The organism is Raskinella chloraquaticus (SeqCode), from assembly GCF_021731865.1.
In the GTDB taxonomy this organism is placed as follows: Bacteria; Pseudomonadota; Alphaproteobacteria; order Rhizobiales; family UBA4765; genus Raskinella; species Raskinella chloraquaticus.
In genome coordinates this window covers 54,596-112,266 of sequence record NZ_JAKFWN010000006.1, presented here as the reverse complement: position 1 = coordinate 112,266, position 57,671 = coordinate 54,596, and the positions used below count along the sequence as shown (strand labels likewise).

General features: G+C 60.3%; 50 protein-coding genes and 1 pseudogene (2 of these 51 running past the window's edge). 24 read left to right on the top strand and 27 right to left on the bottom strand.

The window, feature by feature from the left end; genetic code table 11:
• The 3 genes in view from ACINK1_RS03375 to ACINK1_RS03365 are tightly spaced (at most 9 nt apart) and all read right to left on the bottom strand, a layout consistent with a single transcriptional unit that may run on beyond the window.
• On the bottom strand, positions 1-1,402 hold the 5' portion of the coding sequence (locus ACINK1_RS03375) for a carboxyl transferase domain-containing protein (protein ID WP_376802457.1). The gene continues 206 nt to the left of window position 1, outside the view; the window shows 1,402 of its 1,608 coding nt (coding positions 1-1,402); its start codon is at positions 1,400-1,402; its stop codon lies beyond the left edge, outside the window.
• A gap of 9 nt (positions 1,403-1,411) precedes the next feature.
• Positions 1,412-2,074: a glutathione S-transferase family protein gene (locus tag ACINK1_RS03370; protein WP_376802456.1), complete on the bottom strand. Its 663-nt coding sequence runs from the start codon at positions 2,072-2,074 to the stop codon at positions 1,412-1,414.
• Between the two features lies 1 nt (position 2,075).
• The gene (locus tag ACINK1_RS03365; RefSeq protein WP_376803818.1) at positions 2,076-2,495 is read right to left on the bottom strand and encodes a rhodanese-like domain-containing protein; all 420 of its coding nucleotides are present in this window, start codon (positions 2,493-2,495) and stop codon (positions 2,076-2,078) included.
• 79 nt (positions 2,496-2,574) lie between these two features.
• On the opposite strand from ACINK1_RS03365, the gene ACINK1_RS03360 reads away from it, so the two are divergent.
• Positions 2,575-2,907, top strand: a complete 333-nt coding sequence (locus tag ACINK1_RS03360; RefSeq protein WP_376802454.1) for a DUF3253 domain-containing protein — start codon at positions 2,575-2,577, stop codon at positions 2,905-2,907.
• A 17-nt stretch (positions 2,908-2,924) separates the two neighbouring features.
• On the opposite strand, the gene ACINK1_RS03355 is transcribed toward ACINK1_RS03360, so the two are convergent.
• From ACINK1_RS03355 to ACINK1_RS03345, 3 genes are all read right to left on the bottom strand, one after another.
• Entirely contained in the window at positions 2,925-3,557 is a 633-nt protein-coding gene (locus ACINK1_RS03355) for a YdcF family protein (protein WP_376802453.1), read from the bottom strand.
• Positions 3,558-3,773: 216 nt separating this feature from the next.
• On the bottom strand, positions 3,774-3,923 hold the full coding sequence (locus ACINK1_RS03350; RefSeq protein ID WP_376802452.1) for a hypothetical protein: 150 nt from the start codon (positions 3,921-3,923) through the stop codon (positions 3,774-3,776).
• A gap of 186 nt (positions 3,924-4,109) precedes the next feature.
• Positions 4,110-4,736, bottom strand: a complete 627-nt coding sequence (locus tag ACINK1_RS03345) for a glutathione S-transferase family protein (RefSeq protein WP_376802451.1) — start codon at positions 4,734-4,736, stop codon at positions 4,110-4,112.
• A 276-nt stretch (positions 4,737-5,012) separates the two neighbouring features.
• On the opposite strand from ACINK1_RS03345, the gene ACINK1_RS03340 reads away from it, so the two are divergent.
• The gene (locus tag ACINK1_RS03340) at positions 5,013-5,741 is read left to right on the top strand and encodes a L,D-transpeptidase (protein ID WP_376802450.1); all 729 of its coding nucleotides are present in this window, start codon (positions 5,013-5,015) and stop codon (positions 5,739-5,741) included.
• A gap of 89 nt (positions 5,742-5,830) precedes the next feature.
• On the opposite strand, the gene ACINK1_RS03335 is transcribed toward ACINK1_RS03340, so the two are convergent.
• Positions 5,831-7,003, bottom strand: coding sequence for an isovaleryl-CoA dehydrogenase (locus ACINK1_RS03335; protein WP_376802449.1), 1,173 nt, complete (start codon positions 7,001-7,003; stop codon positions 5,831-5,833).
• Between the two features lie 32 nt (positions 7,004-7,035).
• Positions 7,036-7,752, bottom strand: coding sequence for an alpha/beta hydrolase (locus ACINK1_RS03330; RefSeq protein ID WP_376802448.1), 717 nt, complete (start codon positions 7,750-7,752; stop codon positions 7,036-7,038).
• A 97-nt stretch (positions 7,753-7,849) separates the two neighbouring features.
• On the opposite strand from ACINK1_RS03330, the gene ACINK1_RS03325 reads away from it, so the two are divergent.
• Positions 7,850-9,079: a M23 family metallopeptidase gene (locus ACINK1_RS03325; RefSeq protein ID WP_376802447.1), complete on the top strand. Its 1,230-nt coding sequence runs from the start codon at positions 7,850-7,852 to the stop codon at positions 9,077-9,079.
• A gap of 6 nt (positions 9,080-9,085) precedes the next feature.
• Here ACINK1_RS03325 and prfB read toward each other — a convergent pair.
• The 3 genes from prfB to ACINK1_RS03310 all read right to left on the bottom strand — a co-directional run bounded on the left by prfB (position 9,086) and on the right by ACINK1_RS03310 (position 13,987).
• Positions 9,086-10,217 (bottom strand): peptide chain release factor 2 gene (gene prfB, locus ACINK1_RS03320; protein WP_376802446.1). Its coding sequence is split into 2 segments (ribosomal slippage): positions 9,086-10,147 and positions 10,149-10,217, totalling 1,131 coding nucleotides; the frame shifts between segments, so codons are not numbered across the junction.
• A gap of 76 nt (positions 10,218-10,293) precedes the next feature.
• The gene (locus ACINK1_RS03315) at positions 10,294-12,726 is read right to left on the bottom strand and encodes a penicillin-binding protein 1A (protein ID WP_376802445.1); all 2,433 of its coding nucleotides are present in this window, start codon (positions 12,724-12,726) and stop codon (positions 10,294-10,296) included.
• 178 nt (positions 12,727-12,904) lie between these two features.
• Positions 12,905-13,987 (bottom strand): N-acetylmuramoyl-L-alanine amidase, encoded by a 1,083-nt coding sequence (locus tag ACINK1_RS03310; RefSeq protein WP_376802444.1) that lies wholly within the window; start codon positions 13,985-13,987, stop codon positions 12,905-12,907.
• Positions 13,988-15,005: 1,018 nt separating this feature from the next.
• Here ACINK1_RS03310 and ACINK1_RS03305 point away from each other — a divergent pair.
• On the top strand, positions 15,006-17,627 hold the full coding sequence (locus ACINK1_RS03305) for a ribonuclease E/G (RefSeq protein WP_376802443.1): 2,622 nt from the start codon (positions 15,006-15,008) through the stop codon (positions 17,625-17,627).
• A gap of 41 nt (positions 17,628-17,668) precedes the next feature.
• Here the strand turns inward: ACINK1_RS03305 and ACINK1_RS03300 are convergent, their stop codons facing one another.
• Both ACINK1_RS03300 and ACINK1_RS03295 read right to left on the bottom strand, forming a co-directional pair.
• Entirely contained in the window at positions 17,669-18,307 is a 639-nt protein-coding gene (locus ACINK1_RS03300) for an FMN-binding negative transcriptional regulator (protein WP_376802442.1), read from the bottom strand.
• A 10-nt stretch (positions 18,308-18,317) separates the two neighbouring features.
• A complete protein-coding gene (locus tag ACINK1_RS03295) occupies positions 18,318-19,505 on the bottom strand; it encodes a pyridoxal phosphate-dependent aminotransferase (RefSeq protein WP_376802441.1) in 1,188 nt (395 codons plus the stop codon).
• A 147-nt stretch (positions 19,506-19,652) separates the two neighbouring features.
• Between ACINK1_RS03295 and ACINK1_RS03290 the strand changes: the two genes are divergently transcribed.
• The 8 genes and pseudogenes from ACINK1_RS03290 (at position 19,653) to ACINK1_RS03255 (ending at position 26,747) form a co-directional block, all read left to right on the top strand.
• Complete coding sequence (locus tag ACINK1_RS03290; RefSeq protein ID WP_376802440.1) at positions 19,653-21,077, top strand: M48 family metalloprotease; 1,425 nt, start codon at positions 19,653-19,655, stop codon at positions 21,075-21,077.
• A 27-nt stretch (positions 21,078-21,104) separates the two neighbouring features.
• Positions 21,105-21,854 carry a DsbA family protein gene (locus ACINK1_RS03285; protein WP_376802439.1) on the top strand — a complete coding sequence of 250 codons (750 nt, stop codon included), beginning with the start codon at positions 21,105-21,107 and terminating at the stop codon, positions 21,852-21,854.
• An 88-nt stretch (positions 21,855-21,942) separates the two neighbouring features.
• Positions 21,943-22,395, top strand: coding sequence for a type II 3-dehydroquinate dehydratase (aroQ, locus tag ACINK1_RS03280; protein WP_376802438.1), 453 nt, complete (start codon positions 21,943-21,945; stop codon positions 22,393-22,395).
• Positions 22,396-22,417: 22 nt separating this feature from the next.
• Positions 22,418-22,927: an acetyl-CoA carboxylase biotin carboxyl carrier protein gene (gene accB / locus ACINK1_RS03275; RefSeq protein ID WP_376802437.1), complete on the top strand. Its 510-nt coding sequence runs from the start codon at positions 22,418-22,420 to the stop codon at positions 22,925-22,927.
• 46 nt (positions 22,928-22,973) lie between these two features.
• Positions 22,974-24,332, top strand: coding sequence for an acetyl-CoA carboxylase biotin carboxylase subunit (gene accC / locus ACINK1_RS03270; protein WP_376802436.1), 1,359 nt, complete (start codon positions 22,974-22,976; stop codon positions 24,330-24,332).
• A 3-nt stretch (positions 24,333-24,335) separates the two neighbouring features.
• The gene (aat, locus tag ACINK1_RS03265; RefSeq protein WP_376802435.1) at positions 24,336-24,971 is read left to right on the top strand and encodes a leucyl/phenylalanyl-tRNA--protein transferase; all 636 of its coding nucleotides are present in this window, start codon (positions 24,336-24,338) and stop codon (positions 24,969-24,971) included.
• A gap of 270 nt (positions 24,972-25,241) precedes the next feature.
• A pseudogene (locus ACINK1_RS03260) lies at positions 25,242-25,772 on the top strand (hypothetical protein); the annotation flags it as partial.
• Positions 25,773-25,775: 3 nt separating this feature from the next.
• Positions 25,776-26,747, top strand: a complete 972-nt coding sequence (locus tag ACINK1_RS03255) for an EAL domain-containing protein (protein WP_395759975.1) — start codon at positions 25,776-25,778, stop codon at positions 26,745-26,747.
• A gap of 32 nt (positions 26,748-26,779) precedes the next feature.
• Here the strand turns inward: ACINK1_RS03255 and ACINK1_RS03250 are convergent, their stop codons facing one another.
• Together ACINK1_RS03250 and ACINK1_RS03245 are read right to left on the bottom strand one after the other, a co-directional pair.
• The gene (locus tag ACINK1_RS03250) at positions 26,780-27,496 is read right to left on the bottom strand and encodes an LrgB family protein (protein ID WP_376802433.1); all 717 of its coding nucleotides are present in this window, start codon (positions 27,494-27,496) and stop codon (positions 26,780-26,782) included.
• Positions 27,493-27,861 carry a CidA/LrgA family protein gene (locus ACINK1_RS03245; RefSeq protein ID WP_376802432.1) on the bottom strand — a complete coding sequence of 123 codons (369 nt, stop codon included), beginning with the start codon at positions 27,859-27,861 and terminating at the stop codon, positions 27,493-27,495. Before ACINK1_RS03245 ends, ACINK1_RS03250 begins: the two co-directional genes overlap by 4 nt.
• 100 nt (positions 27,862-27,961) lie before the next feature.
• Here ACINK1_RS03245 and ACINK1_RS03240 point away from each other — a divergent pair, with 100 nt between their 5' ends.
• Positions 27,962-28,261 (top strand): glycine zipper domain-containing protein, encoded by a 300-nt coding sequence (locus tag ACINK1_RS03240; protein ID WP_376802431.1) that lies wholly within the window; start codon positions 27,962-27,964, stop codon positions 28,259-28,261.
• A 325-nt stretch (positions 28,262-28,586) separates the two neighbouring features.
• On the opposite strand, the gene ACINK1_RS03235 is transcribed toward ACINK1_RS03240, so the two are convergent.
• Both ACINK1_RS03235 and ACINK1_RS03230 read right to left on the bottom strand, forming a co-directional pair.
• Positions 28,587-28,886 (bottom strand): DUF6665 family protein, encoded by a 300-nt coding sequence (locus ACINK1_RS03235; RefSeq protein ID WP_376802430.1) that lies wholly within the window; start codon positions 28,884-28,886, stop codon positions 28,587-28,589.
• Between the two features lie 207 nt (positions 28,887-29,093).
• On the bottom strand, positions 29,094-32,852 hold the full coding sequence (locus ACINK1_RS03230) for a vitamin B12-dependent ribonucleotide reductase (protein WP_376802429.1): 3,759 nt from the start codon (positions 32,850-32,852) through the stop codon (positions 29,094-29,096).
• A gap of 466 nt (positions 32,853-33,318) precedes the next feature.
• On the opposite strand from ACINK1_RS03230, the gene ACINK1_RS03225 reads away from it, so the two are divergent.
• The 5 genes from ACINK1_RS03225 to ACINK1_RS03205 all read left to right on the top strand — a co-directional run bounded on the left by ACINK1_RS03225 (position 33,319) and on the right by ACINK1_RS03205 (position 37,611).
• A complete protein-coding gene (locus ACINK1_RS03225; RefSeq protein ID WP_376802428.1) occupies positions 33,319-34,215 on the top strand; it encodes a PleD family two-component system response regulator in 897 nt (298 codons plus the stop codon).
• Between the two features lie 209 nt (positions 34,216-34,424).
• A complete protein-coding gene (locus tag ACINK1_RS03220; protein ID WP_376802427.1) occupies positions 34,425-34,826 on the top strand; it encodes an NADH:ubiquinone oxidoreductase subunit NDUFA12 in 402 nt (133 codons plus the stop codon).
• 73 nt (positions 34,827-34,899) lie between these two features.
• Positions 34,900-35,454, top strand: a complete 555-nt coding sequence (locus ACINK1_RS03215; protein WP_376802426.1) for a copper chaperone PCu(A)C — start codon at positions 34,900-34,902, stop codon at positions 35,452-35,454.
• A 106-nt stretch (positions 35,455-35,560) separates the two neighbouring features.
• Entirely contained in the window at positions 35,561-36,205 is a 645-nt protein-coding gene (locus tag ACINK1_RS03210) for a DUF2155 domain-containing protein (protein ID WP_376802425.1), read from the top strand.
• Between the two features lie 125 nt (positions 36,206-36,330).
• Positions 36,331-37,611 carry a D-Ala-D-Ala carboxypeptidase family metallohydrolase gene (locus tag ACINK1_RS03205; RefSeq protein WP_395759968.1) on the top strand — a complete coding sequence of 427 codons (1,281 nt, stop codon included), beginning with the start codon at positions 36,331-36,333 and terminating at the stop codon, positions 37,609-37,611.
• A 19-nt stretch (positions 37,612-37,630) separates the two neighbouring features.
• On the opposite strand, the gene aspS is transcribed toward ACINK1_RS03205, so the two are convergent.
• Positions 37,631-39,403, bottom strand: a complete 1,773-nt coding sequence (gene aspS, locus ACINK1_RS03200) for an aspartate--tRNA ligase (RefSeq protein WP_376802507.1) — start codon at positions 39,401-39,403, stop codon at positions 37,631-37,633.
• 136 nt (positions 39,404-39,539) lie between these two features.
• Here aspS and rnd point away from each other — a divergent pair, with 136 nt between their 5' ends.
• Positions 39,540-40,703, top strand: a complete 1,164-nt coding sequence (gene rnd / locus ACINK1_RS03195) for a ribonuclease D (RefSeq protein ID WP_395759967.1) — start codon at positions 39,540-39,542, stop codon at positions 40,701-40,703.
• A gap of 33 nt (positions 40,704-40,736) precedes the next feature.
• On the opposite strand, the gene ppx is transcribed toward rnd, so the two are convergent.
• The 5 genes from ppx to ACINK1_RS03170 all read right to left on the bottom strand — a co-directional run bounded on the left by ppx (position 40,737) and on the right by ACINK1_RS03170 (position 46,997).
• Positions 40,737-42,218, bottom strand: a complete 1,482-nt coding sequence (gene ppx / locus ACINK1_RS03190; RefSeq protein WP_376802422.1) for an exopolyphosphatase — start codon at positions 42,216-42,218, stop codon at positions 40,737-40,739.
• A 49-nt stretch (positions 42,219-42,267) separates the two neighbouring features.
• Positions 42,268-44,412 (bottom strand): RNA degradosome polyphosphate kinase, encoded by a 2,145-nt coding sequence (locus ACINK1_RS03185; protein WP_376802421.1) that lies wholly within the window; start codon positions 44,410-44,412, stop codon positions 42,268-42,270.
• Positions 44,413-44,569: 157 nt separating this feature from the next.
• On the bottom strand, positions 44,570-45,259 hold the full coding sequence (locus tag ACINK1_RS03180) for a hypothetical protein (RefSeq protein WP_376802420.1): 690 nt from the start codon (positions 45,257-45,259) through the stop codon (positions 44,570-44,572).
• Positions 45,259-46,335, bottom strand: coding sequence for an AI-2E family transporter (locus ACINK1_RS03175; protein WP_376802419.1), 1,077 nt, complete (start codon positions 46,333-46,335; stop codon positions 45,259-45,261). Before ACINK1_RS03175 ends, ACINK1_RS03180 begins: the two co-directional genes overlap by 1 nt.
• 92 nt (positions 46,336-46,427) lie before the next feature.
• Positions 46,428-46,997: a CDP-alcohol phosphatidyltransferase family protein gene (locus tag ACINK1_RS03170; RefSeq protein ID WP_376802418.1), complete on the bottom strand. Its 570-nt coding sequence runs from the start codon at positions 46,995-46,997 to the stop codon at positions 46,428-46,430.
• Between the two features lie 141 nt (positions 46,998-47,138).
• Here ACINK1_RS03170 and purM point away from each other — a divergent pair, with 141 nt between their 5' ends.
• The gene (purM, locus tag ACINK1_RS03165) at positions 47,139-48,206 is read left to right on the top strand and encodes a phosphoribosylformylglycinamidine cyclo-ligase (RefSeq protein WP_376802417.1); all 1,068 of its coding nucleotides are present in this window, start codon (positions 47,139-47,141) and stop codon (positions 48,204-48,206) included.
• Positions 48,203-48,808: a phosphoribosylglycinamide formyltransferase gene (gene purN / locus ACINK1_RS03160; RefSeq protein ID WP_376802416.1), complete on the top strand. Its 606-nt coding sequence runs from the start codon at positions 48,203-48,205 to the stop codon at positions 48,806-48,808. The genes purM and purN overlap by 4 nt, the downstream gene beginning before the upstream one ends.
• On the opposite strand, the gene ACINK1_RS03155 is transcribed toward purN, so the two are convergent.
• Entirely contained in the window at positions 48,795-50,903 is a 2,109-nt protein-coding gene (locus tag ACINK1_RS03155; protein WP_376802415.1) for a molybdopterin oxidoreductase family protein, read from the bottom strand. The genes purN and ACINK1_RS03155 overlap by 14 nt on opposite strands.
• A 291-nt stretch (positions 50,904-51,194) precedes the next feature.
• Between ACINK1_RS03155 and ACINK1_RS03150 the strand changes: the two genes are divergently transcribed.
• A complete protein-coding gene (locus ACINK1_RS03150) occupies positions 51,195-52,292 on the top strand; it encodes a TRAP transporter substrate-binding protein (protein ID WP_376802414.1) in 1,098 nt (365 codons plus the stop codon).
• Between the two features lie 220 nt (positions 52,293-52,512).
• Here ACINK1_RS03150 and ACINK1_RS03145 read toward each other — a convergent pair whose 3' ends face one another.
• The 3 genes from ACINK1_RS03145 to ndk form a co-directional block, all read right to left on the bottom strand.
• Positions 52,513-54,309: a TRAP transporter large permease subunit gene (locus ACINK1_RS03145; protein ID WP_376802506.1), complete on the bottom strand. Its 1,797-nt coding sequence runs from the start codon at positions 54,307-54,309 to the stop codon at positions 52,513-52,515.
• Between the two features lie 152 nt (positions 54,310-54,461).
• Positions 54,462-55,040: a TRAP transporter small permease subunit gene (locus tag ACINK1_RS03140; RefSeq protein ID WP_376802413.1), complete on the bottom strand. Its 579-nt coding sequence runs from the start codon at positions 55,038-55,040 to the stop codon at positions 54,462-54,464.
• Between the two features lie 219 nt (positions 55,041-55,259).
• Positions 55,260-55,682, bottom strand: coding sequence for a nucleoside-diphosphate kinase (gene ndk / locus ACINK1_RS03135; RefSeq protein ID WP_376802412.1), 423 nt, complete (start codon positions 55,680-55,682; stop codon positions 55,260-55,262).
• Positions 55,683-55,792: 110 nt separating this feature from the next.
• Here ndk and ACINK1_RS03130 point away from each other — a divergent pair, with 110 nt between their 5' ends.
• Positions 55,793-56,011, top strand: a complete 219-nt coding sequence (locus tag ACINK1_RS03130) for a hypothetical protein (RefSeq protein WP_376802411.1) — start codon at positions 55,793-55,795, stop codon at positions 56,009-56,011.
• A gap of 205 nt (positions 56,012-56,216) precedes the next feature.
• Positions 56,217-57,671, top strand: partial view of an ABC-F family ATP-binding cassette domain-containing protein gene (locus ACINK1_RS03125; protein WP_376802410.1) — the 5' portion only. Its footprint extends 417 nt past the window's final position; the window shows 1,455 of its 1,872 coding nt (coding positions 1-1,455); the start codon lies at positions 56,217-56,219; its stop codon lies beyond the right edge, outside the window.

Below are 57,671 nucleotides of genomic sequence, written 5' to 3'. Positions count from 1 at the left end.
CCCTGCCCTCGCTTTCGATATTGTCGCGCTTGACCTGCGCCAGCACGGAAGCTGCCTGCTCGCCGCCCATGACGGAAATGCGCGCATTGGGCCAGGTGAAGAGGAAGCGCGGGGAATAGGCGCGCCCGCACATGCCGTAATTGCCAGCGCCAAACGAGCCGCCGACGATCAGCGTCAGTTTCGGCACCTGCGCATTTGCCACCGCCATCACCAGCTTGGCGCCATCCTTGGCAATGCCGCCCGCCTCATATTGGCGCCCCACCATGAAGCCGGTGATGTTCTGCAAGAACAGCAATGGAATGCGCCGCTGGCAGCACAATTCGATAAAATGCGCGCCCTTGAGGGCTGATTCCGAAAACAGGATGCCGTTATTGGCGATGATGCCGATTGGCATGCCCCACAGATGGGCAAAGCCGGTGATCAGCGTCGTGCCGTAATTGGCCTTGAATTCGTCGAACTCCGAGGCATCGACCAGGCGCGCGATCACCTCGCGGATATCATATTGCTGGTTGAGCGCGCGCGGGACAATACCGTCCAATTCGGCAATGTCATAGCGCGGCTCAACGCTTTGACGCAGCACAAGATCGGGGCGGAAGGGCTGATTGAGATTGGCGACGATGGAGCGGGCGATCTCGAGCGCATGCTCGTCATGCGCCGCATAATGATCGGCCACCCCGGACTGGCGGGTGTGCACCTCCGCCCCGCCGAGATCCTCAGCGCTCACCACCTCGCCGGTCGCAGCCTTCACCAGTGGTGGGCCGCCGAGGAAGATCGTCCCCTGGCGGCGCACGATGATCGTTTCATCCGACATCGCCGGCACATAGGCCCCGCCCGCTGTGCAGGAGCCCATGACAAGCGCCACCTGGGCAATGCCCGCCGCCGACATGCTCGCCTGATTGAAGAAGATGCGGCCGAAATGATCACGGTCAGGAAAGACGTCCGCCTGATTGGGCAGATTGGCCCCACCTGAATCAACCAGATAAAGGCAGGGCAGACGGTTTTGCAGGGCAATCTCCTGCGCTCTCAGATGCTTTTTCACCGTCATCGGGAAATAGGTCCCGCCCTTGATCGTCGCATCATTGGCAACAATCATGCATTCGCGCCCGCTGACCCGCCCGACGCCGGTGATAAGGCCGGCGCCGTGGATATCACCGCCATAGAGATCATGTGCCGCCATCGGCGACAATTCGAGAAACGCACTGCCCGGATCGATGAGGCGAAGGACCCGCTCGCGCGGCAGCAATTTGCCACGCTTTACATGCCGTTCACGCGCCTGTGCCGGCCCACCCAGCGCTGCCATCCGCCTCTTCTCGGCAAGATCGACGCAGAGCTCAGCCATCGCCTCGCGATTGGCACGAAAATCGCTAGACAAGGCTTTGATCGAGGTCGCTAGCAGCGGCAAGATGGCGTCTCACTCATACGTGTCGGGCCAGATCCAGTCGGCGGGTTCCGCCAGCGCTTCCCGTGACCAGCGCTTCCACGCCTTGGTCGCCATCACCGCCTCCATATAAGCGCGTGTATCGGCAGGCACCTTGAAATCATAGGCATGAAGCCGATGGACGACAGGCGCGAACATCGCGTCAGCCGCGCCGAAATGGGCGCCAAACAGAAACGGCCCGCCGGCGCCAAAGGCCTTGCGGGCTTCGCGCCAGATGGCGGCGACCCGCTCGACATCAGCCAGCACTTCCGGTGGTGTATGCTTGCGCGCACGCGGCGGGCGGCGGAAATTCATCGGGCAATGGCCGCGCAGGGCCGCGAATCCCGCATGCATCTCCGCCGAAATGGCACGCGCATGCGCACGGGCTGCCTCGTCTCCCGGCCACAGACCGACCTGCGGGTGACGCTCGGCGAGGTATTCAAGAATGGCGATCGTCTCCCACACGACAATGTCACCGTCGAGCAGCACGGGCACTTTCTTGCCCGGTGAATAGGCGGCAATTTCGCTCGCGGTTTCGCTCTTGCGCAGCGCGATCACCTGCTCGCTGAAGGGAATTCCCCCCTCGACCATGGCAATCCATGGACGCAGCGACCAGGAGGAATAGGTCTTCGTCCCGATAATCAGTTTCAGCGTCATCTCAGCCCTTCTTGCCTTCGTCCCTTGGATAGGTTTCAACCGGACCGCCCGCTGCTTTCCACGCCCCGAAACCGCCAGCGACATGGGCAACCGGCTTCAGGCCCATATCCTGCAAGGTTTTTGTTGTGAGCGCTGAGCGCATGCCGCCCGCACAGAAAAAAATGAACTGCTTGTCCTCACCGAAAACCGGTTTGAAATAAGGGCTTTCAGGATCGATCCAGAATTCCAGCATCCCGCGCGGTGCATGAAAAGCGCCGGGAACCGCTCCTTCGCGCTCAAGCTCCCGCGGATCGCGAATGTCGATGAGGAGGACGTCTTCCCGGCCATGACGTGACATCGCCTCCTCGACGCTGAGCGTGACGATATCGGCGTTGGCCTCCGCCAGCATCGACTTCACAGTTTTCACGATTGTCTGTGCCATCCCATACTCCCGACGCGCTCGTCCGGTTGCGTCGTTGACAACCATAGACGGGCTGTTGTTGCGATGCCAGACTTGACCGATGCAAATCATTGATCCGCTCGAAGCCTGGCTGCTTAGCGAAATCCGCCGCCATGCGCCGCGCACCCTGTCTCCTGAAGAAACAGCGCGCGCCGCCCTCGCCGACCGGCAATCCTGGGCGGGTGAGACAGTGGCGGCGGTATCCGGTGCGACGACCGTTCACGACGACTGGCGAAGCCTGTTGCCACGCCTGCGTCAGGTTGCAACCAACCTCGCCAGGCGTGGCGAGCTGGTATTTCTGCGCAAAGGAAAGGTAACTGATCCGGCAACATTGAAAGGTGTATTTCGTTTTAAATATAATGAGATGAACGAAAAAGCGGATTCAACTTCTTAACTGTGTGGCAAGACTCGTCACGGCGCCGGAAACAGGGCAACGCTCCGTCCGCTCAGCCAATAGGCCAGCAGCCCCGCCCATTCGCGAAACGCAAGATCAAGGCGCGACAAACCCTCCGCCAGCGAGCGGGCGGGGCGCAGCAGATCGCTTCTCCCCCGCGTGCGGAAATCGACCGGCACCGGTACCACCTCGAAGCCGATTGCCCGAAAACACCCGACGGAGCGCGGCATGTGCGCGGCGGATGTCACCATAAGCCAGCGCTCATCAGGCTTCGGCATCACCAGAGCCTTGGTGAAAACGGCGTTTTCATAGGTGTTGCGGCTTCTGCGCTCGAAAATGACGGCGCGGTCATCAAAGCCAAGGCTGCGCGTGAGCCGCATGACATCGTCTGCCTCATTGCCAACATCGCCCGAAAAAGACCCGTCACCACCGGTGAAGACCAGTCTTGCCTCGGGATGGCGGCGACTGAGCGCCTGTGCCGCGAAAAACCGCTCGGTTGCGTCATTGACCGCAACGACATCGCGGCTTACGGCGATTTCGGTATCCGTCCAGCCGCCAAGGACGATAATCCCCGCAATCGGCCTGCCATCATCCACGAACAGCGCAAATCGCTCCTCCAGCATGAGCTGGAACGCGGTTCCGATCGGCAAATATCCGCAGACAAGGAACAGCGACAGGGCGAACAGATGTATCCCGTACGCACGCCGCGAGCGGCGGATGCAGGCCAGAAGCGCGCTCAGAAACAGAAAACAAAACAAAAGATTTGAGGGTGTAACAATGACCCAGGCTATTTTCGACAGAGCGAAAAACATGGCTCACCGGCGCCAGTGATCGGGCCGCACGAACGCGACCCGCCGTCGCGACATTCAGCGCGACGTGGCGTTGAGCGAAAACGTACGATCAAGAGACGCGCCCGCCCTGCTGACGGAGCCGGCAAACATCAATATGGCGCCAAGAACCACCAGGTGGCCGACGAAGAACACAGCCGTACGGCGCGCCAGAGAACGATAATTCATAACCAAACCTTGTTTCTATGCCCTGAAAATCGAGCGCTTGCCTAATCGCGTTTGCGCGCCGAAGCAATGCCATTTATGCAACATCTATTGCAACGCAGCGGTTAACGCTTGGTTCCTTTTTCAAAAAAAAGCGATCCATCAACGTTAAGAATGGCTTACCTGATCCATCACATATACGCATCCCGCCTATTCGACAGGCAGATGGAAGGCTTTCGAGGTGGCGGGCCGGGCCTTCAGCCGCTGATAGTAGGCAGCCACATGGGGCAATGACGGGCGCTCGAAGGGCAGATGGAGCCAGCGGTGGACAGCCAGACCGGGCGCGATGTCGCCATAGCTGAAATCGCTTCCCGCGACATAGGGGCGTTCTGACAGATGTCGGTCAAGCATGACCATCATCGGCTCGGATTCTGCCAGTGATTTTGCCAACAGCGCCGGATCCCGCTCTGCCGCCGGCGTGCGGGCGATCTGGAAGAACGCAACACGAAATGCCGGGCTGAAATTCTTCGCCTGCCAATCTGTCCACAGATCGGCGATCGCCCTGTGCCTGAGATCAGTGGGGTAAAACGGGGCTTTGCCATAGCTTGCCGCCAGATAGCGGACGATCGCGTCGGATTCATAAAGAACAAATCCGTTGTCATCGATAGTCGGCACCAGCCCCAGCGGATTGAGCCGTCGATAGGGCTCGCTATCGACCACTCCGAATTGGCGTCCGGCATCCACGCGTTCAAAGGCAAGCTCCAGCTCATCCAGCGCCCAAACGACTTTCTGGACGTTGATCGAGGTGATTCGCCCCCAGACTCTTATCCCAGACATCGCTCCATCCCCGATCGCCACCACCCGGTGCTGTGAACCTTACGTACAAATCCGTTGCCACGAAACCACGCAACAATAAAAAACGCACGTTCAGCTGCGCGCCAGATCGCAATAACGCGACAGTGATTGAAGTTTCAATTCTGATTGATTTATCAAAGAGGCAGGATGGCGATGCTGGTTCGAGTTGCGCTGGTGTCGTCCGCGTTCAACCGCCTGAAGAGTTGTTCATTCTGCCCGCCATGAGCCCCAATACCGATCATTGAGAGATCAGACGCAATGAAATTTCCAAGCCGCCGCCTTCTTGTCCTGAGCTTGCCAGCCCTGTTGGCTGGCTGCGTATCCAACAATAATTTGCGCTTTGGCGGTTCACCTTCCGCAGGACCGGATGGCAAGGCCGCGCCGCTGAAGATCACCCAGGCGCCCGTCATTACGCAGCCGCCTGAACAGATCTACGCCCAGGTCACCGACAACGACATCACCATTCCCGCCGCTCCAATCAGTCGCATCGACCCACAATTCTATCGTCAGGTCGTGGATTTCAACGGTCCCGAACCGGTTGGCTCCGTTGTCGTCGATCCAGACGCCCGCTTCCTCTATGTCGTTTACGAAGGTGGCAAAGCCTTGCGGTACGGCGTTGGCGTCGGCCGCGCCGGCTTTGGCTGGACCGGCGATGCCATCATCAAATCAAAGCAGCAATGGCCGAAATGGTTCCCCACTCCAGAGGCCCGCGAACGCGACCCCTCGCTGCAAAAATTTGCTGCGGAAGGTTTCCCTAGCGGTATCAAGAACCCGCTTGGCGCGCGGGCGCACTATCTGTGGAAAGACAAAAAAGACACTTATTACCGCATTCATGGCACGTCCGAGCCGTGGACCATCGGCACCAACGTGTCGACAGGGTGCATTCGCATGATCAATCAGGATGCCATCGACCTTTACACGCGTATCCCGGAAGGCACGCCTGTCATCGTCCGCAAATCGAAGATCGCGACGATCAAGGTCGGCTGACCCGGCGCTGCGCCGTAGCGCAGCCCCCCGTCCCTTACCTCGGCCATCGGCACTCCGTTGCCGGTGGTCTTAATGTGAGACAAACAGGCTCATGCACCCTTGCTGAACAATTCGCGCCCGATCAGCATGCGGCGAATTTCGCTGGTGCCAGCCCCGATCTCGTAGAGTTTGGCGTCACGCAGCAGACGCCCCGTGGCATAATCGTTGATGTAGCCATTGCCGCCGAGGAGCTGAATGGCATCAAGCGCCACCTTGGTGGCGTTCTCCGCCGCATACAGAATGGCGCCTGCCGCATCCTCGCGCGTCGTCTCGCCCCGATCACACGCTTTGGCGACCGCATAGACATAGGCACGCGTGGCGTTCATCGCCACATACATGTCGGCGATCTTGCCCTGCACCAGCTGGAAGCTGCCGATAGGCTGATCAAACTGACGCCGCTCGTGGATGTAGGGCAGCACGACATCCATCGCCGCCTGCATGATGCCAATCGGCCCTGCGGCGAGGACGGTGCGCTCGTAATCGAGCCCCGACATCAGCACATTGACGCCCTTGCCAAGCGGGCCGATGAGGTTCTCCTCCGGCACTTCGCAATCGGTGAAGACAAGTTCGCCCGTTTCCGAGCCGCGCATGCCAAGCTTGTCGAGCTTCTGGGCGACTGAAAAACCCGGGAAATCCTTCTCGACGATGAACGCCGAGATACCCCGTGCTCCGGCCGCCGGATCAGTCTTGGCATAGATGATCAGCACCTCCGCACTGGGACCATTGGTGATCCACATCTTGGTGCCGTTCAGAATATAGCGGTCCCCGCGCCTTTCGGCTTTCAACCGCATCGACACCACGTCCGAACCGGCACCTGGCTCCGACATCGCAAGCGCCCCCACATGCTCGCCGCTGATGAGCTTGGGCAGATAGCGCTTTTTCTGCTCGTCACTCCCCCAGCGGCGCATCTGGTTCACGCACAAATTGGAATGCGCCCCATAGCTGAGCCCGATCGAGGCTGACGCGCGCGACACTTCCTCCATGGCGACACAATGGGCAAGATAGCCAAGCCCTGACCCGCCCCATTCCTCCTCGACCGTGATGCCATGCAGGCCAAGCGCGCCCATCTGCGGCCACAGCTCACGAGGAAACCAGTCATCCTTGTCGATGCGCGCGGCAAGCGGCGCGATCTGTTCAGCAGCAAACGCCGCAACGCTGTCGCGCAGCGCGTCAATGTCCTCGCCCAGATCGAAATTGAAGGGTCGCGCCACGTTGGCGATCATGTCACACCTCTGCTGTCAATCACATCGCCGCGTCAGCGGGCAAACCCGGCGACCGTTGCGACCACCTGCCCGTCCAGGCCGAGAAATCCATGATAGGACTGGGCTTGGCACGGATTTCCTTTCGATGTTCCACCGCTGAGCCAGACGATGCGCGCCTTGCTACCCGCCCATTTGCCAAACTGTGCGACCCCTGCCGGCGGCGTGACCTTGCAGCCATCATTGCGATGATGGACGACCATGGTCGGCGGCAGGACATTGGGGGAGCCGATGAATTCCTGGACGTTTTCGTTGCCGCCCTCCCGGTCGTAGAAGCCCGCAGTGAACACGACCGCATCAGGACGCTCGCTCCCTGACAAACGCCCGATCTGCTCGGCGATCCGCAGCGTGCCGCGGCTGGTGCCGGCAAGCGTCACCTTCTTGACACCACGCTGGCGCAACGCCGCAACCGCCGCGCCCAGTGGCACGCCCTGATCAACGACCAGGGCCGCCAGCCCGGCACTGGCATAGGCCCCTTGCGTGCGCACCAGCTGGTTGCCGGAATAGCGGATGGAGCCATCCTGCGACAGGCCGATGACCCCGTCGCCTCCGGATACCAGCACGATGCCAGAGCGCGGCGTGCCGTTGCGCTCAAGGCGGGCGAGCCCGTTGAAACCGCCAAGCGCGATCACTTCAACCTGCCCCGCTGACGCGTTTGACGTCGCCAGAACCACGCCGCCCAGAAGCGCCACTGCAACCAAACGACCAATCATCTCGACGTCTCCTCCCAGCCGGGTGCAACACCTTACAGATATATTAACCATAGCCGTTCATCATCATCCAGGTCTTGTGATTTTTGATGAAGGTAACATGAGTTATCAGCGACCTGACCGCTCACGGCCACCCGCCGAGCCGCCACAGTACATCATAATCGCGCGTGGCGAAGAGGTTCACAGTTTCATCCTGCGCAAATGGATGATCGGACTCGCGGTTCTGTTATGCGCCGGCGTCACCTTCTGGCTGTGCGCCGCTACCGCCTACATCGTGTTTCGTGACGACGTCCTGGCTGGCATGGTCGCCCGCAATACGCGCCTCCAGCACGCCTACGAGGACCGCATCGCCGCCATGCGGCTGCAGATTGACCGCATCAGTTCGCGCCAGCTGGTTGATCAAGACGCTCTGACCACGCGCATGAGCGATATTCTGCGCCGCCAAGGCCAGATCGAGCAGCGCACGCACAGCCTGGGAAACATGCTGGACAAAGCCCGCCAGTCGGGAATTCTTCCCCGAGACAAGGGTGACGACACACTGAAGACCGGCTCGATCACTCCGCCCGCAGCCAAGACCGCCATGCGCCATTCCGCTGACTATTCAGCAGCACTTGGCAAGGTGGAATATACGCTCGCACGCCTGACGATCACGCAGGACCGCTGGCTTTCAGAAACAGAAAGCAAATTGCAGGACAGCGAATCCCGCCTGCGATCAGCGATCAGTGAACTCGGCCTCAGCCCGGAAAAATACGGCGTCAAGCGCCTTATCAGACGGCCCCCGGTCGCCGCCTCGGCCGCCGGTGGACCCTTGATCCCGCTTTATGCCGACGGTACGGCCTCCGATCCCTTTATCTGGCGCGCCGAGAACCTGCAGAATTCATTTGAAGTGGTCAATCAGCTCCAACGCGCTGTGCGGACCATTCCCCTGCGCAAGCCGGTCGCTGGAGCCCTCGATCTGTCCTCAGGATTCGGCAGCCGCTCGGACCCGTTTCTGGGCGTCCTTGCCTTCCATGCCGGTCTTGATTTTCGCGCCGAGCAAGGCGAGCCGATCCGCGCCACCGCGGCCGGTAAAGTCGAGACGGCGGGACGCGATGGCGGCTATGGGCTGATGGTCGAGATCGACCACGGTCAGGGCGTGAGCACACGCTACGGCCATATGTCGAAAATTCTCGTCAAGGCAGGCGACACCATCGTGCCGGGTGCCGTGATCGGCCTTGTCGGCTCGACAGGCCGCTCGACCGGTCCGCATCTTCATTACGAGACGCGGATCAATGACGAGCCCGTCAACCCCGACAAATTCCTGCGCGCCGGTATCAAGCTGAAGCTTTAGCGTCGCTCAGTCGACATCGTCCACCTTGACCGGCGCCCCGCCAAATACGCGTTGCGACAGCGTGGCTTCGATAAAGGCATCAAGGTCGCCATTGAGCACGTCCTGCGGCGAGTTAGAAACGACGCCGGTGCGCAGATCCTTCACCATCTGATAGGGCTGCAGCACATAGGAGCGGATCTGATGGCCCCAGCCGATTTCGGTTTTTGCATTGTGCTCGGCCAGCATCGCATCTTCACGTTTTTTCAGCTCGATCTCGTAAAGTCGGGCTTTCAGCATCGTCCACGCGGTGGCGCGGTTCTGATGCTGCGAGCGCTCCGACTGGCAGGCAACCACCACGCCTGACGGCATATGGGTGATGCGCACCGCCGAATCGGTTTTATTGACCTTCTGCCCGCCCGCGCCCGATGCGCGATAGGTGTCGACCCGGCAATCCGATTCCTTCACCTCGATGTCGATCGTGTCATCCACCACCGGATAGACATCAACCGACACGAACGAGGTCTGGCGCCGTGCATTGGCGTCAAACGGCGAGATGCGCACCAGGCGGTGCACGCCCGCTTCCGTCTTCAGCCAGCCATAGGCATTGTCACCCTTGACCAGCAGGGTCGCCGATTTGATACCCGCGCCCTCGCCATCGGATGCTTCCAGCAGTTCGACCTTGAAGCGGTGCCGCTCGCCCCAGCGCGTATACATGCGCAGCAGCATTTCCGCCCAGTCCTGGCTTTCAGTGCCGCCAGCGCCGGGGTGGAACTCGACATAGGCATCATTGGGGTCAGCCTCGCCTGAGAACATCGCCTCGACGCGGCGCTGCTCGACGGCTTTTTGCAGGGCTTTCAAGGCATCCGTGGCCTCAGCCACCATTTCCTCATCGCCTTCCCCCTCGCCAAGCTCGATCAGCTCTGCGGTATCGGAAAGGTCCGTTTCGAATTTGGTTTGCGACGAAAGCCCGACTTCAAGCTGCTGGCGCTCGCGCATCAGTTTTTGTGCTTTACGCGGATCATTCCAGAAACCGGGGTCTTCAGCGAGCATGTTAAGCTCACTCAGCCGTTTCTGCGACGCATCCCAGTCAAAGATGCCTCCTCAGCAGGGTAAGCGCCTGCTTGATGTCGTCAAAGAGATTCTGGGCTTCAGCGCGCATGTCGGTGTTCCTGACGTTTCGTCTTACGCCAGTGCCGGCTCACACCTCGTTTGTCAACGCAGCATGAGAGCCGCCATCAATAAAGCCCGCCGGTTCCCGACCCCACCGCCCGGTCGGCCTCAGGGCTGACGGTGCGCTTGTTTCCAAAAGCATCGGAATAGCCGATGATGGAAAGCGAGTCTGGCGGCTGCTGGCCCTGCTTGAAGGCTTCGAGAATGACACCCGACCCCGCAGGCGCCGAAGTGCGTAAGCCTGTGCGTGCATCGATACGGGCGAAATAGATGCCCGGCGGCACGCGGAACGGCACGGCCGGCTTGTCGGCCAGCGCCTGCTTCATGAAATCGCGGAAGACGGGTGCTGACAACACGCCGCCCGTTGCGGCTGATCCCATTGGTCGCGGCTTGTCATAGCCGATATAGACCCCCATCGACAGGCTCGGCGAGAAACCGACAAACCACGCATCCTTGTAATCATTGGTCGTGCCCGTCTTGCCGGCAAGCGGCTTGCCAACCTCACGGATGACCGTTGCCGTACCGCGCTGAACGACCCCTTCCATCATTGACGTGATCTGGTAGGCGGTCTGCGGGTCGATGACCTGCTCGCGCTTGTCGACGAGGTCAGGCGGCGCCTGGCCCGCATATTTGTCGACATTGCACCCCTGGCACTGGCGCTCGTCATGGCGATAGATCGTCTTGCCGTAGCGATCCTGGATGCGGTCGATCAGCGTCGGCTTGATCTTGCGACCGCCATTGGCAATGATCGAATAGCCCGCCGTCATCTTGAAGACGGAGGTCTCGCCTGCGCCCAATGACATGGCAAGCACCTGCGGCATGTCGTCATAAATGCCAAAGCGCCGGGCATATTCAGCCACCAGCGGCATGCCCATGTCCTGCGCAAGTTTCACGGTCATCACATTGCGCGACTTTTCAATGCCAAGGCGCAACGTCGACGGGCCATAGAATTTTCCGTCGTAGTTTTCTGGCCGCCAGAGACCTTGCCCAGCGCCCTGATCGATCTCGAAGGGTGAATCGAGAACAACGGAAGCGGGCGTATAGCCATTGTCGAGTGCAGCGCTGTAGACGAAGGGCTTGAATGAGGAACCGGGCTGACGATAGGCCTGCGTTGCCCGGTTGAACACCGATTCCGAGAAGGAAAAACCGCCGACCATGGCCAGCACGCGACCCGTATAGGGGTCCATGGCAACGGCTGCGCCGCTGACCTCGGGCACCTGCCGGAGATAGAAATTGCCGGGCTGCGCTGCCGGCTCCACATAGACGACATCACCAGGCTTCAGGACATCCTGGCCACGCGCCGAACGCTTTGCCCACGCCATCAGATTGGGCGGAATGAAACCAACCGTGCGCTCGGCGACAACTTCACCCCCGCGCAGACGATTGGGCTGCAGGCCAACCCGCACCCCCTGAGGTTGCGTATCAAGGACAATCGCCAGACGCCACGGCGCAACGTCACCATAAGGCGTCACGCTCGACACCAGCTTCCCCCATTCGCCGTCCGGCAGGTTGAGATGGGTCACCGGTCCGCGCCAACCGCGCTGTTCGTCAAATTTCACCAGCGCGTCGACGAGTGATTTGCGCAGATAGCCCTGCAATTTGGGATCGAGCGTCGCGCGCACCGAAAGCCCGCCTTCATAGACCTTCTGCTCGCCATAGATATCAACCAGCTGCCGGCGCACCTCTTCGGTGAAATATTCCGCCGCAAAGGTCGCCGTACGTGAACTCTTCTGAGCGATATCAAGCGGCATGCCGCGCGCCTGTCGCTGCTGTTCACGGGTGATGTACCCATCCTCGAACATGCGATCGAGCACATAATTGCGCCGGTTGGTGGCCGCTTCACGGTTGCGGAATGGATCATAATTGGATGGTCCCTTGGGCAGGGCCGCCAGATAAGCCGCCTCGGGAAGCGTCAATTCATCAACCGATTTGTCAAAATATTGCAGCGCTGCAGAAGCAATGCCATACGCGCGCAACCCGAGGAAAATCTCATTCAGATACAATTCAAGAATACGCTCTTTGGAAAAAACGGTTTCCATGCGCAGCGCGACCAGAGCCTCCTTGATCTTGCGCTCCAGCGAAGCCTCATTGGTCAACAGGAAGTTCTTGGCAACCTGCTGGGTGATGGTTGACGCGCCTTCGGGACGCCGCTGGCCGAAATTGCGCAGATTATTGACCACCGCGCGGATCAGACCTTCATGGTCGACGCCCGGATGGGTGAAGAAATTCTTGTCTTCCGCCGCGACAAAGGCGTTGATCACCAGGCGCGGCACCGACTGGATCGGTATATAAAGCCGTCTCTCGCGCTGAAATTCGCCAAGCAGCGATCCATCGGCGGCGTGGATACGGCTCAACACCGCCGGTTCATATTTCTCAAGCGCGGTAAAATCCGGCAGGTCGCGACTGTAATACCAGATGACGCCGAACGCGGCGGCAACAGCAGCAATGAAGATAAGCGTGCCGGCTGCAAACAGAAGGCCAAAAAAGCGGAAGATCATGTTCGCAACCTGATTGAAGGGGGCACCGCGGCTGTGCGGGGTGTCAATGACGACGGACGAGCGAAAAAAGTGTCTGTTGATACCAGACTGCCGTAGTCACCACCAACCAGCAGTTTCCTAGTCATTCGTCTCCTATGTGACAAGTTCATGGAGAATTTGTGATCTGCTGTGCCGATAGTCATGGTGCCTGACTCCGCCCCACGGTAACCGACACAAACGATATGATCGCTTTTGTCAGACGCAGCGCCGTCTTCTCCCGCCATTCCTGAGAGTTGAGGAGCCTGGTGTCATCCTTGTTGGTCAGATATCCAAGCTCCAGCAGGGCGGAGGGAACATCGGGCGCGCGCAAAACACGAAATCCGGCGAAACGGTGCGGATTTTTGACCAGACGCACACTCTGTTTCAGTTCACTGACCAGTTGGCGAGCGAAATGCACGGAAAAATTCTTGGTCTCACGATGCATCAGATCAAACAGGATATCGGCAACATCGCTGGTATCGGGCGGAAGATCGACACCGGCGATCTGGTCAGCCTTGTTTTCGCGCTCGGCATAGGCCGCAGCCTCTTCATCAGAGGCTGTCTCTGAAAGCGTGTAAACTGATGCTCCTGACAAGGCTTGCGCCGGTTTTGCTGATGAATCGGCGTGAATCGACAGGAAAAGAGCTGCCTGTCGTTCGCGCGCAAAACGCACTCGATCAGGCAGGGAGATAAAGCTGTCGCCCTCTCTTGTGAGAATCACCCGCACCTGTCCGCTGGCCTCGAGCGCGGCCTTCAGGGCTTTCGCCATCTCCAGGGTGATCACTTTTTCCGGCGTCGTGTCCTGCCCCACAGCCCCCGTATCTACACCGCCATGGCCCGGATCAAGGACAACCAGAGGCCGCTCGGCACGCGTCGCGCCACCGCGCTCACCCGCACGCCCTCTATCTTTGACGTCGGAAATTTTTGTCGCAGCACTCCGCCTGACCGCCCGCAGAAATTCGTCTTGACCCGTCTTCACGAGATCAACCACCAGTCGCGCCGGCGCTCCGTCCAGCGGATCGAGTACAAATGCCCTGTCGATCAGAACCGGGCTGCTGGCATCAAGTACGATCCGCGACTTGCCGCTTGCCACCTGGCCGAAGCGAAAGCCGCTCACGAGCCCACGCCCCTCCCGTCCACTGTCCGGCGACACTTTGAAAAACGTTTCGGGCAGATCAACAACCACGCGCGAGGGTTCAGCCAGCAGCGACACCGCAATATCAAGCCGCCGGTCGATGTCCATGACGAACCGGGTACGCCGCTGATCACCAATCAACCGCGCCTCACTTGCGACTGGCAAAGCGGATGGGACGGAATTTAGCCGGCCGTCTGCTGCCGGCGTCTGCGCCGACACGGGCGAAAACGAGGCAAGCAGGATAAAGACGGCAGCCGTGATCCCACGCGCGGCGCTTGCCGTGCGACACTTCTTTTCCCTGCGCTGAGATGCCGTGATCGGCAATGCGGTTCCTGCCAATGTGCTGCGGGTCGATTCCACCCTGCGGTTTTATGGTTAACGATGTCTTGATGCGCCTTTGTCAAGCGGGCGCTTATTTGACCCATCAAAACCGCGACATTGCGGCGAGCCGCCGACTTGCCTGTACTGGGATGTCTGCGTACTGCCCTTGCCAAATGCCAACTTTGACGATTAAACAGATATTGGCTCACGGATCGGCGGAATCGTCCGTTGCGTGCGAGCCGGTGAATTGTCGGGACGTGCCCGGTTGTCAGCGCCTTTCGCATGGCGCGCACTGTGGCTGTTCTTGATCGAAGCTGACGTGACCAGACTGAAGCCCGCCTTTTTATTCATTGGGCGGGCCCTGCTTGATCGAGGATAATTTCCAGCCACATTCGCCGGGCTTGCCCGAATCGGATTGCTGCGCCGCTCGACGATGAAGTGTCGGCTTGCGCTTGTCTTGACCGTTTGAAACGGCACGGACCAGCACTTTTCCAGGCGCTTTCACGTTGTGACGTTCCCGAGCCAACTGACACTGCGCCTTGTGTAAAGGCGCTGGCCCGATCTGGAGTTGGCGTATGGTTGCCGCCTTTGGCCACCTCGCGATGAGCCCCGAACAGACGCGTCCCTGGGCGCGTGTGGACGAATATCGTTTCGTTTGGATGCCTGAAAACCAGGCGCTGCGCTCGACAACTCTTGGCTCGATTCTTTTCCCGATCGCTTTTCGTACCCTTTCCATCCTCAACAATCATATCGTCGTCGCAGCGCCCTTGCGGGTTGCCCTGCTGACGGCCGAAAGGTTTTTTACATGGCTAACAAAATGCTCATTGATGCGACCCACGACGAGGAGACGCGCGTCGTCGTCCTGCGCGGACATCGCGTCGAGGAATTCGATTTCGAGAGCGCGTCCAGGAAGCAGCTGCGCGGCAATATCTATCTAGCCAAGGTTACTCGCGTCGAGCCCTCCTTGCAGGCGGCCTTCGTTGATTATGGCGGGAATCGTCATGGCTTTCTCGCTTTCTCGGAAATCCATCCTGACTATTACCAGATCCCGGTAGCCGACCGTCAGGAATTGCTGGCCGAAGAAGCCGAGGCAGCCGCTGCCGAAGACCATGATGATGATGACGGTGACGCGCCAGCGCGTATGCCGGTTGAAACCGCAGACCACGACGATCGGTTGAGCGAAGAGATCGACCATGGCGATCATCCGCACTCGGACGAGCATCATGACAGCGATGGTATTCATCCCGATATTGCACCGCAAATCGCGACGTCCAACGACGATGATGCGCCGGTTGCCGGTGCGGAGCCAGCGGAGCTGAATGACGAATCACCGGGTGGTGGTGCGAATGTCGAGGAGCTGCCACATCATCACGACCAGGAGATCGTCGAGGCGGTCGGTGGTGCGGATGCGCTGGAGGAAGCGCAGGAGCGCCCGCGCCGGCTGCCGTCACGCCGCTACAAGATCCAGGAGGTCATCAAGCGCCGCCAGGTGCTTCTCGTGCAGGTGGTCAAGGAAGAACGCGGCAACAAGGGCGCAGCCCTCACCACCTACCTGTCACTTGCCGGCCGCTATTCGGTTCTGATGCCGAACACGGCGCGCGGCGGTGGTATCTCGCGCAAAATCACCAACCCGCTTGATCGCCGCCGCCTCAAGGACCTCGTTCACGATCTCGACGTGCCGGACGGCATGGGGATCATTCTGCGCACGGCGGGCGCGAGCCGCACCAAGCCGGAAATCAAGCGCGATTATGAATATCTCATGCGTTTGTGGGAAAACGTCGCTGAATTGACGCTGAAGTCGGAAGCACCCGCGCTCGTCTACGAGGAAGGCTCGCTGGTCAAACGCTCGATCCGCGATCTCTACGACAAGGACATCGACGAGGTGACTGTCAGCGGCGATGCCGCCTATCGCGAGGCCAAGGACTTCATGCGCATGCTCATGCCGAGCCATGCCAAGAACGTGAAGGCTTACCGCGATGAGGTGCCCGTCTTCACGCGCCTTGGCATTGAAAGCCAGCTGGAGCAGATGATGCAGTCGCAGGTGCGGCTGCCATCAGGCGGCTATATTGTCATCAACCAGACAGAAGCGCTGGTCTCCATCGACGTCAATTCCGGTCGCTCGACGCGTGAGCACAACATCGAAGACACTGCCGTCAAGACCAATCTCGAAGCCGCCGAGGAGATCGCCCGCCAGCTTCGTCTGCGCGATCTTGCCGGCCTGATCGTCATCGACTTCATCGACATGGATGAGGGGCGCAACAACCGGTCGGTCGAGCGCCGCCTGAAAGACCATTTGAAGCGCGACCGCGCCCGCATTCAGGTCGGGCGCATTTCCCATTTCGGGCTTCTCGAAATGTCGCGCCAGCGCATCCGCACCTCGGTCCTCGAATCGACCATGGAGCAATGTCCCGTCTGCGCCGGCAGCGGACTGACGCGCTCGCCATCATCTGCCGCTCTGCAGATCCTGCGCGTCATCGAGGAGGCCCTGATCCGTGACCCGCGTCACGACCTTGTTCTGCGCGTGCCCGGTCGTGTGGCGCTTTATGTGCTCAACACCAAGCGCGCCAACCTGTCAGCCCTTGAGGATCGCTTTGGTGTCACCTTGACCGTCGATGTCGAGGACCACCTGCCAAGCGGCACCAACTATCTGATCGACAAGGCAGGCTTGTCCAACAAGACGCCCCGGCCACGTCCGACGATCCAGGTCGATTCTGTCGAAATGGACGAAGTGACGGAGGACGAGGAAATCCTCGCTGACGCGCCGGGCGCCGAGGTTGAAGAAAGCCACGAAGGGGATGGCGAGGCCAGCAAACGCCGCCGCCGCCGCCGCCGTCGCGGTCCCGACAAGGAGCGCACCGAACAAACCAGCGCCGTTGCGCTCGTTGCGCCGGCTGATGGCGACAGCGAGGACGAGGAAGACGACGGCAACAGTGAAGAAAATGCCACCGGCGACAAGGATGAGGATCGCAACCGCAAACGCCGGCGTGGTCGGCGCGGCGGCCGCCGCATGCGTCGCAATGGCGAAAATGGCGAAGGTTTCGAGCGTGAAAAGCGTCTTGAGCCGGTGACCTGGCTGCAACCCGGCGAGGAAGCGCCCAACGCGCTGCTGGCCGATGCGTCAGAGCCCCCCACGCCCGATAGCGCAGCCCACGAAGAAGACTTCGCCGGTCATGGCGACGTCAAGGCAGAGTTGATCGACACAAGCGCCGAAGCGCCGGCTGAAACGCTCGCGATACCGCTGAGATCTGAAGCGCCTGCTGCTGAAGCGCCTGCGGCTGAGCCACCACGTGATGCGGCTGCGGTCGAAGACGCGGTGGCGCCCATGCCCCGCATTCCTGACCTGGCTGAAATTGTCGAGGAACCGCAGCCGATTGCCAGCGAGCCAACGGCTCCGCGCCGTCGCGGCTGGTGGTCGCGCAAGAGCTGAGATGACCGGGCGGGAATTATTCTTTCCGCCCGTTGTCCCCCTCACGGCCTGAGGGCGCGCGCCAGATAGCCCGCCATCAACCGGTCTCCTCGATCCGCACTTTTCATGAGATCGTCATGGACCGCGCGCTTATCACCCTCTGACCGGTGCTGAACGACTTTGGCAGCGCCGGTGATCGCGGAAATAGTCAGTTCAACGCCGATGATGACCCGCTTGAGCTGGGTGATATAGGGCTCAGGCGCGTCCGACACCGCCCATTCAGGCTCGCGCCCTGCTTCCATATGGCGTGTCAGATGATCGAGATGGGCGGCAAGCCACGCCTCGTCGCTCGTAAACGTGAGCGTACCGCTGACATGCACCGCCACATAATTCCACGTCGGCACCACTTTGCCGTGATCGCGTTTGGCGGGATAGAGGCTGGGCGTCACATAGGCGCTGGCCGGCTGGAAAATAACCAGCGCCGAGCTGCCATCGATCCCCTCGCGCCCCTGCGCGTTGGCTCGTGCGACATGCCCGCGCAACAGACCCTTGTTTCCCGCGCCGCGATGAAGAACGAACGGAATATGGCTCGCCACAAAGCCATCCGCCCCTTGAGTAACCAGAGCCCCTAACGGAAACCGGTCGATGAGGCTGAAACATTCGTCATCATCGATAACAAATTGCGGCGGCACATACATCATTGAACTCCGGTCAGCGCGGCAGCCAACCCTTGAGCCGGCGTACGCATTCGACAATGGTCGCTTCGGGACCGGCGTAGGAAAAACGAATATAGCGGTGACCATGAGCGGGATCAAAATCAAGCCCCGGCGTGGCGGCGATGCCGGTTTCGGCTAAAAGCTTTGCCGCGAACGCCTTTGACTCATTGGAAAAGGGCTCGACGCTGCAATAGGCATAGAAGGCGCCATCCATCGGCAGCACCTCGCGAAAGCCCAGCGCCGGAAGCTCGCTCATCAAGATGGCGCGGTTCCGCGCGTAGGCCCGCTTGTAGGCTTCCAGCTCCTCATCAGCCTCAAACGCCGCAAGCGCCGCCACCTGGCTCAGCAGCGAGGGTGAAATGAAAAGGTTTTGCGCCAGACATTCAATCGGCCGCACAAGGCGCTCCGGCACGATCAGCCAGCCGACCCGCCATCCCGTCATGCACCAGTATTTCGAGAACGAATTGACGATGATCGCGTCATCGTCGACCGCCAGCGCCGTTGTCTCAGGCGCGCCATAAGTGAGGCCATGATAGATTTCATCCGAAATGAGCCATATCCCGAGATCACGACAGCAAGCGGCAAGCGTTGTGAGATCATCGCGGGAAATCACGGTCCCTGTCGGATTATTGGGACTGGCGACGAGGAGCCCCGCAAGTGATTTTTCCTGATGGGCGGCCCTCACCGCCGCCGGTGTCGGCGCCCAGCGCTCCGTTGCTTTCGTTTCGATAATGACCGGCTCGATATCAAGCGCTGCCGTCGTATGGCGGTAGGCGGGATAGCCGGGTGTTGGCACAGCCAGCCGCTCGCCCGGGTTGAAGGCCGCCAGAAACGCCAGAATGAAGGCTGCCGACGAGCCTTGCGTAACGATGACGCGCCCCGGATCGACATCAAGCCCATGCCTGTCGCGATAATGGCGGGCGATCCGCTGGCGCAATGCGTCCATGCCAAGCGCCTGGGTATAGCCGATAGGCCCGGCGCGCAGCGCCCGTTCGGCAGCGGCGATGGCCGCTTGCGGCGCAGGCGTGCCCGGCTCACCCACTTCCATATGCACGACATCGTGACCACTGGCGATACGCGTGGCGGCGGCGCGCATCACGTCCATGACGATAAACGGCGGAATCTGACTGCGCCGGGAGGGTTGCCGGCGCTTCATTTCGCCCGTTTGATCACCTTTTGCCATCGCCTCGCCATGATTGTGAATGAAGTGCTCGCCGCTTGGTAGCAAAGCTGGAGCGCCTGGCAAGGGCGTCCTGCAAGGGCGCCTTGGTTGACCATTGTCGCTCCCCTGCCTACCGTCCGCCGGCAATTACAGGAACTGTACCCGTTCATGGCAAGCCATAAACCAGACTTCAGGCGGCTGTCGCGCTTGATCATCGTGACGCTGACGGTGATCGCGCTGATGGTGCCGGCGGGCCGGCCTGTACGCGCGCAAAGCGGTGGCGATGGGGGCCAACAGATCATTCTGGTGCGCGACGCCGAGATCGAACAATTGCTGCGCGAATATGTGCGCCCCATTCTTCGCGCCGCCGGCATCAGTGCGCAGCGCGATATCTCCATCGCACTGGTCAATGATCGCACGTTCAACGCCTTCGTCATCGACGGGCAGCGTATTTTCATTACGACCGGTGCCCTCCTTGATGCCAAGACCCCCAATGAAGTCATCGGCGTGCTCGCCCATGAAACCGGCCATATTGCAGGCGGGCATCTGGCGCGCATCCGCCAGGAGTTGGCCCGCGCCTCGACCAACAGCATCATCGCCCTGATATTGGGGGCGGCGGCCGTTGCCGGCGCGGCGCTGACGAGAGGTGGTCAGGGAGAGCTGGGCGGGGCCGCCACCGGCGTGTTGCTCGGATCCGCTTCGATTGGCCAGCGCACTTTGCTTGCCTATCAGCGCACCGAAGAACAGGCCGCCGACCGCGCCGCCGTCACCTACCTCAACGCAACCCAGCAGAGCCCTAACGGCATGCTGGTGACGTTTGAGCGTTTTTCCGACCAGATTTCAGGGATCAGCCGTTTCATCGACCCCTATCTGCAATCGCATCCTCTGCCGCGCGAGCGGGTCGTTGGTTTACGCAACGAGGTGGAAAAAAGCCCGTATCGTGACCGCCGCGATCCGCCGGCCCTGCAACTGCGCCACGACCTGATGCGCGCCAAGGTCGCCGGCTTCATCGAGCGTGGCGACCTCGTGCTGCGTCGTTATCCCTTGTCCGATAATTCGCTGGCTGGAAAATATGCCCGCGCTATCGCCACTTACCGCGCCGGCAATCTCAACGCGGCTCTACCTATCATGGACGAATTAATCGCCGCCCAGCCAAATAATCCGTATTTTCAGGAACTTAAAGCCCAGGCCTATCTTGAGCGCGGGCGTCCGCGTGAATCACTGCCCTCGTACCGCAAGGCGCTGCAACTATCCGGCGGCAACGCGCTCATTCGCTCGGCGCTGGGTCGTGCCATGGTCGCAACCGAAGACAAAACCATGCTTGATGAAGCGATACGCGAACTTGAGCGAGCCGTTGTTCAGGAACCGGAAACCGCAGAGACGTATCGTTTCCTTGGCATTGCCTATGGTCGCAAGGGCGAGGATGGCAAGGCCTCTCTCGCCACCGCCCAGGGTTATTTCGTCGTCGGCGCCTACCCCCTCGCCAAACGCTCAGCTGTCCGCGCCCAGGCTTTGCTGCCGCGCGGCTCGCCGGGGTGGATCCGTGCGGATGATATTGTCAATTTTCGCCCTCCCCCACGCGAGGATCAATAAGCCGAATGGCTTGAAAGGACTGACACAATGCGGATGACTTGGCTGTTTCTTGCCGTTCTTGGCTGTTTCCTGTCGCCTGCCATCGCGCAGGACACCAAATTCGATCCTGCACAGAAGCAGGCTTTTGAATCGCTGATCCGCGATTATCTTTTGAAAAATCCGCAGGTTCTGCGCGAGGCTCTGGTGGCGATGGACCGCCACGAGCGTGAACAGGAAGAAAAAGTGCGGTCCGAAGCCGTTGCGAAACATGCAACGGATCTGTTTTCAGGCACACGTAGCGCCGTCCTTGGTAATCCCAACGGTGACGTCACGATCGTCGAGTTTTTTGATTATAATTGCGGCTATTGCAAACGCTCGCTTGGTGATGTTGAAAATCTGCTGCGTGCGGACCCGGGCCTCCGCCTCGTCTTGAAGGAGTTTCCCGTTCTTGGACGTGGGTCGGTTGAAGCAGCGCAAATCTCGGCGCAGCTCATCAACAATCCGCGCTTCCATGAATTTCATACGAAATTGCTGGGTGAGAAGAACCCCGTCGACAAGAAGGTTGCGCTTTCAGTTGCTCAAAGTCTCGGCTTTGATACAAAAAGCCTGGAAGCGGGCATGACGCAAAAACCCTCGCAAGACGTCATCGAAGACTCATTGCGCCTGGCTGATAACCTGAACCTCAACGGTACGCCGACGTATGTGATCGGCAATGAGGTGATCGTCGGCGCGGTGGGAATAGCCGCCCTGCGCCAGAAGATTCAGGCGGTTCGCAAATGCGGTAAGTCGAGTTGCTGAGCATATTGACCAGGCGTTACTTGGCCCTTCCCCTTGACGCTCACCCCTCCTATAAACCGCCAGCGTCGGCCGGTGTAAAGGTTAAGGCATGAGCTTAAAAACTATTTTTGTCCTGAACGGACCCAACCTCAACATGCTGGGTCTGCGCGAGCCACAGATCTATGGCCACGAAACGCTTGCCGACATCGAGGCTGGCGCGCGGCGCATCGGCGATGAGCTTGGCTTTGCCATCGACTTCCGCCAGTCGAACCACGAAGGCATGCTTGTCGACTGGATCCAGGAGGCGCGCGGCAAGGCGGCGGGCATTGTTTTGAACCCTGGTGCCTATACGCACACCTCCATTGCCTTGCACGACGCTATCCGCGGCAGCGACCTGCCGGTGATCGAGTTGCATCTGTCGAATGTGTTTGCCCGCGAGGCGTTCCGCCATCATTCCTATATTTCACCCGTGGCTCTGGGCGTCATGTGCGGTTTCGGCGCGCGTGGCTATGAATGGGCGCTGCGCGCGCTGGTAGCAGCCATCGCTGCTGCCAAACCCTGAGCCGCCTGACGGAGCTTGAACAATGACTCAAACAAAAACACCAGGCACCAGGTCGGCCGCCTCACGAGAGGCATCCGGCGGGTTGGTCGATGCGGCGTTGATCCGCGACCTGGCTGACATTCTCAAGGAAACCGACCTGTCGGAGATCGAGATCGAGCGAAAGGATTTTCGCATCCGTGTAGCGCGTGAAATTCACGTCTCGACCCATGTCGCGGTGCCGCCGCCTGCCCACCCAGGCCCGGCGGCGACTGCCCTCCCCCCGCTCACCATCTCGCCAGCCGTCAAGCCAACGCCCAGCGAGGGCACGGTGACCTCACCCATGGTCGGGACCGTATACCTGTCCCCGGCGCCCGACAAGCCGGCCTTTATCACCGTCGGTGCCAAAGTCCGACGCGGCCAGACGCTCCTCATCATCGAAGCGATGAAGACGTTTAACGAAATTCCGGCGCCGCGCGATGGAACCGTGACGGCCATTCTCGTCGAGGCCGGGCATCCGGTTGAGTATGGTGAAGCCCTGCTGGTGCTCGAGTGAGCCATCGGACAACGCGCCAATTGAACGCGCCACGGGGGCAGGTGTGATGTTTCAGAAAGTCCTGATCGCCAATCGAGGCGAGATCGCGCTGAGGGTTCTGCGCGCCTGCAAGGAACTCGATATCGCCACCGTTGCGGTTCACTCGACCGCAGACGCCGACGCCATGCATGTGCGCCTTGCCGATGAGAGCGTCTGTATCGGCCCGCCGGCTGCGCGCGACAGCTACCTGAACATCCCCGCCATTCTCGCTGCCTGTGAAATCACCGGCGCGGACGCGCTCCACCCCGGCTACGGGTTTTTGTCGGAGAATGCCCGGTTCGCGCAAATCCTTGAATCGCACCGCATCACCTTTATCGGCCCGACCTCTGATCATATCCGCATCATGGGCGACAAAATCGAGGCCAAGCGCACCGCCCGGCAATTGGGTATTCCGGTTGTTCCCGGCTCCGAAGGTGCGGTCGAGAATGAGGACGAGGCAGCCTCCCTAGCCAGCGACATCGGCTATCCGGTGCTGATCAAGGCAACCGCCGGCGGCGGCGGGCGCGGCATGAAGGTGGCGCACACGGCTGAGGAGTTGCCCCACGCCCTTGCCACCGCACGGGCCGAGGCGGGCGCTGCATTTGGCAATGACTCGGTCTATATGGAAAAATATCTCGGCAAGCCGCGCCACATTGAGCTGCAAGTGCTGGGCGATGGCCAGGGCGGCGCCATCCATCTGGGCGAACGCGACTGCTCGCTGCAGCGCCGCCACCAGAAAGTCTGGGAGGAAGCCGGCTCGCCGGCCCTGCTTCCCGAACAGCGGGCGAAAATCGGCGGCGTTGTCGCCGGCGCCATGCAGAAGCTTGGCTATCGTGGTGCCGGCACCATCGAGTTTCTTTACGAGAATGGCGAATTCTACTTCATTGAAATGAATACGCGCCTGCAGGTCGAGCATCCGGTGACCGAAATGGTAACGGGTATGGATCTCGTCCGCGAGCAATTGTTGATTGCGGCAACCGGTCGCCTGTCGGTGACCCAGAGCGACGTGACCTGGAGCGGCCATGCGATCGAGTGCCGCGTCAACGCCGAGCATCCGCACAGCTTTCGCCCCTCTCCCGGGCGCATCACCTATTTCCACCCGCCGGGCGGCCTGGGAGTGCGCGTCGATTCAGCTGCCTATCAGGGCTACGTTATCCCGCCCTATTACGACAGCCTGGCTGCCAAGCTGATCGTCGCGGGGCGCGACCGCCACGAATGTCTCAATCGCCTTCAGCGCGCCCTTGATGAATTTGTCGTCGATGGCATCGACACCACGCTTCCGCTTTTCCGCGATCTGGTTCGCAACAAGGATATCCGCGCCGGCAATTACGATATTCACTGGCTGGAAAAGCATCTGAAGGATGGCACCGCGCCATCACACGAGTGATCCATGTCGGCCGGATCGGGCGATGCGGCGATAACGCCAGATATCCTGCTCAGAGCCTATGCGGTCGGCATGTTTCCAATGGCCGATTCCGCTGATGATCCAGGCCTCTTCTGGCTTGAACCGGAAAAGCGCGGGATTATGCCGCTTGAGAGCTTTCACGTCCCGCGCCGCCTTCGTCGCACCCTGCGCACGGCGGGCTTCGAGCTACGCGTCGACACCGCTTTTGACGCGGTGATCGCAGCTTGCGCCGAACGCGCCCCTGACCGACCCTCCACCTGGATCAATGCGCGCATTTGCCATCTTTATGGCGAATTGCATCGGCGCGGGTATTGCCATTCGGTGGAGTGCTATCGCGACGGCGCGCTCGTCGGGGGGCTTTATGGTGTGGCGATCGGTGCTGCCTTTTTTGGCGAAAGCATGTTTCATCGCGCGACCGACGCCTCCAAGGCGGCGCTGGTCCATCTTGTCGAGCGTCTGCAGGCGGGAGGCTATCATCTGCTTGATGCGCAGTTCCTGACCGACCACCTGTCCCGGTTCGGCGCCGTTGAAATCACCAAGGTCGAGTATCAGCAACACCTGCGCGCAGCGATCTCGCGCCAGGCGGATTTCTTTGCCCTCGACAATGCGCATAAACCGTAAAATTCGTCGCCTGACGGAAAATGGCGGCCACCACCAACCAAGGCCTGCCGTACCCACCGCATTCAACCAAAACCATTTAAGCAGAATTTAATCGCCTTGCAGGCATTATCTCGCCGCAAGGGGGGATCGGTGCGAGCCGCCATTATCAATTTAGGTCTGTTGATCTGTGCCATTGTACTGGCCTTGGCGCCTGTATCGGGCATGCGCTGGGTGTTGCGGACCCACACATTTAATGTTGCCGAACAGCGGCTTGAATAGACAGCACAGCGCACCCTCACCCATATTGACGGCCTGCTGTCGGAAGCGGCTGACGTGATCGCTGGCGTCAGCGATATCATGCACGCATCCTGCGGCTCCAATGAGCGATCCCGACTGTCAGCCGCAGCCTTTAATGCGCGGGCAGCCAAAAACATCCTGATCCTTGGCCCGGACGGGCGCACCCTGTGCAGTTCAAGTGAAATTCCCGCCGGCAACTATCTCGGCGCGCGCTTTCGCCCTGCCAGTCAGAAAAATCTGGCGGTGGCCCTCAGTCCCGTCAGCGATGCCGGACGCAGCCTGCTTAATGTCAGTTTCACCGACGGCGACAGAATGCTGATCGCCAGCATCGTTCTTGATCTCCAGCGACTGGATTACGTGCCGGCCGAATGGAAGCACAACATCGTGGGCTTGCTCGCATTCGACGATGGAACAATGATCGCGCGCTTGCCGGTCTGGGACGGGAAGACCAAAGCGGTTGACCGCCGACACAGCGCGCCGACGCTGTCCGCAGTCGCGGCCTCTGAGCATTTTCCAATCCACGTTTCCATGAACGTCGCCATGGAAACCGCGCTTGAAAGTGCCCGTATTCTCTCGGTCATCGTCGATCTTGGCGGAGGGTTGCTGGGGGTCTTGTTTTTTCTCATCATCGCGCAGGCCATCTGGCGCCGACCAACCGTGGAGGACGCTATCGCCCGCGGCATAAGGCGCGATGAATTCATTCCTTATTACCAGCCGGTCTTCAACATACAGACTGGTGCGCTTGTCGGCTGCGAATGCCTGATCCGCTGGCGCAAGGCTGACGGTTCCATCGTGCCACCCGGAGTTTTCATCCGCGAGGCAGAGGAATCAGGGCTTGCGGTTGAGATGACAAAACGCCTGATGAACAAGGTGCGCGATGAGGTCGGGGCGGTGTATGCAACGCAGCCGCAACTGAAGATGGCAATCAACCTCTTCGCCGATCACTTCTCCGATTTCGCCACGGTCAACGACGTCCGCCATATTTTTTCAACCGGTGGTATGCGCTACAGCCAGCTCGTCTTCGAGGTCACCGAGCGCTATCCTCTACCCAATCTGGCGCGTGCCAAGCTTGCCATCAAGGGATTGCAGGATTTGGGATGCAAGGTTGCCCTTGACGATGCTGGCACAGGCCATGGCGGGCTTGCCTACCTGCAGACGCTCGGCATGGACCAGATCAAGATCGACAAACTCTTCATCGACACTATCACCAGCTCCAACACCGGCTCGCCGATTATCGACAGCCTGATCGAGCTCGGCCGGTCACTGATGATGGAAATTGTTGCTGAAGGCATAGAGACAGGGGAACAACTGCACTATTTGCGCAATAGAGGCGTCCATTTTGCCCAAGGCTATCTTTTTGCCAAGCCACTGGCAGGCAAGGCGTACCTGGCGTTGATCGCGGCCAGCAGCGCCCCGTCGTCACAGGTCGCGAGCGCGCCTGCACCGGCGGAAGGACAACCGCCCATGGGATCAAATTCCGCCCACGCTGAAGCGGCTTGAGGTTCGAGCATGCTCTCTATTGGTGATTTGCTCTAAGGCAGTAAGCGCAACAACACAGGCGCCACCAGCGCCGTCATCAGCCCGTTCATGGCAAGCGCGAGGCCGGCAAACGTCCCGGCGATCGGATGAACCGAAAGCGCCCGCGCTGTGCCGAGCCCGTGGGCGGCAAGGCCGGCAGCAAAACCCCTCGCGCGCCAGTCCTTGATGCCGAGCATGTTCATCAAAGGCGTGACCGCGACGGCTCCCAACACGCCTGTAAACATGACAAGTGCAGCCGTTAGCGCCGGTTCTCCACCATTTTCGCGTGAAATTCCCATTGCAATCGCCACGGTGATCGATTTCGGCGCCATCGAGCGGACGAGAAGTTCGCTGCCGCCCAACGCTTTGGCAAGGACAATGGCTGTCACGACGCCCGTCAATGCGCCGCAGCCGAGCGCCAGCCCCATGGCGCGCCAGTGGCGGATGATCTGGTCGCGATTTCGCACCATCGGAATGGCAAGCGCCACCGTCGCCGGACCAAGCAGCACATGGATGAACTGCGCCCCCTGAAAATAGGCGCCGTACCCGGTCTCGGTCGTGACCAGCAGGACGCTGATCAGCGCGACCGCGATCAGGACGGGATTTGCCATGGGATGGCGTTTTGTCGCCGTCGAGATGGTATCACCCACCAGATAGGCTGCCAGCGTCACGCCAAGCCAGGTGAGCGGCGAGGCTGAAAGATAAACCCAAAGATTAAAATGGCCGCTCATGACTGGCCCTCTTCGACATGCTTGACGACCAACGAGAAGACCAGCGCGGTAACCGTCATCGTCAGAAGCGTCGAAGCGACGACGGTAACGACGATGACGAACCATTCGGCACGCACCAGCGGCAGATGCTGCAGGACGCCAACGCCGGCCGGCACAAACAGCAAAGACAGATGACGCAGCAACACATCCGCCGCCTCTCCGACAGCGGCAGGAACCAGACCCTGTGCCCAGAAGAGCGCAACCAGGGCTGCAACCGCCATCACCGGCCCGGGTACAGGAATGGACAGGAGCTGCGCCAAACTCTCACCTGCGAGCTGGGCAATCACCAAAAAAACAAAACCATGCAGAACCATTTCGCCCCTCATGCGTTATGATAAATGGCAGCTTGCGCGTTTTGCCTTGGCGCCACCAAAATTGATAGCTAGAGAATTTAGTCGTTGACGCCTTCGTTTTGAGGAGAAAAACATGCGTAAGTTGGCTATTGCCTGTGCAGCGCTTCTGGTGCTCGCCGGGTGCACGACCGGTTCGCCGCAGGGCGACCGTGCGGTTGTCGGCGGCGGCGTTGGCGCTGCGACCGGCGCCCTGATTGGCGGCCTGGCAACCGGGACGGGCGGCGGCGCCCTGATTGGTGCAGCGATTGGTGGTGCTGGTGGCGCTTTGATCGGCGCTGGAACGACACCCCAATGCCAGGTTTATGATCGGCGCGGGCGTCCGCTCGTCGATCAGTACGGCGACCCGATTACCCGCACCTGTCGCGGCTATTGATCACATAACGCGAAGCGGGCGCGGGTCCACGGGCCCGCTGCCTGTCGCTTAAACGGAAATATCGAGCCTCTGTCCAACCCCGGCAGCAAGCTCAGCCGTTTTCGTTGCAGCAGCCTCGCGCGTTGCTTGTACATCCTGTTTTTGTCGAATGTTTTTCTGCCGCTCTTCCTGCTCGCATGAAGCGCAGGGAACGGTCGAACTTATTACGGAAACACTCATTGCGTACCCCAGGACTGGTCATAAGGCCCGGTCCTTGGGCGGCAAGTTCACTCCGGATCGTGCCTGAAGCCGGTTAAGGCAAGGTTTAAGCTTCGATGGCCGCGGATCAGAGGCTCCGTGCACCGGGCATAACGCCCATTCTGGCAATCACCGCCGCCGGCACGCTGTAAGCGCGGAAGACAGCCCGCTCGTCACGCAGACCTATTGCCTCACGCTGGATAAGAAACATCCACAGGATCTCCCCGGCCCTGTCCGTCAGGCGTTGGCGAACCTTGAGGTCCCCATCAACTTCCTGCCGCAATGCCGCGAGAGCCTGAACAAGCTCCCGGCCCAGCCTGCCAAGCGTACCGGCCTGTTCTTCAGCTAGCTCATAATCAAGTGTGGTAATCGGAGCTTTGACGGGCATGGCGGGAGGCTGCCAAGAAACAACGACGCATTCAAGCACCTCGCAGGCCTGAAGCAAATTGCGTTGACGCGCTATCGCAGCCCGCCCTGATCTTATTGTGCACACCGGCTGTGATCGACAAACCGGCCGCCACTTTTTCGCAGCACGCTCCAAAAGAAAAAGGCGGAAAATCCGCCTCTTCCCATTCCGGAGCTGAACCCTGCGATCTCACGAACAGCCGGTCGTGCCGCCGCATGTGTCGCATTTCAGGCACGTACCATTTCTCACCAGGGTGAAATTGGCACATTCCGGACAGCTCTCGCCCTCATAGCCGCGAATGCGGGCAGCGGCGATCTTCTGACTGAGTTCAGCCTGCGTCGCGCGCGCGCCCGCAGGCGCGGTTTTGGCGGGCAGCGCTTCGGCACGAGGGGCGGTCCGTTCGGTAATTTCCTCATAGCGTTGTTCAGCTTCGCGTTCATCTGCAAAGGAAAAGATGTCCGCCTTCAACGCTGTCGCCACCTGCCCCGAGGGGCGCACGGCCGAGGATGCCTTGAGCGCCGTGACGCTGCCACCACCCTGTCCGCCCGGTACCACCACCAGCTGGTTGGTGATCTTGCCACGCGTGAGCCCGTTGGAGACCATCGATTTCGCCGTCACCGGCTGATCGCTGCGCCCCTGGCTGACACCGCCACCGATGGTGTCGGGTTGCAGATCTTCCGGCACGACATGGGCAAGATCAGTGCGCCCCACATAGGATACCGCCAGTTCGCGGAACACATAGTCGAGGATCGACGTGGCGTTCTTGATCATGTCATTGCCCTGCACCAGACCCGCCGGCTCAAAACGGGTGAAGGTGAATGCATCGACATACTCCTCAAGCGGCACGCCATATTGCAGACCAAGCGAGATGGCGATGGCGAAATTATTCATCAGCGAGCGGAAGGCAGCGCCTTCCTTGTGCATGTCGATGAAGATTTCGCCGATACGCCCGTCTTCATATTCGCCGGTGCGCAGATAGACCTTGTGGCCACCGACGATGGCTTTCTGCGTATAGCCCTTGCGCCGGTCCGGCAGACGCTCACGCATGCGGATGTGACGCTCGATGATACGCTCCACCACCTTTTCCGACAGTGCGGCGGCGCGTGCTGCCGCCGGCTGGGCGGACGACAACGCCTCCTGGAGGTCGTCTTCCTCATCTTCATCCGCAATCAGCGATGACGACAAGGGTTGCGACAGTTTGGAGCCGTCGCGATAAAGGGCGTTGGCCTTGAGCGCCAGCTTCCACGACAGCATGTAGGCGTTCTTGCAATCCTCAACGGTCGCATCAGTCGCCATGTTGATGGTCTTGGAGATGGCGCCTGAAATGAAGGGCTGGGAGGCCGCCATCATGCGGATATGGCTGTCGACCGAGAGATAACGCTTGCCCAGACGTCCGCACGGATTGGCGCAGTCGAACACCGGGTAATGCTCGACCCGCAGATGCGGCGCGCCCTCAAGCGTCATCGCTCCGCAGACATGGATGTTGGCAAGCTCGATCTGGCGCTTGCCAAAGCCAAGATGGGCCAAGAGGTCAAACACCGGATTGGCGAGCTGATCATCGCTGAGGCCCAGCGTTTGCGTAAGGAAATCATCCCCCAGCGTCCAGCGGTTGAACACGAATTTGATATCGAAGGCAGCACCCAGCGCATTCTCGACTGCGGTCAACTCCTTGTCGGTGAAGCCCTTGGCACGCAACGACGCCTGGTCGATGCCGGGCGCGTCCTTGAGGCTGCCATGTCCTACCGCATAGGCGATGATCTGGGTGACCTGCTCCTCATTATAGCCAAGCGTGATCAGCGCCTGCGGTACGGCCCGGTTGATGATCTTGAAATAACCGCCACCGGCCAGTTTTTTGAATTTCACCAGCGCGAAATCCGGCTCGATGCCGGTCGTATCGCAATCCATGACCAGGCCGATCGTTCCGGTCGGCGCTACCACGGTTGATTGGGCGTTGCGGAAACCGTGCTGTTCACCAAGGTCGAGCACCCGGTCCCAGGCCTGCCGGGCATGGTCGATGAGCCGGCTGTCGGGGCAATTGACATGGTCAAGGGCGACCGGCGGCGTCTGCAGGCCCTCATAGCCCGTCACCGCGCCATAGGCGGCGCGACGATGGTTGCGCATGACGCGCAGCATATGTTCGCGATTGGGCGCGAAATGCGGGAACGGCCCCAGCTCCTTCGCCATTTCAGCCGACGTCGCGTAGGAAATGCCGGTCATGATCGCTGACAGGGCGCCGCAGATCGAGCGGCCCTCAGGGCTGTCATAGGCAATTCCAGATGACATCAGCAGGCCGCCGATATTGGCAAAGCCGAGCCCCAGCGTGCGGTATTCATAGGAGAGCCTGGCAATTTCCCGTGACGGGAATTGCGCCATCAGCACGGAAATTTCGAGGACGACCGTCCACAACCGGCAGGCATGCTCATAGGATGCGATGTCAAAACGGCCATCGCCACCCCTGAAGCCCAAAAGGTTCAACGACGCCAGATTGCAAGCCGTGTCATCAAGGAACATATATTCCGAGCACGGATTGGAGGCGCGGATCTCGCCCGATGCCGGACAGGTGTGCCAGTCATTGATCGTCGTGTGATACTGAATGCCGGGATCAGCCGACGCCCACGCGGCATGGCCAATCGTCTCCCACAATTCACGTGCCTTCAGCGTCGTCTTGGCCTTGCCATTGGCGCGCCATTTGAGGGCCCAGTCGCCATCTGTTTCGACCGCGCGCAGGAAGTCATCGGTGACACGCACGGAATTATTGGAATTCTGCCCGGCAACCGTGAGGTAAGCTTCCGAATCCCAATCCGTATCGTAAATATCGAAATCAATGTCCTTGTAGCCCTGACGGGCAAACTCGATCACACGGCGGATATAGTTTTCCGCCACCATCGCCTTTTTGGCAGCCTTGATCTCGCGCTTCAGCGCCGGATTCATCTCTGGATCGAAGCATGAATCCCCCGGTCCGTCGCAATTGATGCAGGCCTTCATGATGGCCTTGAGATGCTTGGCGTTGATCTTAGAGCCGGTGACGAGCGAGGCCACCTTCTGCTCCTCGCGCACCTTCCAGTTGATGTACTCGATAATATCGGGGTGATCGGCATCCACCACCACCATCTTGGCGGCGCGCCTCGTCGTGCCACCCGACTTGATGGCGCCCGCCGCCCGATCACCGATCTTGAGGAAGGACATGAGGCCCGATGAACGCCCGCCGCCCGACAGTTTCTCGCCATCGCCGCGCAGCGCCGAGAAATTGGAACCGGTACCCGAGCCGTATTTGAACAGGCGCGCTTCGCGCACCCACAGATCCATGATGCCGCCTTCATTCACCAGATCATCGGCGACCGACTGGATGAAACAGGCATGCGGCTGCGGATGCTCATAGGCTGAACGCGACTTGGTGAGTTCACCCGTCTGGAAATCGACGTAATAATGTCCCTGCCCCGGCCCATCGATGCCATAAGCCCAATGCAGTCCGGTGTTGAACCATTGCGGTGAGTTGGGTGCGGCGAGCTGGGCAGCCAGCATATAGCGCATCTCGTCAAAGAAGGCGCGCGCATCGTCCTCGCTGTCGAAATAACCGCCCTTCCAACCCCAATACGTCCAGGTGCCCGAAAGCCGGTCACAGACCTGCTTGGCTGAATGTTCGCTGCCATAGCGCTCATTCTCAGGCAGCTTAGCCAGCGCCTCCTCATCTGGCACCGAGCGCCACAACCATGAGGGGACGCGCTCTTCCTCGACCTTCTTCAAGGCGACGGCAACACCGGCCTTGCGGAAATATTTCTGCGCCAGAATGTCAGCAGCCACCTGCGACCAGCTTGAGGGAACCTCAAGATTATCCTGCCGAAACACCACCGAGCCGTCAGGATTGCGGATTTCGGAAACGGTAGTACGAAAATCGAGCAGATCGTAAACCGGAACATTGCTCTTGGTGAATTGGCGTTCAATGCGCATTCTTAATTCCCCTTAGGCACAGATAGCCCCATGACAGGTGCTACCGACCCCTGACAGCGTGGTTGCTTTATTTTAGACATTTTTCGTGGCGGAATTGGCTCCGCTACGCCTGAATTTTGCCGCCACTCCCGTCATCCCCACTATTCATACAGTGCGGTGCGACGCTCGTTGGATCGGCTGTTCCTCAGAATCAGGAGTTTCACTCAATTCGTCGGACAACACAAGATGTAGTGTGAAATCGTTAACAAGACCCTACCAATGGTAGAGACGAAGGGGCTCACGGGGTCGTGACACGCAGCTTCTAATCTCTTCTTCCATCATGCCGTGAGTCGCTTAACGACGGCTAGTCCCCGTTGCCATAAAATCGTCATGATTGAACCCGCTCACCGGCGCGGGGCGTCGCGATCGCTAAAATTCGAGCAAAATATGAAAGTCTTGGTGAAAACCTCTGTGTTTAACTCACGCCATGTTCGACACAGAAAACACGCCATTCGACGCCGCCCCGCCTGTCAATGACGCGGCAAGGGACGACAATTCCCTGCTTGCCAATGCCGCCCTCGGCGTCGCAGTGGAGCAGATGAATATCGTTGTCGTTGATCCCTCGCGCACGATGCAGACGATTCTCCGCTCCATGATCCAGCAGATGCGGCCCAAGCGCTTGCGGGTCTACGATTCGGCGGTTGCTGCCTTGCGCGACATGATCGTGGAGCCACCCAATCTCGTTTTGTGCGAGTGGAAGATGGAGCACATGTCCGGCCACGGCCTGATCAAGATCATGCGTCACCAATCGATGGCGCCGCTCTGTGCCGTTCCCATCATCGTCATTACCGGTAGCGCCACACGCTCGGCCGTCGAAGGCGCCTTGCGCGTCGGCGCCCATGCGGTTCTCGTCAAACCGCTGTCGCCAGCCATCTTGCGCCAGCGGATCGAATGGATCGCTCGCGATGATCGCGCGCTGGTTGCCCTCGACAGTCAGTATGTGATTGACGGCGTGAACACCGCTCTCGACGCCCAGCGCGCCAAGGATCGCCTGCCCTCGATCATCCAGCAGATGCGCTCTTCCGAGCAAGCCTCGCAGGCTAGGCCTGGCCCCGAGGAAGCGGAAGCGGATCAGACCGCCCCCACACCCAAGCAGAAGATCGCCCCTCTTGACCAGGCCGACAAGGCAAAGATCATCAAAGGCCTCGAACGCTCGCCGACCCTTGATCGCCTGCTGCGCCAGCGCGCCAAGGTTGCGGCCGAAAACGAGGCGCGCGCTCGTGCTGCCCGCCAGGGGTCGCGCGAAAAGATCGAATTGAAAACAGCCAAACGCCAGCCGGGCGGCTCAGGCCTCTCGCGCTGGAAGGATATCTGGGGCGGTTAAGGCGCATCCCGCTCCATCGCGGTGCGTTCCAGACCGTCATCACCGGTCGCAAGCGTAAACCCCTCGTCAATCCAGCCCGTAAGGCCGCCTGCGGTTGACCTTATGTTGAAGCGCTGAATGCCGATCTGATGAAAGTTTATTGCCACCTACTCTGGACAGGGCCGGCTTACCGCGTCTAAAGCGGGGTTTGGCATTTCGGAGAGCCGCGCATGGGCATGTTTACAGAATTCTTCGCCTGGTGGACCGGCAATACCATCGGCACGCGCTTCACCTTGTGGAAGGCCGGCGCTGAAATTGTCGGCCGCGACGATTTCGGCAACACCTATTATCGCGCAGGCGAACTCTATGCCGGACAGGGCGAGCGGCGCTGGGTCACATATCAAGGTGTAGCCGAAGGCTCGAAGGTGCCGCCGGCCTGGCATGCCTGGATGACCCATACGGTCGATGAGCCACCCTCGGCCAGCTATGAAGCGAGGGAATGGGAAAAGCCGCATCTGCCCAATCAGACCGGCACGGCCATGGCCTACCGCCCCTCGGGGTCGATTCTGGCCAGCGGCGAGCGCCCGAAAGCACCCGGCGATTACAGCGCCTGGTCGCCGGAACCCAAATAACCCCACGGTTCGCCGCTTCCTGTCACGGGCTCCACGAGATTACGTGGCGCGGTTTGCATAAGGATCGTTCAAAATGTCACCAGCCCTGGCAGTCCGGCGCAACGTCTGCATTATCGTGATGTCATTAGCGCTGCTGGTTCTGGCAACGCCCGGCGCAGCACTCGCCCAACATCAGCACGGCGCGGGCACCCCGCTCGTTGCCGGCGAGCAATCCTACCAGCTGGGTTCACTGACAATCTCATCGCCCTGGTCGCGCGCGACCGTGCCCAATGCGCCGGTGGCTGGCGCCTATCTGCGGATCGCCAACCGGGGACAACAACCAGACCGCCTTATCGCTGCGGATTTTGACGGTGCTGGCCACGTGGAGATCCACGAATCAACCGAGGAAAACGGGATTGCCCGGATGCGTCGTCTGGAACCGGGGCTGATTATTCCCGCCGGCGCTACGGTTGACTTGAAACCCGGTGGCTATCATCTCATGCTGATGCAGCTGGAGCGCGGCCTGACGGAAGGCCAGAAGCGCAAGGCGACGCTGGTGTTTGAACATGCCGGTCGGCTCGAAATCGAATTCGCCGTGCGCTCAATCGGGGCGGGAAGCGCCTCGCATGCCAGCCATCCCAAACAATGAGCCAGTTTGCGCCTTTTGCCAGCCGCAATGCTTGTGTTAATCGCCGGCTGCCACAAGCGCCGACCACGGGGCGTCATCGCGCGTCCGCCACAGGGATCTGCAGGCCATGAATGCACTGTTGCGAGGCTGTCTGCTGATGCTGGCAACCAGCGTTTCCGCATTGGCCCAGAATCGCGTCGAAAACCCGATTGCCGAATTCGCCGGTCTCGACAAGATTACCGGGCGGATCATCAAATTCGAGGTGAAGCTCAACGAAACCGTCCAGTTCGGGGCGCTTCAGGTAACGCCACGCGCCTGTTTCACCCGCGCTGTGACCGACCAGCCGCAGACGACCGGTTTCGTCGAGGTCGAGGAAATCACCCTCAAAAACGAAGTCAAACGCATCTTCAATGGCTGGATGTTCGCCGCCAGCCCGGGGCTCAACGCGGTCGAGCATGCAATTTACGATGTCTGGCTGACCGACTGCAAGGGAACGGCGATTGCGCTGCCGGCGCCCGGCGTACAACCCGGCTATCAAGGCGATGTCGAGCCATCCGCCTCGCCCGCTGCCCTGCCATCTCCTGGCGCGCCGCCGACACCACGTCGCCAGGTGCCGATCGGTCAGCAGCCTGCTTCACCGCTCGCCGGTTCGACAGAGAGCCAACCTGCGCCCCAGAACCCGATTCCACCATCGCAGCCGGCACGTCCTCGCGCTCCGGCGATCCAACCCGGCGTTCCCTTCGATCCCAGCCAATTGCCACCACGACGATGACCCGGCGACCGGTTTGCTGCCACAGATTGGCCTTACATCTGCCATAGGCAAAACTGCGTGGGGTATTGATAGCGGATCGCTCGCAAGCCGCAGGGAACAGAGCGACATTCAATGCAGGGGATTGCGTGACAGCAGTGACATCCGTGTCGGTCGCCGGACGTTTGGGCTTGTGGCTCCTGGGCGCAGGCGCCATGGCAGCGGCCTTTTTTGCGGCACCCTTGCTTCTTGTCGGCGAGCAGCCCCTCGCCCCGACAGGGCCTGCATCATCCATCATCCCGTCACCTGATGACCAATCGAGCGCCGTGAGTGCCGCTGCGGGCAGGAGCACTCAGCAAAATGAGGAAGACGCCGCCTTCCTGCACGCCGTCGGCCGCCCCTCTGTTGACGCCGTGTGGAACCAGCGGATGCGGCTCGCCTCACCCGGTGAATGGGTTAAATCCGGCAAGGCGACCACCGCCCTCGTGCCAATCATCTTGGCCTATGCGCCAGCTGACGAGCGACGGCGTGAACCTGCACCTTTTGCCGCCATCGATAGCGCCGTCACGCCCGCGACCGGTGTCACGGCGCCGGCCCCGCAAAACCCAGCCGCGTCGGCGCCCTTCGCCAGGGTGCCCGCGACAACCGGCGAGGATGACGAGGAGGATGACGAGGAGGAGGAGGCCGTTCCGGCAATTGTGCCCCGCCCCCTGCCGCGCCCGCGTATTGCCGCTGTAAGCCCGCAATCAAGCCTGACCGCAGCAACAACACCCCTGGCAGTGCAGCCCGCGCCTGCCGCAAACGACAAATCCGCTGATCCGGCGGGCATCAGACAAGCCCTCGCTCTGGCGCCTTTGTCAGCCGCACCGCCTGTCGCCCCGCGCCCTCAGGAGGACCTGCAGGAAGGTTCCCGCAAAGAAAACCAGAATTACGTGTTGATCGACCCGCAAGCGGGCAATATCCGCCTGGCGTCCCTTGTGCCCGAACCACCGGTTACGCGCGCCACCCCGCCCTTGCAGGCCGCTCCGACGACACCCATCCAGCCCGCCATCACTTTAAAAACGCCTTTTGGCATTCCCTACGCATTGCAGCAGGAAAGTGTGGAAGCCTCCTGCTTTCCCCCGCCTCTGGTCGATCTCATCCATCGCATCGAGCAGCGTTATGGCCAAAAACCCCTTGTCACCTCAGGTTTACGCGACCGCGGACGCCGCGGCTCCCTCCACCGCCGCTGTCAGGCAGCCGATCTGATGATACCGGGCGTCTCGGCCGGCGAATTGGCAAAGGTGGCGCGGCAGATACCGGGCATGGGCGGGGTCGGCCAGTATTGCCACCCGAATCTGGTGCATATCGATATTGGTACGGCTCGCGACTGGAAGCAGGGGTGCGGCGGTTATTTTGCGCTGCGTGACAGCGCTGCAAAAACACGCTGACAACCGATACCGGCCATCATCAATCCTGCGGCAGATTGAGCCTGATATGTAGCTCGCGCAGCTGTTTCGGAGTTGCTTCCGACGGCGCGCCCATCAGCAAATCCTCGGCCTTCTGGTTCATCGGGAAGAGCGCAACTTCGCGCAAATTCTGCGCGTCGCACAGCAGCATGACGATACGGTCAACGCCGGCTGCCATGCCGCCATGCGGCGGCGCACCGTACTGGAAGGCACGGTACATGCCGCCAAAGCGCTCGATGACGGTTTCCTCGCCATAGCCGGCGATCTCGAAGGCCTTCACCATCGACTCGGGCTTGTGGTTGCGGATGCCGCCCGAGGCCAGTTCAAAGCCGTTGCAGGCGATATCGTACTGGAACGCCTTGATTGTCACCGGATCCAACGTTTTGAGCGCCTCAAGCCCACCCTGCGGCATCGAGAAGGGATTATGCGAGAAGTCGACCTTCTTCTCTTCCTCGTTCCACTCGAACATCGGGAAATCGACGATCCAGGCGAATTCGAAGCGGTTCTTGTCCGTGAGGTTCAGGTCTTCGCCGACCTTGGTGCGGGCGAGCCCGGCGAATTTGTAGAATTTTTCGGGATCGCCGGCGACGAAGAAGGCGGCATCGCCATCGCCAACGGCAAGCGTTGTGCGGATCGCTTCTGTGCGCTCAGGCCCGATATTATTGGCGATCGGACCAGAACCTGCACCTTCCTTCCAGAACACATACCCCAGCCCCGGCTGGCCCTCGCTCTGCGCCCATGAATTCATCCGGTCGCACACGGCGCGGCTGCCACCACCCTTGGCCGGAATGGCCCAGATGCGGTTCTTGGGGTCTTCAAGCATCCGCGCGAAAACCTTGAAATTCGAACCCCGGAAATGCTCCGAAACGTCTTGCATCATGATCGGGTTGCGCAAATCCGGCTTGTCAGAGCCGTATTTCGCAATCGATTCTGCATAGGGAATGCGCGGCCAGGGTGAGGGCGTCACCGCCCGTCCGCCTGAGAATTCCTCGAAAACGCCGCGAATGACCGGCTCCATCGCCGCAAACACATCCTCCTGCTCGACAAAGCTCATTTCCACATCGAGCTGGTAGAATTCGCCCGGCAGACGGTCGGCGCGCGGGTCCTCGTCGCGAAAGCATGGCGCAATCTGGAAATAGCGGTCAAACCCGGCCATCATCATCAGCTGCTTATATTGCTGGGGCGCCTGCGGCAGGGCATAGAATTTGCCGGGATGGATGCGGCTCGGCACCAGAAAATCGCGCGCGCCTTCGGGCGAGGAGGCCGTCAGAATGGGCGTGGCGAATTCATTGAAGCCGGCCGCCTTCATGCGCTGGCGCATGGAATCGACGACTGCAACGCGCGTCATGATGTTCTTGTGCAGTTTTTCGCGACGCAGATCGAGAAAGCGGAATTTGAGGCGCGTATCCTCCGGGTAATCAAGATCGCCAAACACCGGCACCGGCAATTCTTCCGATTGCGACAGCACGGTGATGTCATCGGCGTAGACCTCGACGGCGCCGGTCGGCAATTCGTTGTTTTCGGTGCCGGGAGGACGCGCCCGCACCCGCCCGTCAATGCGCGCCACCCATTCCGCCCGCAACAGGTTGGCGGCAGAAAACCCTTTTGAATCGGAATCGCACACGATCTGCGTCATGCCGTAATGGTCACGCAGATCGATGAAGAGCACCCCGCCATGGTCGCGGACGCGATGCACCCAGCCTGACAGGCGCGTGGGAGCGCCGATATCCGTCGGGCGCAGGGCGCCACAGGTGTGCGAGCGATAAGCGTGCATGAGAGCCTCCGAAACGGCGCGCACAAGGGCATGCGTGCGGCTCTTCGTCAAGGCATGAGCCAAACAATGCGTGTTGCCACATCACCACGTCGCAAACAGGCTTTTGCGCCGGCGTGCCAACACATTATGCTGGCGCATGAACTGGATCACCACGACTGAGTCGCTTGCCGCCCTGTGCGATCGCTTTGCCAAAGAACCCTTCATTGCGGTCGACACGGAATTCATGCGCGAGACCACTTACTGGTCGAAGCTCTGCCTCATCCAGATCGCCGGCGCCAAAGAGGTCGCGCTGATTGACAGCCTCGCCGACGATATCGATCTGACACCCTTCTTCGAGTTGATGGTCAATCGTGACGTCATCAAGGTCTTCCACGCCGCGCGCCAGGACATCGAAATCATCTGGCATCGCGCCCGCGTCATGCCAGCCCCTGTCGTCGACACCCAGATCGCGGCAATGGTGCTGGGTTTTGGCGACCAGATTGCCTATGATCAGCTGGCGCAGCGCCTCGTTGGCGCCAAAATCGATAAATCACATCGCTTCACCGATTGGGCACGCCGTCCGCTGAGCGACGCGCAGCGTGACTACGCGGCAGCCGACGTGGTTCATCTGCACGCGCTTTACCCTAAGATCATGGAGCATCTCGACAAGCGGGCGCGCGCCGACTGGGTATCAAGCGAAATGGCCGTTCTGACGGCGCCCGGCACCTATGATCTGGACCCTGATCGCGCGTGGGTCCGGCTCAAGGCACGCCCCAAATCACCAAAGGAACTTGCCGTTCTGATGGCACTTGCCGCCTGGCGCGAGCGGGAAGCGCAGATGCGCGACGTGCCGCGCGGGCGCGTCATCAAGGACGAGCTTCTGCTTGACCTTGCCGCCAGAATGCCGAGGAACGAGGGTGCCATGCAGCAGATCCGGGGCATGCCGCAGGGGTTCGAGCGCTCGCGATCAGCAACCGATATGATCAAGATCATCGACGAGGTGATATCCCAACCGCCTGAAACCTGGCCACCTCTGCCAGCTGCCAAGGCCCCGGTTCAGGCAGCGCAGCCGCTGGTCGATCTCCTGAAGGTATTGTTGAAGAAAACATCGGAAGAATCTGGTGTTGCAGCAAAAGTTATTGCAACCGTTGATGACCTGGAGGCCTTGGCCAATGATGATATGGCGCCCGTTCTGGCGCTTGAGGGATGGCGGCGCGACCTGTTTGGCGAACGCGCGTTGAAACTCAAGCGCGGTGAACTGGCGCTCGCGGTTGAACGAAACCGGGTCATCGTGATCGAGCGTAACACCGCCAAAATCTGATCGGTTGACCTCAGGCCGGTCGCCGGCGCCCGGTCAACTCAGACATTCAGGCTGAAGCCCACACAGCCGTGCCAGCGCACGCAACCGGTTGAAGACGCGCTCCGAGGCCAGTTCGCCACGCCCGCTGCGCTGCAGATCGAGAATGAGATACCCGTCTTTTGTACGTATCGGCACATCGGGCAGGATACCGGGCATCGATGCTGAAATCAGATAGGCAACCCGCATCGCCGCTCCAAGCAAACGCGCCCTCTGCAGCGCCCGTGACCCGATCAGTTCACGGATGTGCGGCGATAAATGGTCCTCCACCAGGCCCGCATGGCGATAAAAGGCCGAAAGTCCGAGAAATGCCCGCCCGGGATGATCAATGCCGATGAACGCGGCATGCGCAATCACGCTCATGCTTTGCTCACCGCGATAATCAGGATGCGCCCGCCAGCCGATATCAGCGAGCAGACAGGCCGCATGGCGCAAGCGCCGCTCATCATCATCCTCGCCAGGATCGACGAGCGCGAAGAGCTGATCCGTCCACCCCATGAGTTCGGCGCCGTGGCGCGGCGAGCGCGAGCGCAACGTGCCCAACTCGCTGGCGGCGCTCAGCAACGGATCATGTGCACGCATCTCCGCCGACAGCCGCTCATAAAGCAGCCCCTCGCGAACACCGAGCGCTGACATAACAACACGCTCCGGCTTCAACCGGCGTATAATCTGTTCGATGACCATCGCTCCGTAGGAGAGCAGCGGCCGGCGCTCGCTGGCCACAGCTTCGATGCCGCTCAAAACATCATTGTCAGCGCGCTGGACGTTGCGCGCGAAATCAACGAAGTCGCGCGCCGGCACGACATAGCCATGCATGACATGGAGCGGATAGCCGCGCTGGATCATGTGCATGCGCGCCAGTGCCCGCCACGTGCCGCCAACCGCGTAGAAATCCCGCATCTCCCCTGTCGGCAGATCGGCACTGTCCAGCGCCTCGCGCACCAGCTTCTCAGCCTTCTTCAATGATTTTCCGGAGGCATCGCGCAGCCGAAGCCCCCCGAGCGGCAGGCTCAGACCAGGCTTTACCTCATGGCCGCTCACCTCGACGAGTTCGAGCGATCCACCACCGAGATCACCAACCATCCCGTCAGGCTTCCAAATCCCCGAAATAACACCCAGCGCAGAGAGATGCGCTTCCCGCTCGCCCGAAATCAGCTCAACCGGCACACCGCAGATGGCCTCAGCCTGGGTGAGGAACTCGGCGCCATTTTCAGCGTCCCGTGCTGCGGCGGTCGCAATCACCTGGAGATCAACCGCCCCGGTCTGCTCAGCCAGGCGGCGAAAACGGCGCAACGCCCTCAGCGCCTGGGCGATCGCCTCATCAGCCAGCCTGCCGGTGCTTGCGAGGGATTTTCCCAGGCCGCACATCGCCTTTTCGTTGAAGACCGGCGTCAACGCCCGCGACAGCCGCTCATAGACGACAAGACGGACCGAATTCGAGCCGATGTCGATAACCGCTATCGGCTTGCTGTTTGGCAAGCGACCGGGTGCAAATTCATCGGCTAACCCGCCATCAATGACGGGTATCTTATCCCGTTCGCTGCTGGGCGAGGCTGCGCGGAGAAGAAAGTTTGAGAGACTTGCCACGTCCAGACAAACTCGGATTGGTCATGAAATAACGATGGGCGTTGAAGGGCTCCTCGCCCTTGGGTGCCTCAATACGTTGAGACGAGCCATCCGGCAACAGTTTCCAGCTATGCTGGTTGTCTTTGAAATTGGCGAGCATGATCTGGCCCATCACCTGCTCGTGGACGGTGGAATTGAGGATCGGCACCATGGTCTCGACCCGCCGGTCGAGATTGCGCGGCATCCAGTCAGCCGACGTGATGTAAACCGACGCCTTGGGATGCGGCAGCCCGTGGCCTGAACCAAAACAGACGATCCGCGCATGTTCAAGAAACCGCCCGACGATCGATTTCACCCGGATATTGTCGGAAAACCCGGGAATTCCCGGCCTCAGGCAACAAATACCGCGAATGATCAGATCGACTTTTACCCCTGCCTGACCGGCCTCGTAGAGCGCATCGATCACCACAGGATCAACCAGCGAGTTGAGTTTGACCCAGATCGCCGCCGGCCGGCCTGCTTTGGCGTGAGCGATTTCATCGCGGATATGAGCCAGAATGCGCTTCTTCAGCGTCGAGGGCGATACAGCCATTTTTTCAAGTTCAGCTGGCTCGGCGTAGCCTGTTATGAAATTGAATATGCGCGTGACATCATGGCCAATCGTCTGATCGGCCGTAAAATACGACAGGTCGGTGTAGATTCGCGCCGTCACCGGGTGATAATTTCCAGTCCCGATATGGCAATAGGTGGCGAGATTTCCGCCCTCGCGGCGCACCACCAGTGACAATTTGCCGTGGGTTTTCAGATCGACGAAGCCGTAGACCACCTGCACACCCGCCTTTTCAAGGTCGCGTGCCCAGCGAATATTGGCCTCTTCATCAAAACGCGCTTTGAGCTCAACCAGCGCCGTCACCGATTTTCCGGCGTCCGCTGCTTCCGCCAAAGCCCGCACAATGGGGGAATCGCGCGATGTGCGGTAAAGCGTCTGCTTGATCGCCACGACATCCGGGTCCGCCGCCGCCTGCCGCAGGAACTGCACGACGACATCGAAACTCTCATACGGGTGGTGGACGATCATGTCCTTGAGGCGGATGGCAGCAAAACAATCGCCGCCCATATCGCGAATGCGCTCGGGGAAACGTGGCGTGTAGGGAACAAATTTAAGCTCGGGCCGATCAACGCCAACGAGCTGCGCCAGATCGTTGAGCGCCAGCGCCCCTTCCACATCAAAGACGACTTCAGGCGCCACCTTGAGGGATTCCATGACGAACACCCGCAGGCTCTCCGGCATGGCAGCCTCGACCTCAAGGCGAATCACGTTGCCGCGCTTGCGCTGCTTCAGCATGCTCTCGAACACCCGGACGAGATCTTCCGCCTCTTCCTCGATCTCGATATCGCTGTCGCGGATGATACGGAACGCTCCCTGCCCTTTAATGGCATAGCCGGGAAAAAGCTTGTCGATCGACAGGCTGATCGTCTGCTCAAGCGAGAGGAAGCGCAATTCACTCGTGCCAGCCACCGTCGGCAGATTGATGAAGCGGTCAATCTTGAGCGGCACACGCACCAGCGCGTTCATCGCCCGCCCGTCGGTGATGCGGCTGAGTTGCAGGGCGAGCGAAAAACCAAGATTGGGGATAAACGGAAAAGGGTGGGCCGGATCAACCGCCATTGGCGTCAGGACTGGAAAAATATGATTGATGAAATGCTGATCGACCCACGCCTTGTCCTCGTCCGACAGGCCGGCGGCATCGACGATAACGATCCCCGCTTGCGCAAGTTCGACCCGCAATTCCGTCCACCGCCGCTGCTGCGCCCGCGCCAGCTCGCCCGCTGCCTCGCCGATCTTCTGCAGCTGCTCTGACGGGGTCAGCCCGTCCTGGCTGCGCGTCGTGATGCCCTCGATGACCTGCTCCACGAGCCCTGAAACGCGCACCATGAAGAATTCGTCGAGATTATTGGCCGAGATCGACAGGAAGCGCAGCCGTTCCAGTACAGGATGGACCGGATTGGACGCCTCCTCGACGACCCGTTGATTGAAATGGAGCCACGAAATCTCGCGATTAACGAAACGATCAGGCGAGGCCATCAGCGCCGCAACATCAACCATAGGCGCAGGCGCCGGGGCGGCCTGAACAAGTGCCTGCTTCCTTGCCAATGACTTAACCTGTCCTTTTTCAATTTCATCAGACATAGCGAGGCCTTTACGGATGCTCCGCTGCAAATCCGCAGCTTTTCCTCCCTAGGCCCTCAATGTGACAGTCGCATCACCGCTCGTCCATATTGCGGTTCTCGACCGCAAGCGCACGCGAGGCGAGCATCTTCGTCACCATACGCCGCTTCTCGACCAGCGCCAATTCGTCAATCCGTTTGGCAAGGCGACCCGCAGCGGCCGGCGTGCGCTCCATGCGGGTAACGAGGAAGCGCAGCGTAGCTGCCTCGATCTCCATCCGCAGGTCAGTAAAAAGCTTGAACAAAATCGCCTCGAGAAGCGCGTCATCGGGCTCGCCGAGGGCAACACTTGGTGCACTGGTGAGCCGCGAGCGCAGATCAGCGAGTGTTACCTCCCAGGCATGCGCGCCCGCGCGCGCCGTCAGCAGCAGCCATTGGCGGCGCTCATTGATGCGGTTGAGGACATGAAAGAGCGCCTGCTCGTCGATCTGCGGGCGCGCCATCTCCATCACAAAGGCAGCACCCATGCCATATTGACCAAGTGCGAAGGGGTCGGGATGGTCGGCGTCAAGGATGACGGCGTTGGCCGTCCGCGCCCATATGGCTGCAAGATGCGTCTTGCCGCTGCCAGCTGGCCCACTCAGCAGAAGAATTCGTGCCGGCCAGCCATCCGGCCAGCTGTCGATCGTCTGCACGGCCAGACGGTTTGCCTCGCCGATGATAAAATCGCTGCGCTGCCATGACGGATCATGCGTAAAGGGAAGCGTCAGCTGCGATGACGCCATCACGCCGCTGTCTCGGGCTCGAAAAGATCGCTCTGGCGGTAGCGCATGATGGCAAAGCGGATCAGCACGCCAATGGAGGCCGCGAGCGGAACGGCAAGCAGCAAGCCGACAAAGCCAAGCAGCGAGCCGAAGGCAAAAAGCGCAAACATGAGCCAGACCGGATGCAGTCCGACCGAGGCACCGACAATGCGCGGTTGAAGGACGTAGCCGTCAAAAAGGTGTCCTGACACGAAAATAAAACCCATCAGCGTCAACATCACCCAGTCCGGCCAGAACTGAACGACGCCGATCCCGAAAGCGGTCAGACATCCCACAAGCGTCCCAAAATAGGGAATGAACGATAAGGCGCCGGCTCCAAGCCCGATGATCAACCCGAAATTGAGCCCGAGTGCAGTCAGGCTGATGCCGTAGAACAGACCGAGCGCCAGGCACACCCACGCCTGTCCGCGGATGAAGGACGCGATCACTTTGTCCATGTCGCTGGCAAGCAGGCGTATGGTTGCAGCCGAGCGTCGCGGCAGGATGCTGTCAAGACTTGCCAGCATGTGCGGCCAGTCCACCAGGATGTAGAAGGCGACGATAGGTGTCACGACGATCAGGCTGAGGATGGACACCAGCGCCTGGCCACCCGACCAGAGCGAGCCCAGAAACCGACCGATCCAGCCCGCCCCTTGCGACACGAGCTGGCTGATATCCTGCCCGCTGCCGCCCATCCTGCCGACGATGTAAGCCGCAATCGGATTGTCGTTCATCTCTTCCAGCCGACGCATGGCAAAGCCGTGCAGCGCGCTGACATAGCCCGGCAGCGCACCGATAAAGGCAGCAAACTGGGTAGCGATCAACGGAATGACCACGATCAGCACAACAATGAAAACAACAAGAAATATCGACAGGATGAACAAAGCGGCCAAGGTGCGCGATAATCCCAGCCGCGACAACCAGTTGGCGACAGGGTTGAGCATATAGGCCAGCACCAGCGCGGCGACAAATGGCAGCAGCATGTCACGCAGCAGATAGACGGCGCCGACAAACAGCGCCGCCATTCCCAGCCAGAACCATAATCGCTGTTGCGACATGCCCTCTCTATCTCCCGACGAATTCATCATCGCACCCAATCCGGGTCACGCATTGACGCATGGGAACGAAAAATCATCCCCATGCGATTGTGTTACCTCATCGCCTGGCCGCTCTCGGGCGGATCAATGCCGTTCCCCGACATATGCTGCATCCACTGCGCCAGATAGGCGGCAAGGGAGAGCGCGGTCAACAGCCCGCATCCGGCAAACATCCAAGGCAGAACCGGATTGATGTGATGTGAAAATCCATGGGCCAGAAGCACCAACCCCGCAACCACGATCTGCGCGGTGGTATTGACCTTCGAGATGAACAGCGGCGCAATCGTCATCGGTCGCTCAAGAAGCCAGGCGAGCACGACAGCCCCCAGGATCATTACATCACGAAAAACGATCAGGATTGCCAACCATAACGGCACATCGCCGATGGCGGCAAGCGTTACATAAATGCTCATCAGCAGCAATTTGTCAGCAAGCGCATCGAGATAAGCGCCAAGCGGCGTGATCTGGTTGAGACGGCGCGCCAGATAGCCGTCGATAGCATCCGTGACGCCAGCTGCGGCGAAACACCAGAACGCTGTGTCGAACCGCTCGGCGGCGATCAACCACACGACGATCGGCACGGCCAGAAGCCGGCCAAGTGTCAGCGCGTTCGGTAGGTTCACCCTGGGTCTCCCTTGTCTCCACTATGACAAATTCCACGGGAAAATCGAGCAGCTTCCCTAACCGATCGCCTTCCTCCCCTTCCGCTGCGCCCAATGATACCCTAGAGGTGAGCGCCAATTGCAGCACCAGCGGATCGTGGAATGACCAAGGGAAAGAACGGCCTGACCTACGCAGCCTCCGGCGTGGATATCGACGCCGGCAATGCCATGGTCGAAGGCATCCGCGATATTGTACGCTCGACCGCGCGACCAGGCGCTGACGCCGAAATTGGTGGCTTTGGTGGCCTCTTCGACCTCAAAGCGGCCGGGTTCATCGACCCCATTCTGGTGGCTGCCAATGATGGCGTCGGCACCAAAGTGAAAATCGCCATCGAGACCGGCAGCCACCATACGATCGGCATCGATCTGGTGGCGATGTGCGTCAACGATATCATCGTCCAGGGTGCCGAGCCGCTGCTTTTTCTTGATTATTTTGCCACCGGACGCCTCGAACCTGATGTCGGCCGTGCCATCGTCAGCGGCATCGCCGAAGGTTGCCGGCGGGCAGGCTGCGCGCTCATCGGCGGTGAAACCGCCGAGATGCCGGGGCTTTACGCCAAAAGCGACTATGATCTGGCCGGTTTTGCGGTGGGGGCTGCAGAGCGCGGCCGTCTTTTACCCCGCCTTGATGACATGACACCCGGCGATGTGGTTCTGGGTCTGCCATCCTCGGGCGTGCATTCCAACGGCTTTTCGCTGGTCCGCAGGATCATCAGCGATATTGGCCTGCCCTGGGACGCGCCCGCCCCTTTCGCGCCTGATCGGACGCTCGGCGACGCTCTCCTTGAGCCAACGCTCATCTATGTGAAACCGTTACTGGCCGTCCTCAGGCAAAGCGCCGGCCTGAAGGCCATGGCCCATATCACCGGTGGTGGCTTCATCGATAACATCCCGCGCGTTCTGCCCGAGACGCTTTCTGTGAAGATCAACCTGTCGGCGATCCCGCACCAGCCGGTATTTGCCTGGCTGCAGGCCGAGGGCGGTATGAGTGAAACGGAAATGTTGCGCACGTTCAATTGCGGTATCGGCATGGTTCTGGTGGTCGCGCATGATGAGGCGGAAAAGATCACCCGCCTTCTGGCAGCTAATGGCCAGCCCTGCGTGCACCTGGGGAGCATCGTCGCACGCAAAGGCAAAAGCGTCGAAACGACCGGGGTTCTGTTTGGATGATAGAGGAGGCCGGAAAGCGCCTGGCGATTCTGATCTCCGGGCGCGGCTCGAATATGGCCGCCCTCGTCAGAGCGGCACAAGCGCCCGACTTTCCGGGGCGCGTCGTGCTGGTCTTGTCAAATAACCCCGACGCCGAAGGGCTGGTGTTTGCTGCCGCCAACGGGATTGCAACGCACAGCATCGACCACCGCAACTATCGCGGCGACCGGGCAGCATTCGACATGGCTGTCGATGCCGCATTGAACGCAGCGCACATCGACCTTGTCTGTCTTGCCGGCTTCATGCGCATTCTGAGCGCCGGGTTTGTTGAAAAATGGCGCGGACGGATGATCAACATTCACCCGTCCCTCCTTCCTGCCTACCCCGGTCTCGACACCCATGCGCGAGCCCTTGCCGCCGGTGAGCGCCATCATGGCTGCACGGTGCATTTCGTTACCGAAGGGGTTGATGCCGGACCGATCATCGCCCAGACGCAAATCGACATTCTGCCAAGCGATACGCCGACATCACTTGCCGCTCGCGTCCTCAGCGAAGAGCACAAGCTCTATCCTGCAGCGCTGCGCCAGGTGCTTGAGGGCAAGGCGAAATTCACGCCGGCCTGATCGCCACCTTGTTGTCGTGAAAGGCAGCCCCGCCGAACGGTGCGACAGCCCGCGCGTCGGTCAGCGTGTTGATACCCTTGCCATCAACATAGGCGGCGTTCGGCCAGATCGATTCAGCGATCACCACGCCCCGCCGCGTGCCGGGGTAGAACCTCGCATGCAGCCGAATCTCTCCGCGCGGGCTGGTCACGGCAACAAATTGCCCATCGGCAATGCCACACGCCTTGGCATCCTCGGGATGAACAAGGATTTCCGGTCGCCCGCCGGCTTTCTGCTGCGAGGTCTGCGTCTCGTTGAAGGTCGAATTGAGAAAGGCCCGCGATGGTGAGGTCGCCAATCGCAACGGGTAGATGTCGCATGCCTCTTCATTGACCGCCCAGTGATCGGGGAGCACCGGCATCGCCTCGACGTCAACGCGCAGAGCGGCCTTGGCGACCGGGACGTGGCCCCAATCAACCCGGAAGTGGAACTTTCCATCGCGATGGCCAAAGCCGTTGAGGTAATGGGCTGTCTCGAAGGAGGATTGCGTGTCGATCCACCGCTTGTCCTCGAGTTCAGCGAGGCTTCCCCAGTCTGACGCTTTCAACGTCCAGTCGATGAGTTCGCGCGCGCTCATATCGAAACCGGGATGTTGAGCCCCCAGCCGTTTGGCAAGAGCGCATATCACCTCGTGATTGCTGCGGCATTCACCCGGCGGTTCAACGAGCTTGCCGCCAAACAGAATGTGCTGCTGCCCGCCGGCCTGATAGAGATCATCATGCTCGACAAACATCGTCGCCGGCAGGACGATATCCGCGACCTGTGCCGTTTCCGTCATGAATTGCTCGTGGACCGCAACGAACAGATCATCGCGGGCAAAACCGGCCTTGACCGTCGTCTGATCGGGCGCCACCGAAAGCGGATTGGTATTCTGGATCAGCATGGCGGTGACCGGTGGTCCATTGCCAAGCGCCTCGCTCTCGCCAGTCAGAACAGCACCGATGCGCGACATATCGAGATTGCGCACCGAGCGATCAAGCCGGTCGAGCCCCTCGATCATCTGCTTGTTCCAGTGGAACGTGCCGCTATTGCTGTGGAACGCCCCGCCTCCCTCATATTGCCAGCTGCCAAGCACGGTAGCCAGTGAGAGTGCCGCGTGCATGTTGACCGCGCCGTTGCGTTGCCGGCTGAAGCCGTAACCGAGGCGGAAATAGGCGCGCGGGCGCTCCTTCAGCAAGGCGGCGAAGGCTTCGATCTCGTCAACGGACATGCCGGTAATCGCCGCCGCCCATTGCGGTGTCCGGCTGGCAAGGTGTGCTTCAAGGTCGGTCGGGCAATCGCTGAAGCGCTCCAGATAGCCGCGGTCGGCAAAGCCGTCACGAAAGGCGATATGCATGAGCGCGCAGGCCAGCGCCCCGTCACTTCCCGGCTTCAGCAGCACCGCCAAATCGGCCTGCTTCATCGTGTCATTGTGATAGATGTCGACGACGACGATCCTGGCGCCGCGTTCCTTGCGCGCCCGGATCGCGTGGGTCATGACATTGACCTGGGTCGCGGCAGCATTGGTGCCCCAGATGATGACGAGATCGGATTTTGCCATCTCGCGCGGGTCGCTGCCCGCGAGCCTGCCCGTGCCGGCAACAAATCCGGTCCACGCCAATGTCGTGCAGATTGTCGCATACTGGCGCGAATAGCGCTTCACATGGCGCAACCGCTCGATGCCATCGCGCATGACCAGCCCCATCGTGCCGGCATAGAAGTAAGGCCACACCGCCTCGCTGCTGTGGCGTTGCTCGGCCTTGACGAAGGCTTCCGCAATCTCATCAAGCGCCGCATCCCACGATAAAGGCGCATACGTGCCGCCGCCTTTGGCGCCCACGCGCCTCAACGGCGTTGTGAGCCGGTCGGCATGGTAGAGCCTGTCGGCATAGCGGGCGACCTTGGCGCAGATGACGCCCGCCGTGTAGCTGTTATCGGCAGCCCCGCGCATACGACCAACACGTTTGCTATCGAAAATTTCAACTTCGAGCGCGCATGTCGACGGGCAATCATGCGGGCACACAGAGGCCCTGGTCGCCATACCGGCGGGCAAATTCAAGCGTTGGGTGACGTTCATGGACCTGATCATTCACGGCTTCACGGCGCAGTGCAACGCCTGTTGCCGCTGGTCGGATGCAACACGCGATCTGCCGACATCACACATTCTCGCAGTCAAATGACGCGTGCAAGGTCGCGCCAGCCGGTTAAACGCGCTGCATCTCATCCAATTTGGTTAAATTTGAAGCAATTCGCCGCCCGTCACACCAGGTTTTCGGCAAATTTTGTGTTTTCAGTGTCGGCACGCTTGCATGACTGCTCTGCAAATGATTGAATTGCGCGTCGTCAAGATACCAATGAGGAAACAACCATGAACCGACGCAAGTTTTTGGCCAGCGCTGCCGCCGGTACAGCAGTGGCGAGCACGCTCGCTGCTCCGGCACTCGCTCAGGCCCATCCCGAAATCAAGTGGCGCCTGGCATCCAGCTATCCAAAATCACTCGATACCATTTATAATGGCGCCGAGCAGATCGCCAGGCGCGTTGCCGACCTGACCGAGAACAAGTTCCAGATCCAGTCCTTTGGCGCTGGTGAAATCGTGCCCGGCCTGCAGACCATGCAGGCGGTGCGAGACGGCACCATCGAAATGACCTGCACGTCGCCCTATTATTATATCGGCGTCGATCCGACCTTTGCGTTCGGCTCTGTGATGCCCTTCGGCCTCAACACCCGTATGCAATTGGCGTGGATGTGGCAGGGCGGTGGCAATGAACTGCTGAACGAATTCTACGCCAAGCACAACATTTATGGCCTTCCCGCCGGTAATACGGGCTGCCAGATGGGCGGCTGGTTCCGCAAGGAAATCAAGACCGTCGAGGACGTCAAGGGCGTGAAGATCCGCATCGGTGGCTATGCCGGCCGCGTCTTCCAGAAACTGGGCGGCGTGCCGCAGCAGATCGCCGGCGGCGACATCTATCCAGCCCTCGAAAAGGGCACGATCGATGCGGCCGAGTGGGTCGGCCCCTATGATGACGAGAAGCTCGGCTTCAACAAGGTGGCGCCCTACTATTATTACCCCGGCTGGTGGGAAGGCAATTCCATGGTCGGCGCGCTGATGAACATCGAAAAGTGGAAAGCACTGCCGAAGCTTTATCAGGATGCGATCACCACGGCCTGCGCCGAGACCTGCAACTGGATGATGGCGAAATACGACGTCCTCAATCCGGCAGCCTTGCGCCGTCTGGTGGCCAGCGGCACGCAGCTTCGCCCCTTCCCGCCTGCAGTCCTCGACGCCTTCTTCAAGGCGACCAACGAGGTCAACAGCGAAATCGCGGCAACCAACGAGCCGTTCAAGAAGCTGCTGGAGCATCACAATAACTTCCGCTCGGAAGGTTATCTGTGGTGGCAGGTGGCCGAGTACAGCATGGATACCTACAACATCCGTACCCGCGCCCAGCAAAAAGGCTGACGCGGACTTTCAGGGGGATTTAAGCCCCATTCGATATCATCAACCCCGGAACGTGACGCGTTCCGGGGTTTTTGTTTGTCGAGCTTGCGGGACGGGGCGCCACCAGAAAGGCCCAGCCTCCCCGCCTCGCTCATCACGCGACCACCAGACAAGCCGGCCTTTCCTTGCGCAAAAAAACGGGCCCGAAAGGGCCCGTTTTGCATAGGAAAGGGATCATTTGCTACTTCGGCGGCGCTTCCAGCCCGGGTAAGCCGAGCGGCTGATCAAGGCCTGGCAATTCGATCTGGATATTGACCTTTGAGGGATCACCCGTCACCACCGATGCCTTGTAATGCGTCACCATGCTCGGGAAGGCGATAACAAGGCCAACCATGATGCACTGGATGACGACAAACGGCACCGCGCCCCAGTAGATCTGCCCGGTGGTGACCGGTTCGGTATGCTTGCCGGTTACCCGGTCGAGGAACGGCACCTTGGGCGCAACCGAGCGCAGATAGAACAGGGCAAAGCCGAAGGGCGGATGCATGAACGATGTCTGCATGTTGACGCCCAGAATGACGCCGAACCAGATCAGATCGATGCCAAGTTTTTCGGCCGGCGGCCCGAGCAGCGGTACGATGATGAAGGCCAGCTCAAAGAAATCGAGGAAGAACGCCAGAAGAAATACGAAAATATTGACGAAAATCAGGAAGCCGAGCTGACCACCAGGCAGAGAGACCAGAAATTCCTCGACCCATTTATGTCCATCGACACCGTAGAAGGTGAGCGAGAAGACGCGGGCACCGACGAGGATGAAGACAACGAAGGCGGACAGTTTGGCGGTTGATTCGGTCGCTTGCCGGATCAGCGTCCAGTTAAGCCGGCCCTTCATCACCGCCAGAATGATGGCGCCGGTCGCGCCCATCGCGCCCCCTTCGGTCGGCGTCGCGACACCGATGAAGATGGTGCCGAGCACGAGGAAGATGAGCGCCAGCGGCGGCACCATGACGAAGGTCACCTGTTCGGCGATCGGTGACACCAGCTTGAAGCCGGACATGCGGTCGAGCAGGCCGGCAATCACCGCATACACGGCTCCCGCCAGCAGACCTTCCATCAACAGGGCCCAGTTGAGATGCCCGCCTTGCTTGAGCGCGAAATAGGCAACAAAAAGCGCGACCGTCACCGCGAGCGTCAACGGCAGCCGCGAGGCGCCGAGATAGCGGTTGAAGACCGCAACGACGAACGCCATCACCACCGCGACCGACATGATCAGAACGACAAAATCAGGACCGCCGGGCACGGACGTCTGGGAGATGACGTGGTAGCCGACGAGACCGGAGAAAACGGTCAGCAGGCCGAGTTTCCACGTGCCCCTCGTGCCGTCAGGCTGCAGGTAAAGCAATGCGTCGGATGGCAGACCGGGTGCCGCCTTGGGCGCGAAGGTCGCCATCCCGAATACGTACGATGCGTACAGCGCCGACAGCACCAGGCCGGGAACGAAGGCGCCCGCATACATATCGCCAACCGACTTGCCGAGCTGGTCGGCCATGACGATGAGAACAAGCGAGGGCGGAATGATCTGCGCGAGCGTTCCTGAGGCAGCGATGACGCCGGAGGCGAGACGCCGGTCATAGCCATACCGCAACATGATCGGCAGAGAAATCAGGCCCATCGAAATGACCGATGCAGCCACAACGCCTGTGGTTGCGGCAAGGAGCGCGCCCACGAACACCACGGCATAAGCAAGTCCGCCACGAATGGTGCCAAACAACTGGCCGATGGTGTCGAGCAGATCTTCCGCCATGCCGGAGCGCTCAAGAATGAGGCCCATGAAGGTAAAAAACGGAATGGCGAGCAAGGTGTCATTGTTCATCACGCCATAGACGCGCTCGGGCATCGCCTGCAGGAAGTTAGGCACAAAAAGCCCGAGTTCGATGCCGATCCAGCCGAAAAACAGGCCGATGGCTGCCAGCGAGAAAGCGACCGGATAGCCAAGCAGGAGGAACACCACCAGCGAGGCGAACATTATCGGCGCCATATTGTGGATGAACCACCCGGAAAAACCCGGTCCCTGTGTCGCCGCCGATGCCGAGCCGTTGAGAATGACCAGCAGGCAGGCGCCCAGGGCGACGGCGAGAAAACCAAAACGGAGAGTTGACCGCAACATTACAATGACTCGCTTCTGCCGTTTCAGGATTTCTGGCCGTCAAGCTCAAGCGCAAGCCCTGCTGCCTTGGCCTGTTCGAGCAGGCGCTGGGCTTCGGCTTCCGCCATCGCGTGATGTCCGCCGCCGTGAACATCCTCAAGCTCACCGCGCATGATCGCCACCCGCTTGATGAGCTCCGAGATGCCCTGCAGCAGCAACATGGCAAAACCGACCAGGATGATGGCTTTGGCCGGCCACACGATCAGACCGCCAGCATTGAGCGATTGCTCATTGGCTTGAAACGATTTCAGCACGAACGGCGTGCACGTCCATACCATCAGCACCGTCAGCGGCAGTAGAAACAGCACATGGCCGATGACGTCGATCCAGTTGCGTGTGCGCACCGGCAGCAGATTATTCACGATATCGATGCGGATATGCTCATTGGCCAACAGCGTCCAGGCCGAGCACAGCATGAAAACCGCGCCGAACAGATACCATTGCAGCTCAAGCCACGAATTGGATGACTGATCAAACAATTTACGAACGATGGCATTGCCGGTCGACACGATCACCGCAGCAAAAATAGCCCACGCGACGATCCGCCCGACCCAGGTCGTCATACCATCAATTGCTCGACTGAGCGCGAGAAAAGCCCCCACAGCCTGCTCCCTTTACTGCTGCCGTTGATCCGGCATCGATCTACTTTGAGCGTCGCTTTCGCCCTTATTACCTAGGATTAGTCGCATTCATATCGGTTTGCCAAATGAATTCGCCTGCCCTCTTGCATAATTGTCAGGCGGTTGTCGGACGCCCTGTCGCCAAAAGCGTCAATTACCGGATCAGCCAACGATGTCGTTGCCGGAAAAGAACTGGGCGATTTCCTGACGCGCAGTTTCAACCGCATCCGATCCGTGGACCGAATTTTCACCGACATTGAGCGCAAACGCCTTGCGGATGGTACCGTCAGCCGCCTGGGCAGGATTGGTGGCGCCCATGATGTCGCGATAGCGCGCGATCGCGTTCTCGCCCTCGAGCACCTGGACGACAACCGGCGCCGCCGACATCTGCTGCACGAGTTCGCCGAAGAATGGCCGTTCCTTATGGACGGCATAAAAGGTCTTCGCCTGGGCTTCTGACATGTGAATGCGCCGCTGAGCGATAATCCGCAGGCCAGCCGTCTCGATCATGGCATTGATGGCGCCTGTCAGATTGCGCCGGGTCGCGTCGGGCTTGAGGATGGAAAAGGTGCGCTCGGTAGCCATCTGGTCATTTACTCCGTCATGAGGACGGGCGCATGTAGCAGCATGACCGGAAACCGACAAGAGAACAATTGCCAGACCCTCGCCAACGGCCGGGCGTGGGAGGCGGCCTAATGGGCACGCTCGACGACGCCATGGCCGTCGAAACGAGTGGCAACGGCCGCAGCCCGGTGATCGACGTTGATCGCAACTGCAAACGCAACAACGATGAGCGCGACGATAAGCCCACCGGCTACAAGCGTCATGTCACGTACCTGTTGCAGCCCATCGCGCATGTCTGTCCCGTCGGTGAAGTGGTTTCGCGCCAGCGGTCACGAACGACCGATACCTAGAACCCGGCTTTGGCAAAACTACGGTCAGCTGGCGACGCGCACGGGCGAATTCATGGTCGAGTTGTGGCAAATACCCCGGCGAAAACGGTCATTTCAGCAGCGCATGGTGGGCTCGACGCGTATCGTCGTTGCTCGCGGGCGCTTTTTCTCTGTTTTTGAGCCACGGTGAATTGATCGCGGTGCAGCACCTGCCTATAAGCCGTCCATGATCCGTTTATCCAATGTCGTCTGTCGCGTCGCCGGCCGAACCCTCCTTGACCAAGCAAGTGTCACCGTACCAGACGGCGCCCGCGTCGGCTTCGTGGGGCGCAATGGCGCGGGAAAGACCACGCTTTTTCGGCTGCTGACCGGTGAACTCGCGCCCGATAGCGGCGAAATCGACATCGCCCGCGGGCGTCGCCTGGGCCAGGTCGCGCAAGAGGCGCCCGCGACCTCCATCGCCATCCGCGATATCGTATTGGCGGCAGACGAAGAGCGCGCGCAACTTCTGGCAGAGGCCGAAAACACCCAGGATCCGGAGCGCGTGGCGATCATCCATGGCCGGCTGCGCGACATCGCCGCCCACGCCGCCCCTGCCCGCGCCGCACGCATTCTCGCCGGGCTTGGCTTTGATGAGGCAGCGCAAGCACGCCCCGCCTCGGAATTTTCAGGCGGCTGGCGCATGCGGGTCGCCCTCGCCGCCATGCTGTTTCGCGAGCCGCACATCCTGCTTCTCGACGAGCCGACCAATTACCTCGATCTTGAAGGCACGCTGTGGCTGGAAGCGCATCTGGCGAGCTATCCCCATACCGTCATCATCGTGTCGCATGATCGCGACCTGCTGAATGGAGCCGTCGACCACATCATCCATCTCGATCAGGCAAAACTCAGCTTTTGGGCCGGCAATTATGATCGCTTTGCCGAGCAGCTTGCCGAGCAACGACTGCTCAATCAGAAGGCCGCCCGCAAGCAGGCCGAAGAGCGGGCGCATCTTCAGGCGTTCGTTGATCGCTTCCGCGCATCCGCCACCAAGGCGAGCCAGGCACAATCGCGCCTGAAACGCTTGGCAAAGATGGTGCCGATCTCGGTTGACCAGCACGAGCAGCAGGTCAATTTTCTTTTCCCCGCCCCGGCCAAGACCCTCGCCTCGCCCTTGCTTGCATTCGACGACGTTTCGGTCGGCTATAATGATCAGGCGATCCTGCAACACATGTCGCTGCGCCTTGACGCGGACGACCGCATCGGCCTTCTCGGCTCTAACGGCAATGGCAAATCGACATTCGCCAAGCTGGTCTGCCAGCGCCTGCAGCCGATGACCGGACGACTGACGCGGGCCCCTGCGCTATCTGCGGGCTATTTCGCCCAGCATCAGCTGGATGAGTTGCGACCGGAGGAAAACGTTCTGAACCATCTGCGCCGTCTCATGCCGGCGCAAAGCGAGGCATCGGTCCGCGCCCGTGCCGCCCAGTATGGCTTCTCCGGCGACCGGGCGGAAACGGCGGTCGGCGCTCTCTCGGGCGGCGAGCGCGCGCGCCTGCTTCTCAATCTCGCGGCCTTTTATTCGCCCCATCTGCTGGTGCTGGACGAGCCAACCAACCATCTCGATATGGTGGCGCGCGAAGCGCTGGTAACGGCGATCAACGAATTTTCAGGCGCTGTGATCCTGATCAGCCATGATCGC

Coding starts and splice junctions, on each gene's coding strand:
- ACINK1_RS03140 (WP_376802413.1), bottom strand. CDS start 55,040: ATGACGACCTGGGTCGGGCGGATCGTCGCGTGGGCTATTTTTGCTGCG.
- accB (WP_376802437.1), top strand. CDS start 22,418: ATGACTCAAACAAAAACACCAGGCACCAGGTCGGCCGCCTCACGAGAG.
- ACINK1_RS03345 (WP_376802451.1), bottom strand. CDS start 4,736: ATGTCTGGGATAAGAGTCTGGGGGCGAATCACCTCGATCAACGTCCAG.
- ACINK1_RS03370 (WP_376802456.1), bottom strand. CDS start 2,074: ATGACGCTGAAACTGATTATCGGGACGAAGACCTATTCCTCCTGGTCG.
- purN (WP_376802416.1), top strand. CDS start 48,203: ATGATAGAGGAGGCCGGAAAGCGCCTGGCGATTCTGATCTCCGGGCGC.
- aat (WP_376802435.1), top strand. CDS start 24,336: ATGTCGGCCGGATCGGGCGATGCGGCGATAACGCCAGATATCCTGCTC.
- ACINK1_RS03360 (WP_376802454.1), top strand. CDS start 2,575: ATGCAAATCATTGATCCGCTCGAAGCCTGGCTGCTTAGCGAAATCCGC.
- ACINK1_RS03350 (WP_376802452.1), bottom strand. CDS start 3,923: ATGAATTATCGTTCTCTGGCGCGCCGTACGGCTGTGTTCTTCGTCGGC.
- ACINK1_RS03305 (WP_376802443.1), top strand. CDS start 15,006: ATGGCTAACAAAATGCTCATTGATGCGACCCACGACGAGGAGACGCGC.
- ACINK1_RS03225 (WP_376802428.1), top strand. CDS start 33,319: ATGTTCGACACAGAAAACACGCCATTCGACGCCGCCCCGCCTGTCAAT.
- ACINK1_RS03235 (WP_376802430.1), bottom strand. CDS start 28,886: ATGCCCGTCAAAGCTCCGATTACCACACTTGATTATGAGCTAGCTGAA.
- ACINK1_RS03155 (WP_376802415.1), bottom strand. CDS start 50,903: ATGAACGTCACCCAACGCTTGAATTTGCCCGCCGGTATGGCGACCAGG.
- purM (WP_376802417.1), top strand. CDS start 47,139: ATGACCAAGGGAAAGAACGGCCTGACCTACGCAGCCTCCGGCGTGGAT.
- ACINK1_RS03255 (WP_395759975.1), top strand. CDS start 25,776: ATGAACGTCGCCATGGAAACCGCGCTTGAAAGTGCCCGTATTCTCTCG.
- ACINK1_RS03330 (WP_376802448.1), bottom strand. CDS start 7,752: ATGATTGGTCGTTTGGTTGCAGTGGCGCTTCTGGGCGGCGTGGTTCTG.
- ACINK1_RS03240 (WP_376802431.1), top strand. CDS start 27,962: ATGCGTAAGTTGGCTATTGCCTGTGCAGCGCTTCTGGTGCTCGCCGGG.
- aroQ (WP_376802438.1), top strand. CDS start 21,943: ATGAGCTTAAAAACTATTTTTGTCCTGAACGGACCCAACCTCAACATG.
- aspS (WP_376802507.1), bottom strand. CDS start 39,403: ATGCACGCTTATCGCTCGCACACCTGTGGCGCCCTGCGCCCGACGGAT.
- ACINK1_RS03300 (WP_376802442.1), bottom strand. CDS start 18,307: ATGATGTATGTGCCGCCGCAATTTGTTATCGATGATGACGAATGTTTC.
- accC (WP_376802436.1), top strand. CDS start 22,974: ATGTTTCAGAAAGTCCTGATCGCCAATCGAGGCGAGATCGCGCTGAGG.
- ACINK1_RS03230 (WP_376802429.1), bottom strand. CDS start 32,852: ATGCGCATTGAACGCCAATTCACCAAGAGCAATGTTCCGGTTTACGAT.
- ACINK1_RS03210 (WP_376802425.1), top strand. CDS start 35,561: ATGAATGCACTGTTGCGAGGCTGTCTGCTGATGCTGGCAACCAGCGTT.
- ACINK1_RS03245 (WP_376802432.1), bottom strand. CDS start 27,861: ATGAGGGGCGAAATGGTTCTGCATGGTTTTGTTTTTTTGGTGATTGCC.
- ACINK1_RS03285 (WP_376802439.1), top strand. CDS start 21,105: ATGCGGATGACTTGGCTGTTTCTTGCCGTTCTTGGCTGTTTCCTGTCG.
- ACINK1_RS03325 (WP_376802447.1), top strand. CDS start 7,850: ATGAGTTATCAGCGACCTGACCGCTCACGGCCACCCGCCGAGCCGCCA.
- ACINK1_RS03365 (WP_376803818.1), bottom strand. CDS start 2,495: ATGGCACAGACAATCGTGAAAACTGTGAAGTCGATGCTGGCGGAGGCC.
- ACINK1_RS03315 (WP_376802445.1), bottom strand. CDS start 12,726: ATGATCTTCCGCTTTTTTGGCCTTCTGTTTGCAGCCGGCACGCTTATC.
- ACINK1_RS03250 (WP_376802433.1), bottom strand. CDS start 27,496: ATGAGCGGCCATTTTAATCTTTGGGTTTATCTTTCAGCCTCGCCGCTC.
- ndk (WP_376802412.1), bottom strand. CDS start 55,682: ATGGCTACCGAGCGCACCTTTTCCATCCTCAAGCCCGACGCGACCCGG.
- ACINK1_RS03215 (WP_376802426.1), top strand. CDS start 34,900: ATGTCACCAGCCCTGGCAGTCCGGCGCAACGTCTGCATTATCGTGATG.
- ACINK1_RS03185 (WP_376802421.1), bottom strand. CDS start 44,412: ATGGTTGATGTTGCGGCGCTGATGGCCTCGCCTGATCGTTTCGTTAAT.
- ACINK1_RS03130 (WP_376802411.1), top strand. CDS start 55,793: ATGGGCACGCTCGACGACGCCATGGCCGTCGAAACGAGTGGCAACGGC.
- ACINK1_RS03180 (WP_376802420.1), bottom strand. CDS start 45,259: ATGGCGTCATCGCAGCTGACGCTTCCCTTTACGCATGATCCGTCATGG.
- ACINK1_RS03310 (WP_376802444.1), bottom strand. CDS start 13,987: ATGGACATCGACCGGCGGCTTGATATTGCGGTGTCGCTGCTGGCTGAA.
- ACINK1_RS03295 (WP_376802441.1), bottom strand. CDS start 19,505: ATGGCAAAAGGTGATCAAACGGGCGAAATGAAGCGCCGGCAACCCTCC.
- ACINK1_RS03145 (WP_376802506.1), bottom strand. CDS start 54,309: ATGGCGCCGATAATGTTCGCCTCGCTGGTGGTGTTCCTCCTGCTTGGC.
- ACINK1_RS03150 (WP_376802414.1), top strand. CDS start 51,195: ATGAACCGACGCAAGTTTTTGGCCAGCGCTGCCGCCGGTACAGCAGTG.
- ACINK1_RS03175 (WP_376802419.1), bottom strand. CDS start 46,335: ATGTCGCAACAGCGATTATGGTTCTGGCTGGGAATGGCGGCGCTGTTT.
- ACINK1_RS03290 (WP_376802440.1), top strand. CDS start 19,653: ATGGCAAGCCATAAACCAGACTTCAGGCGGCTGTCGCGCTTGATCATC.
- rnd (WP_395759967.1), top strand. CDS start 39,540: ATGAACTGGATCACCACGACTGAGTCGCTTGCCGCCCTGTGCGATCGC.
- ACINK1_RS03340 (WP_376802450.1), top strand. CDS start 5,013: ATGAAATTTCCAAGCCGCCGCCTTCTTGTCCTGAGCTTGCCAGCCCTG.
- ACINK1_RS03220 (WP_376802427.1), top strand. CDS start 34,425: ATGGGCATGTTTACAGAATTCTTCGCCTGGTGGACCGGCAATACCATC.
- ACINK1_RS03335 (WP_376802449.1), bottom strand. CDS start 7,003: ATGATCGCCAACGTGGCGCGACCCTTCAATTTCGATCTGGGCGAGGAC.